General features: G+C 65.3%; 55 protein-coding genes and 1 pseudogene (2 of these 56 running past the window's edge). 49 read left to right on the top strand and 7 right to left on the bottom strand.

What is annotated here, in order from left to right:
* The 9 genes from ACIGKL_RS10375 to ACIGKL_RS10335 all read left to right on the top strand — a co-directional run.
* Positions 1–94 carry the 3' portion of an AEC family transporter gene (locus tag ACIGKL_RS10375; protein WP_397486562.1) on the top strand. The gene continues 806 nt to the left of window position 1, outside the view, so 94 of the gene's 900 nt are visible here — the last part of the coding sequence; the start codon falls outside the window, past its left edge; it ends in the stop codon at positions 92–94.
* A gap of 283 nt (positions 95–377) precedes the next feature.
* A complete protein-coding gene (locus ACIGKL_RS10370) occupies positions 378–884 on the top strand; it encodes a TRAP transporter small permease subunit (protein WP_397486561.1) in 507 nt (168 codons plus the stop codon).
* Complete coding sequence (locus ACIGKL_RS10365; protein ID WP_397486560.1) at positions 884–2,209, top strand: TRAP transporter large permease subunit; 1,326 nt, start codon at positions 884–886, stop codon at positions 2,207–2,209. The genes ACIGKL_RS10370 and ACIGKL_RS10365 overlap by 1 nt, the downstream gene beginning before the upstream one ends.
* A 132-nt stretch (positions 2,210–2,341) precedes the next feature.
* A complete protein-coding gene (locus ACIGKL_RS10360) occupies positions 2,342–3,379 on the top strand; it encodes a TRAP transporter substrate-binding protein (protein ID WP_397486559.1) in 1,038 nt (345 codons plus the stop codon).
* Between the two features lie 582 nt (positions 3,380–3,961).
* Complete coding sequence (locus tag ACIGKL_RS10355) at positions 3,962–4,468, top strand: hypothetical protein (protein WP_397486558.1); 507 nt, start codon at positions 3,962–3,964, stop codon at positions 4,466–4,468.
* A gap of 51 nt (positions 4,469–4,519) precedes the next feature.
* The gene (locus ACIGKL_RS10350; RefSeq protein WP_397486557.1) at positions 4,520–5,059 is read left to right on the top strand and encodes a murein L,D-transpeptidase family protein; all 540 of its coding nucleotides are present in this window, start codon (positions 4,520–4,522) and stop codon (positions 5,057–5,059) included.
* Between the two features lie 327 nt (positions 5,060–5,386).
* The gene (locus ACIGKL_RS10345) at positions 5,387–6,760 is read left to right on the top strand and encodes a glutamine synthetase family protein (RefSeq protein ID WP_397486556.1); all 1,374 of its coding nucleotides are present in this window, start codon (positions 5,387–5,389) and stop codon (positions 6,758–6,760) included.
* Positions 6,761–6,856: 96 nt separating this feature from the next.
* Entirely contained in the window at positions 6,857–8,245 is a 1,389-nt protein-coding gene (locus ACIGKL_RS10340; protein WP_397486555.1) for an aldehyde dehydrogenase family protein, read from the top strand.
* An 8-nt stretch (positions 8,246–8,253) separates the two neighbouring features.
* Positions 8,254–9,423, top strand: a complete 1,170-nt coding sequence (locus ACIGKL_RS10335) for an iron-containing alcohol dehydrogenase (RefSeq protein ID WP_397486554.1) — start codon at positions 8,254–8,256, stop codon at positions 9,421–9,423.
* Positions 9,424–9,541: 118 nt separating this feature from the next.
* Here ACIGKL_RS10335 and ACIGKL_RS10330 read toward each other — a convergent pair whose 3' ends face one another.
* The 4 genes from ACIGKL_RS10330 to ACIGKL_RS10315 form a co-directional block, all read right to left on the bottom strand.
* On the bottom strand, positions 9,542–10,075 hold the full coding sequence (locus tag ACIGKL_RS10330) for a hypothetical protein (protein ID WP_397486553.1): 534 nt from the start codon (positions 10,073–10,075) through the stop codon (positions 9,542–9,544).
* A gap of 256 nt (positions 10,076–10,331) precedes the next feature.
* Positions 10,332–10,814: a hypothetical protein gene (locus ACIGKL_RS10325; RefSeq protein WP_397486552.1), complete on the bottom strand. Its 483-nt coding sequence runs from the start codon at positions 10,812–10,814 to the stop codon at positions 10,332–10,334.
* Positions 10,815–11,171 carry a DUF6152 family protein gene (locus ACIGKL_RS10320; protein WP_397486551.1) on the bottom strand — a complete coding sequence of 119 codons (357 nt, stop codon included), beginning with the start codon at positions 11,169–11,171 and terminating at the stop codon, positions 10,815–10,817.
* A 518-nt stretch (positions 11,172–11,689) separates the two neighbouring features.
* Positions 11,690–12,955: an Hsp70 family protein gene (locus ACIGKL_RS10315; RefSeq protein ID WP_397486550.1), complete on the bottom strand. Its 1,266-nt coding sequence runs from the start codon at positions 12,953–12,955 to the stop codon at positions 11,690–11,692.
* Positions 12,956–13,100: 145 nt separating this feature from the next.
* Between ACIGKL_RS10315 and ACIGKL_RS10310 the strand changes: the two genes are divergently transcribed.
* The 21 genes and pseudogenes from ACIGKL_RS10310 to ACIGKL_RS10210 all read left to right on the top strand — a co-directional run bounded on the left by ACIGKL_RS10310 (position 13,101) and on the right by ACIGKL_RS10210 (position 34,345).
* Positions 13,101–13,946 carry an IclR family transcriptional regulator gene (locus tag ACIGKL_RS10310; RefSeq protein ID WP_397486549.1) on the top strand — a complete coding sequence of 282 codons (846 nt, stop codon included), beginning with the start codon at positions 13,101–13,103 and terminating at the stop codon, positions 13,944–13,946.
* A 296-nt stretch (positions 13,947–14,242) separates the two neighbouring features.
* Entirely contained in the window at positions 14,243–15,199 is a 957-nt protein-coding gene (locus ACIGKL_RS10305; protein ID WP_397486548.1) for an AraC family transcriptional regulator, read from the top strand.
* A 213-nt stretch (positions 15,200–15,412) separates the two neighbouring features.
* Complete coding sequence (gene benA, locus ACIGKL_RS10300; protein WP_397486547.1) at positions 15,413–16,774, top strand: benzoate 1,2-dioxygenase large subunit; 1,362 nt, start codon at positions 15,413–15,415, stop codon at positions 16,772–16,774.
* Entirely contained in the window at positions 16,775–17,263 is a 489-nt protein-coding gene (gene benB, locus ACIGKL_RS10295) for a benzoate 1,2-dioxygenase small subunit (RefSeq protein ID WP_397486546.1), read from the top strand.
* Between the two features lie 81 nt (positions 17,264–17,344).
* Positions 17,345–18,355 (top strand): benzoate 1,2-dioxygenase electron transfer component BenC, encoded by a 1,011-nt coding sequence (benC, locus tag ACIGKL_RS10290; RefSeq protein WP_397486545.1) that lies wholly within the window; start codon positions 17,345–17,347, stop codon positions 18,353–18,355.
* A 229-nt stretch (positions 18,356–18,584) separates the two neighbouring features.
* Positions 18,585–19,349, top strand: a complete 765-nt coding sequence (locus ACIGKL_RS10285; RefSeq protein WP_397486544.1) for a 1,6-dihydroxycyclohexa-2,4-diene-1-carboxylate dehydrogenase — start codon at positions 18,585–18,587, stop codon at positions 19,347–19,349.
* Between the two features lie 119 nt (positions 19,350–19,468).
* Positions 19,469–20,809 carry an MFS transporter gene (locus ACIGKL_RS10280; RefSeq protein ID WP_397486543.1) on the top strand — a complete coding sequence of 447 codons (1,341 nt, stop codon included), beginning with the start codon at positions 19,469–19,471 and terminating at the stop codon, positions 20,807–20,809.
* 58 nt (positions 20,810–20,867) lie between these two features.
* Positions 20,868–21,989, top strand: a complete 1,122-nt coding sequence (locus ACIGKL_RS10275; protein WP_397486542.1) for a muconate cycloisomerase family protein — start codon at positions 20,868–20,870, stop codon at positions 21,987–21,989.
* A gap of 16 nt (positions 21,990–22,005) precedes the next feature.
* On the top strand, positions 22,006–22,296 hold the full coding sequence (gene catC / locus ACIGKL_RS10270) for a muconolactone Delta-isomerase (RefSeq protein WP_397486541.1): 291 nt from the start codon (positions 22,006–22,008) through the stop codon (positions 22,294–22,296).
* Between the two features lie 30 nt (positions 22,297–22,326).
* The gene (catA, locus tag ACIGKL_RS10265; RefSeq protein WP_397486540.1) at positions 22,327–23,268 is read left to right on the top strand and encodes a catechol 1,2-dioxygenase; all 942 of its coding nucleotides are present in this window, start codon (positions 22,327–22,329) and stop codon (positions 23,266–23,268) included.
* Positions 23,269–23,384: 116 nt separating this feature from the next.
* Complete coding sequence (locus ACIGKL_RS10260) at positions 23,385–24,599, top strand: benzoate/H(+) symporter BenE family transporter (protein WP_397486539.1); 1,215 nt, start codon at positions 23,385–23,387, stop codon at positions 24,597–24,599.
* A gap of 231 nt (positions 24,600–24,830) precedes the next feature.
* A complete protein-coding gene (locus tag ACIGKL_RS10255) occupies positions 24,831–26,111 on the top strand; it encodes an OprD family porin (RefSeq protein WP_397486538.1) in 1,281 nt (426 codons plus the stop codon).
* Positions 26,112–26,161: 50 nt separating this feature from the next.
* Positions 26,162–27,031, top strand: a complete 870-nt coding sequence (locus ACIGKL_RS10250) for a methyl-accepting chemotaxis protein (protein WP_397486537.1) — start codon at positions 26,162–26,164, stop codon at positions 27,029–27,031.
* Positions 27,032–27,158: 127 nt separating this feature from the next.
* Complete coding sequence (locus ACIGKL_RS10245) at positions 27,159–28,007, top strand: CoA transferase subunit A (RefSeq protein WP_397486536.1); 849 nt, start codon at positions 27,159–27,161, stop codon at positions 28,005–28,007.
* Positions 28,007–28,804 (top strand): CoA-transferase subunit beta, encoded by a 798-nt coding sequence (locus ACIGKL_RS10240; RefSeq protein ID WP_397486535.1) that lies wholly within the window; start codon positions 28,007–28,009, stop codon positions 28,802–28,804. Before ACIGKL_RS10245 ends, ACIGKL_RS10240 begins: the two co-directional genes overlap by 1 nt.
* Positions 28,801–30,006 carry a 3-oxoadipyl-CoA thiolase gene (gene pcaF / locus ACIGKL_RS10235; RefSeq protein WP_397486534.1) on the top strand — a complete coding sequence of 402 codons (1,206 nt, stop codon included), beginning with the start codon at positions 28,801–28,803 and terminating at the stop codon, positions 30,004–30,006. Before ACIGKL_RS10240 ends, pcaF begins: the two co-directional genes overlap by 4 nt.
* Before the next feature lie 182 nt (positions 30,007–30,188).
* Positions 30,189–31,541, top strand: coding sequence for a 3-carboxy-cis,cis-muconate cycloisomerase (locus ACIGKL_RS10230; RefSeq protein WP_397486533.1), 1,353 nt, complete (start codon positions 30,189–30,191; stop codon positions 31,539–31,541).
* Positions 31,542–31,550: 9 nt separating this feature from the next.
* A complete protein-coding gene (gene pcaD / locus ACIGKL_RS10225) occupies positions 31,551–32,339 on the top strand; it encodes a 3-oxoadipate enol-lactonase (RefSeq protein WP_397486532.1) in 789 nt (262 codons plus the stop codon).
* 84 nt (positions 32,340–32,423) lie between these two features.
* A pseudogene (gene pcaC / locus ACIGKL_RS10220) lies at positions 32,424–32,813 on the top strand (4-carboxymuconolactone decarboxylase); the annotation flags it as partial.
* Positions 32,814–33,080: 267 nt separating this feature from the next.
* The gene (locus ACIGKL_RS10215) at positions 33,081–33,950 is read left to right on the top strand and encodes a helix-turn-helix domain-containing protein (protein ID WP_397486531.1); all 870 of its coding nucleotides are present in this window, start codon (positions 33,081–33,083) and stop codon (positions 33,948–33,950) included.
* A 278-nt stretch (positions 33,951–34,228) separates the two neighbouring features.
* Positions 34,229–34,345, top strand: coding sequence for a hypothetical protein (locus ACIGKL_RS10210; RefSeq protein WP_397486857.1), 117 nt, complete (start codon positions 34,229–34,231; stop codon positions 34,343–34,345).
* 306 nt (positions 34,346–34,651) lie between these two features.
* Here the strand turns inward: ACIGKL_RS10210 and ACIGKL_RS10205 are convergent, their stop codons facing one another.
* Both ACIGKL_RS10205 and nadC read right to left on the bottom strand, forming a co-directional pair.
* Entirely contained in the window at positions 34,652–35,140 is a 489-nt protein-coding gene (locus tag ACIGKL_RS10205; RefSeq protein WP_266207188.1) for a MarR family winged helix-turn-helix transcriptional regulator, read from the bottom strand.
* 74 nt (positions 35,141–35,214) lie between these two features.
* Entirely contained in the window at positions 35,215–36,063 is an 849-nt protein-coding gene (gene nadC / locus ACIGKL_RS10200) for a carboxylating nicotinate-nucleotide diphosphorylase (protein WP_397486530.1), read from the bottom strand.
* A gap of 363 nt (positions 36,064–36,426) precedes the next feature.
* Between nadC and ACIGKL_RS10195 the strand changes: the two genes are divergently transcribed.
* The 19 genes from ACIGKL_RS10195 (at position 36,427) to ACIGKL_RS10105 (ending at position 55,289) form a co-directional block, all read left to right on the top strand.
* Positions 36,427–37,887: a 2-hydroxymuconic semialdehyde dehydrogenase gene (locus ACIGKL_RS10195; protein WP_266207186.1), complete on the top strand. Its 1,461-nt coding sequence runs from the start codon at positions 36,427–36,429 to the stop codon at positions 37,885–37,887.
* A gap of 33 nt (positions 37,888–37,920) precedes the next feature.
* On the top strand, positions 37,921–38,706 hold the full coding sequence (gene dmpE, locus ACIGKL_RS10190; protein ID WP_397486529.1) for a 2-oxopent-4-enoate hydratase: 786 nt from the start codon (positions 37,921–37,923) through the stop codon (positions 38,704–38,706).
* Positions 38,707–38,721: 15 nt separating this feature from the next.
* Positions 38,722–39,660, top strand: coding sequence for an acetaldehyde dehydrogenase (acetylating) (locus ACIGKL_RS10185; RefSeq protein ID WP_045736214.1), 939 nt, complete (start codon positions 38,722–38,724; stop codon positions 39,658–39,660).
* Positions 39,661–39,671: 11 nt separating this feature from the next.
* Positions 39,672–40,706 carry a 4-hydroxy-2-oxovalerate aldolase gene (gene dmpG, locus ACIGKL_RS10180; RefSeq protein WP_397486528.1) on the top strand — a complete coding sequence of 345 codons (1,035 nt, stop codon included), beginning with the start codon at positions 39,672–39,674 and terminating at the stop codon, positions 40,704–40,706.
* A complete protein-coding gene (dmpH, locus tag ACIGKL_RS10175) occupies positions 40,706–41,500 on the top strand; it encodes a 2-oxo-3-hexenedioate decarboxylase (protein ID WP_120248758.1) in 795 nt (264 codons plus the stop codon). The genes dmpG and dmpH overlap by 1 nt, the downstream gene beginning before the upstream one ends.
* On the top strand, positions 41,472–41,720 hold the full coding sequence (locus ACIGKL_RS10170; protein WP_268939194.1) for a 2-hydroxymuconate tautomerase family protein: 249 nt from the start codon (positions 41,472–41,474) through the stop codon (positions 41,718–41,720). Before dmpH ends, ACIGKL_RS10170 begins: the two co-directional genes overlap by 29 nt.
* Positions 41,717–42,547, top strand: coding sequence for an alpha/beta fold hydrolase (locus ACIGKL_RS10165; protein ID WP_296221433.1), 831 nt, complete (start codon positions 41,717–41,719; stop codon positions 42,545–42,547). Before ACIGKL_RS10170 ends, ACIGKL_RS10165 begins: the two co-directional genes overlap by 4 nt.
* 132 nt (positions 42,548–42,679) lie before the next feature.
* Entirely contained in the window at positions 42,680–43,924 is a 1,245-nt protein-coding gene (locus ACIGKL_RS10160; RefSeq protein WP_397486527.1) for a Rieske 2Fe-2S domain-containing protein, read from the top strand.
* Between the two features lie 34 nt (positions 43,925–43,958).
* A complete protein-coding gene (locus ACIGKL_RS10155) occupies positions 43,959–44,489 on the top strand; it encodes an aromatic-ring-hydroxylating dioxygenase subunit beta (protein ID WP_003463149.1) in 531 nt (176 codons plus the stop codon).
* Between the two features lie 249 nt (positions 44,490–44,738).
* Positions 44,739–45,788 carry a TAXI family TRAP transporter solute-binding subunit gene (locus ACIGKL_RS10150; protein WP_397486526.1) on the top strand — a complete coding sequence of 350 codons (1,050 nt, stop codon included), beginning with the start codon at positions 44,739–44,741 and terminating at the stop codon, positions 45,786–45,788.
* Between the two features lie 189 nt (positions 45,789–45,977).
* A complete protein-coding gene (locus ACIGKL_RS10145) occupies positions 45,978–47,336 on the top strand; it encodes an OprO/OprP family phosphate-selective porin (RefSeq protein ID WP_397486525.1) in 1,359 nt (452 codons plus the stop codon).
* Positions 47,337–47,461: 125 nt separating this feature from the next.
* Entirely contained in the window at positions 47,462–49,432 is a 1,971-nt protein-coding gene (locus ACIGKL_RS10140; protein WP_397486524.1) for a TRAP transporter permease, read from the top strand.
* A gap of 4 nt (positions 49,433–49,436) precedes the next feature.
* On the top strand, positions 49,437–50,294 hold the full coding sequence (locus ACIGKL_RS10135) for a VOC family protein (RefSeq protein WP_003463098.1): 858 nt from the start codon (positions 49,437–49,439) through the stop codon (positions 50,292–50,294).
* A gap of 54 nt (positions 50,295–50,348) precedes the next feature.
* The gene (locus ACIGKL_RS10130) at positions 50,349–51,158 is read left to right on the top strand and encodes a 1,6-dihydroxycyclohexa-2,4-diene-1-carboxylate dehydrogenase (RefSeq protein ID WP_003463094.1); all 810 of its coding nucleotides are present in this window, start codon (positions 50,349–50,351) and stop codon (positions 51,156–51,158) included.
* 183 nt (positions 51,159–51,341) lie between these two features.
* On the top strand, positions 51,342–52,244 hold the full coding sequence (locus ACIGKL_RS10125) for a DMT family transporter (RefSeq protein WP_266207177.1): 903 nt from the start codon (positions 51,342–51,344) through the stop codon (positions 52,242–52,244).
* Positions 52,245–52,264: 20 nt separating this feature from the next.
* Positions 52,265–52,615 carry a non-heme iron oxygenase ferredoxin subunit gene (locus ACIGKL_RS10120; protein ID WP_003463089.1) on the top strand — a complete coding sequence of 117 codons (351 nt, stop codon included), beginning with the start codon at positions 52,265–52,267 and terminating at the stop codon, positions 52,613–52,615.
* A 17-nt stretch (positions 52,616–52,632) separates the two neighbouring features.
* A complete protein-coding gene (locus ACIGKL_RS10115) occupies positions 52,633–53,616 on the top strand; it encodes an amidohydrolase family protein (protein ID WP_397486523.1) in 984 nt (327 codons plus the stop codon).
* 36 nt (positions 53,617–53,652) lie between these two features.
* Positions 53,653–54,669: a 2Fe-2S iron-sulfur cluster-binding protein gene (locus ACIGKL_RS10110; RefSeq protein ID WP_397486522.1), complete on the top strand. Its 1,017-nt coding sequence runs from the start codon at positions 53,653–53,655 to the stop codon at positions 54,667–54,669.
* A gap of 41 nt (positions 54,670–54,710) precedes the next feature.
* On the top strand, positions 54,711–55,289 hold the full coding sequence (locus tag ACIGKL_RS10105) for an NUDIX hydrolase (RefSeq protein ID WP_397486521.1): 579 nt from the start codon (positions 54,711–54,713) through the stop codon (positions 55,287–55,289).
* 22 nt (positions 55,290–55,311) lie between these two features.
* Here the strand turns inward: ACIGKL_RS10105 and ACIGKL_RS10100 are convergent, their stop codons facing one another.
* On the bottom strand, positions 55,312–56,020 hold the 3' portion of the coding sequence (locus tag ACIGKL_RS10100) for an IclR family transcriptional regulator (RefSeq protein WP_280075991.1). 53 nt of this gene lie beyond the right edge of the window; only the last 709 of its 762 coding nucleotides appear in the window; its start codon lies beyond the right edge, outside the window — the gene reads right to left on this strand; its stop codon occupies positions 55,312–55,314.

Raw genomic sequence — 56,020 nt, 5'->3', positions numbered from 1 at the left:
CGAGGACAGCCGCAGCGTCAGCGCGGCGATTTCGCTGTCGACCCTGCTGGCGGCGCTCAGCTTGCCGCTGTGGATGCTGGTGATGGGCTTCTGAGTTCGCGGCTGCCGTCGACATCGCCGGCAGCCAGCAGGTGCTGCTCGAGGATCTCGCTCATGTGTCGCTGGAGGAGCACAGCCTGCGCGCACCGTCGCGGTGCTCGCCGCCTTCCTGGTGCGCTGAGGCTCTAGCCCGGTAGTTTTCAAGCCGTTGATTTTGTTCGTGGAAGTTCGCGCCGCCGATGCCTGGCGCGTTTCCTGCTTTGGCCCGGCGGGGCGGTTGGCTTTGGCGAATCTTCGTCTAGGCTGACGAGATAACGAACAAAAAAGCAGGAAACTGCATGCGCAAGGGCATTCGAGCTTTCGTCCGGGTCGTGGACGCATTCAACCGGAGGGTCGGGCGTTTCGCCATGTACCTGATCTTCGCCATGCTGGCGGTGCTGCTGTACTCCTCGATCAGCAAGACCTTCTTCACTCCCTCGATCTGGACCCTGGAAAGCGCCCAGTTCCTCATGGTCGCCTACTTCCTGCTCGGCGGCGCCTACTCGATGCAACTCGACGCCCACGTGCGCATGGACCTGGCCTACAGCCACTGGTCGCCGCGCACCCGCGCCGTGGTCGATGCGATCACCGTGTTGATGCTGATCTTCTACCTGGTGCTGCTGCTGATCGGCGGCATTTCCTCCACCGAATACGCCCTCGAATACCAGGAAACCAGCTACTCGGCCTGGTCGCCCTATATGGCGCCAATCAAGCTGGTGATGTGCTTCGGCATCTTGCTGATGCTGCTGCAGGCCATCGCCACCTTCTTCAAGGATCTCTACGCGGCCCGCGGGGAGACGCTGTAATGGATTACCAGCTGATCGCGCTGCTGATGTTCTCCTCGATGATGCTGCTGCTGCTCACCGGCAAGCGCGTGTTCGGCGCCATCGGCTTCGTCGCCGCCGCCGCCGCGCTGCTGCTGTGGGGCGACGGCGGCTCGGAGATGGCCTTCAGCGCGGCGATGAAACTGATGAAGTGGTACCCGCTGCTGACCCTGCCGATGTTCGTGTTCATGGGCTACATGCTCTCCGAGTCCGGCCTGGCCGAAGACCTGTACAAGATGTTCCACGTGTGGATGGGGCCGCTGCCGGGCGGGCTGGCCATCGGCACCATCGGCCTGATGGTGGTGATCTCGGCGATGAACGGGCTGAGCGTGGCCGGCATGGCCATCGGCGCCAGCATCGCCCTGCCCGAGCTGCTGCGCCGCGGCTACGACAAGATCATGGTCACCGGGGTGATCCAGGCCGGCAGCTCGCTGGGCATCCTCATTCCGCCCAGCGTGGTGCTGGTGCTCTACGGCATGATCGCCCGTCAGCCGGTCGGCCAGCTGTGGCTGGCCGGGGCCATTCCCGGCCTGCTGATGGCGAGCCTGTTCGTACTCTATATCGTCGTGCGCTGCCGTCTGCAGCCACAGCTCGGCCCGCCCCTGGCCGAGGCCGAGCGGCTGCAGGTCAGCCGCCGGGAAAAGCTGTTGCTGCTGCGCGCCGGGCTGGCGCCGCTGTTCATCTTCTTCGCCATGACCGGGCTGTTCCTGCTGGGCTACACCAGCCTGGTGGAAAGCTCGGCGGTGGGCGCCGCCGCGGCCATGCTGATGGCGCTGGTCAAGCGCCGGCTGAACCGCCAGGTGCTGGAGGAGACGCTGCGCAAGACCCTGGCGATCAGCTGCATGTTCATGTGGATCATCCTCGCCGCGCTGTGTTTCGGCGCGGTGTTCGACGGCCTCGGCGCGGTGCGGGCGATCGAGACCTTCTTCGTCGACAGCCTGCACCTGGGGCCCTGGCAGATCCTCATCATGATGCAGCTGTCGTTCATCATCATGGGCATGTTCCTCGACGACACCGCCATGCTGGTCATAGTCGCGCCGCTCTACATCCCGCTGGTCGGCGCGCTGGGCTTCGACCTGGTGTGGTACGGCGTGCTCTACACCATCACCTGCCAGATCGCCTACATGACCCCGCCGTTCGGCTACAACCTGTTCCTCATGCGCGCCATGGCCCCGCCCGAGGTGAGCCTGCGCGACATCTACGTCTCGGTCACCCCCTTCGTGCTGGTGATGGTCCTGAGCCTGATCCTGGTGATGGTTTTTCCACAGTTGGCGCTGTGGTTGCCGCAGCTGCACTACGGCGGTTGATTCACGGAAATCGGCGCGCCTGGCGCGCCAGCAGTCGAGCCGGCGCCTGCCGGTCACTGGCAAGGCCGCCGCGGCTGCGGCGGCAATGAGCGGTTGTATTGCATCTGCATCGACACTATTGGAGAGACCAGCATGAGTACGAGACGCGATTTCCTGAAAACCGCCGCGGTCGGCACCGCCGCCCTGGGTTCGGCGCACATCTACGCGCAGGAGCCGAAGAAGATCACCTGGCGCCTGCAGACCTACGCCGGCCCGGCGCTGGCCGAGCACGTGATCAAGCCCTCGATCGACGCCTTCAACAAGGCGGCCAACGGCCAGATGGAGATCCAGTTGTACTTCGCCGATCAGCTGGTGCCCACCGGCGAGCTGTTCCGCGCCATGCAGCGCGGCACCATCGACGCGGTGCAGAGCGACGACGACTCCATCGCCGCGCCGGTGGACGTCTCGGTGTTCGGCGGCTACTTCCCCTTCGCCACCCGCTACAGCCTGGACGTGCCGGTGCTGTTCGAGCAGTACGGTCTCAACGACATCTGGGCCGAGGCCTACGGCGAGGTCAAGGGCGTCACCTGGCTCGGCGCCGGCGCCTGGGACCCCTGCCACTTCGCGACGGTGCAGCCGATCACCAAGCTCGACGACCTCAAGGGCAAGCGCATCTTCACCTTCCCCACCGCCGGCAAGTTCCTCGCCCGCTTCGGCGTGATCCCGGTGACCCTGCCCTGGGAAGACGTCGAGGTGGCGGTGCAGACCGGCGAGCTGGACGGCATCGCCTGGTCCGGCATCACCGAGGACTACACCGTCGGCTGGGCCAACGTCACCAAGTACTTCCTCACCAACAACATCTCCGGCGCCTGGATCGGCTCCTACTTCGCCAACTCGGACAAGTGGGCCGAGGTGCCCGAACACCTCAAGACCCTGTTCAAGCTGTGCATGGACAGCTCCAACTACTACCGCCAGCACTGGTACTGGGGCGGCGAGGCGCAGCTGCGCGTGGAAGGCGGCAAGTTGCAGCTGACCTCCATCCCCGACGCCGAATGGGCCACGGTGGAAGCCGAGGCGCTGAAGTTCTGGGACGAGATCGCCAAGACCAGCCCGCGCTGCGCCAAGGTGGTGGACATCTTCAAGAAGTACAACGCGCTGATGGCCAAGGCGGGGGCGCCTTATCGCGGTTGAGTCCGGTGGCTCGTCAGGTGAGGCCATGCGCCCGTGCCGCGAGGTACGGGCGCGGTTTTTTATGGCGATGACCGCTGCCGTCGACGCCTGTGCGGCGGGCTGTCCGTAGTCTCTGCCTTGCCTTGTCGTCCTCGCGCTGCGGTCGTCCGGTAGGGAACTGATTGGCACAATGCGCTTCTAAGTGAACGCTCGCACGATGCGAGCAAAAGTTCTGCGCTAGGATTCGACGCTCTCCATACAAGGACGTATCTCATGACCAAGCCGGCGTCGCGCCTGAGCGACCTCAACGCCTGCCCATTGCCCGGGCACGGCACCAATTCCAGATCTATTCCTATGCCTGCCTTACCGGTCTGGGCATCGACGCTCACCTGCGCGTGGCAGCGGGTGAAGACCCTCAGTACGACAAGAGCCTGGCGCAACTGATCGCCAATGCCAGCAAAACGACGGTCTGGGCCTATCCCCGGCGCACTTCTCGAATACAAGCCCAAGTAAATGTTCGCTCATCGAATCATATGGATTACCGCCGCCCTGTTGTTGGGCCTAGGCCTGACGGGGTTGCACCTGAACGCAGAGGATCGCGCCATGCCCGCGAAAGTGATGATGTATTACGGACCTTCGGACAACGAAGACATGTTCGATGCCACGCGATGGTTCGCCAGTGGCCAGTATCGGTCGCGGCCGGGCTTCGAGGACTATCCGCTCACCATGTTGCATACCCGGCCGGTTCCCTTTACTCGGGATCAGATCAAGGATTTCCCCGTCATTGCCGCGATGGCGCTGCAGGAACATTATCCGGACGCCGATCAGCTCAAGTTGCTCGATTCCGAGCCGGACCTCAGCGGGCGCGTGCGTTATGCCTACAGCGCGTTTGCCGAACCGGATCTGCCGGTGGACTACTACTACCTCTATATAGAGTTGGATAACACCCGCTATGTGGTGACCTTTGACCGCGATGGTCAGACGAGCGCGTTGCGCAAGAAGACTTACCGGGCCAGAGCCATCGTTGGTCAATACGCCTCGCAGGCCGAACATCGCAAGGTCTTCGAGGAGATCGAAGCGCAGGAGAGGCGCGAGGGGCGGCGTGGCTGAGAAGGAGGCTCTTTTTCCGCTAGGGAGCCATTGCGAGAAAGGATGCATGCAATGAAGCGTTTTGTAGTGCTGGGCCTATGCCTGGTTGCGCTGCTGCTGGGCTACGCCAAGGTGGTGGCGCGTATCGGCTCGGAGGCTGCGCCCGATCTCGCGAAACCGGAACAGCAGGCCGACTTGATTACCGTCGACAAACGGCAACGACGCATGGCGCTCTGGCGCCAGGGTGAGCCGCTGGCCGAGTACCGCATCGCGCTGGGCGGCGCAGGTGACGAGGGGCACAAGCAGCGCGAAGGCGACCAGCGCACGCCCGAGGGGCGCTACCTGATCGACTGGCGCAACCCCAAGTCGATGGCCCATCTCAGCCAGCATATCTCCTATCCCAACCCGCAGGACGAAACCCGCGCCCGCGCCGTTGGCTATGCGCCCGGCGGCAATATCATGATTCACGGCTTGCCCAATGGCTGGGGCTGGCTCGAGCCGCTGCATCACCTGTGGGACTGGACCGACGGCTGCATCGCCGTGCGCAACGACGAGATGCGGCAGATCTGGGCGCTGGTGCCCAACGGTACGCCTATCGAGATCCGCCGCTAAAGCGCGGGCTGCAGTGCCGCGGTCGTCAGTGATATAGGTGGGCGCCGCGCAGAAGTCCACGACGCCGATCTTGCCTAAACAGCGCCGGTCGCCAAAGAGTGGTGCGCGCGGCGCACCCTACGAGCCGCGGTCTGGGCACCGTACCGGCAGATTTTTCCGCCCCAGCCCTGTCAGCCCGGCAATCCTGTACCACACTCAATGGGCCTGAAACGGACGCTGTGATAGGCGTCGCGCTGCGCCCATGGTCGTCGGCCCTGCCAGGCCGGTCATGGCTGCCCAGCCGCTCGCCGAACCCGCCCGCCATAACAACAAGACACAGGGGTTAGCATGTTCAAACCACGGGATGTAAAGACCCTGGGCGATGCCCGGCGCATCGTCGAGGAGCGTGGCCTGAGCCACGTGAAAGTCGGCCTGTTCGACAACGATGGGGTGATGCGCGGCAAGTACATGAGCCGCAGCAAGTTCTTCTCCGCCTTGGAGCACGGCTTCGCCTTCTGCGACGTGGTGCTCGGCTGGGACGTCAAGGATCAGCTCTACGACAACGCCCAGTACACCGGCTGGCACACCGGCTACCCCGACGCGCCGGTGCGCATCCTGCCGCACACCTGCCGCGAGATTCCCTTCGAGAACGGCATGCTGCTGTTTCTCGCCGAATTCGACCAGCAGGCCGAGGCGGTGTGCCCGCGCGGCACCTTGCGACGGGTGGTCGAGCGTTGCCAGGCCATGGGCTTCGAGCCCTATGCGGCGCTGGAGTACGAGTTCTTCATGTTCGACGAGACGCCGCAGTCGGCGCGGGCCAAGGGCTTTCGCGACCTCAAGCCCTTCACCCCGGACTGGTTCGGCTACTCGATGATCCGCAACTCGGTGCATGCCGAGCTCTACCACCAGATCTTCGAGATGGGCGAGAGCATGGATTTTCCCATCGAGGGCCTGCACACCGAGACCGGGCCCGGCGTGCTCGAGGCGGCGATCGCCTATGACCGCGCCGAGGCGGCGGCGGACAAGGGCGCGCTGTTCAAGACCTTCATGAAGGTGCTGGCCCAGCGCAACGGCCTGATGGCCACCTTTATGGCCAAGTGGTCGGGCAAGTACCCGGGGCAGAGCGGGCATATCCACGTCTCGCTGCGCGACCGCGCGAGCGACAAGTCGGCCTTCTACGACCCCGATCAGGCGCACAACATGAGCAAGCTGCAGCGGCATTTCCTCGCCGGGCAGCAGCGCCTGATGCCGGAATTCCTGTGCATGGTGGCGCCGACCCTGAACAGCTACCGGCGCCTGATCCCCGGCTTCTGGGCACCCACCGACGCCACCTGGGGCGTGGAGAACCGCACCGCGGCGCTGCGGGTGATCCCCGGTAGCGACAAGTCGCAGCGCCAGGAGTACCGCCTCGGCGCCGCCGACGGCAATCCCTTCCTGGCGCTGTCGGTGGCCATCGGTTCGGGGCTGTACGGGATCATGCAGGAGTGGGAACCAACCGCGCCGGTCAGCGGCAACGCCTACGCGGTCAAGCATCCCGAGGAGCTGGCGCTGCCGCGCACCCTGTGGGACGCCGCGCAGCGTCTGAAGGCCTCGCAGGCGGCGCGCGAGCTGTTCGGCGACGCCTTCGTCGAACACTTCGCCGCCAGCCGCGAATGGGAAGAGCGCGAGTACCGCCGCCATGTCAGCGACTGGGAGCTGGATCGCTACTTCGAAATCATCTGATCCCCCATTCCCGTAGCCCGGATGCAATCCGGGGCGCTTTTTCCGGGTGTCCCCGGATTGCATCCGGGCCATGCGGGCAGGTTTCTGGAGCACCTTATGAGCAAACTGCAATGCATTTCTCCCATCGACGGCTCGGTCTACGTCGAGCGTCACCTGGCCTCCAATCCCGAGATCCAGGCCGCGCTGGCCCGGGCCGAGCTGGCGCAGCAGGCCTGGAAACGCACACCGCTGAGTGAGCGCATCGCCATCGGCCGGCGCGCCATCGCCGCCTTCGCCGCGCGCGAGGCGCAGCTGGCCGAGGAACTGTGCTGGATGATGGGCCGACCGATCCGCTACGCCGCCGGCGAGATCCGCGGTTTCGTCGAGCGCGCCACGCATATGGCCGATATCGCCGAGGGCTCGCTGGCCGATATCCGCCTGCCGGACAGGCCCGGCTTCACCCGTTTCATTCGCCGCGAACCGCTGGGCGTGGCGCTGGTCATCGCGCCCTGGAACTACCCCTACCTGACCGCGGTGAATGCGGTGCTGCCGGCGTTGCTGGCGGGCAATGCGGTGCTGCTCAAGCACTCGGCGCAGACTCCGCTGTGCGCCGAGCGCATGGTCGAGGCCTTCGCCGAGGCCGGACTGCCCGAGGGCGTGTTCCAGTACCTGCACCTGAGCCACGGCGACACCGAGGCGCTGATCCAGGCGCCGAGCATCGCCCACGTCGCCTTCACCGGCTCGGTGCCGGGCGGGGCCATGGTCGAGCGGGCGGCGGCCGGGCGCTTTATCAGCGTCGGCCTGGAGCTGGGCGGCAAGGACCCGGCCTACGTGCGCGCCGATGCCGACCTGGCGCATGCGGTGGAGACCGCCATCGACGGCGCCTTCTTCAACTCCGGCCAGTCGTGCTGCGGTATCGAGCGCATCTATGTGCATGAGGCGTTGTTCGATGAGTTTGTCGAACGCGCCGTGGCGCTGGTGCGCCAGTACAAGTTGGGCCGCTCGGACGACCCGCAGACCACCCTCGGTCCGCTGGTGCGCAGCGACGCCGCCGACTTCGTCCGCGGCCAGATCGCCGAGGCGGTGGCCCAGGGCGCCAAGGCGCATATCGACCCGGCCGAGTTCCCCCTGGATGCGCCCGGCACGCCCTACCTGGCGCCGCAGGTGCTGACCAATGTGCACCACGGCATGCGGGTGATGACCGAGGAATCCTTCGGCCCGCTGGTGGGCATCCAGAAGGTGGCCGACGACGAGGAGGCGCTGGCGCTGATGAACGACAGCGAGTTCGGCCTGACCGCGGCGATCTTCAGCCGCGACGTCGACGCGGCCCTGGCCCTGGCCGAGCGGGTGGAGGCCGGCACGGTGTTTCTCAACCGCTGCGACTACCTCGACCCCGGCCTGGCCTGGACCGGGGTGAAGCACTCCGGGCGCGGCTGCACCCTGTCGCGGGTCGGCTACGAGCAACTGACCCGGCCGAAATCCTTCCACTTCAAGACTCAGCTGTGAGGCGCGCCATGGACCTGAATCGATACCGCATGAATTGGAACTACCCGACCTCGATGCGCGTCGGCGTCGGCCGCATCAACGAGCTGGCCGAGGCCTGCCGCCAGCTCGGCATGCGCGCGCCGCTGCTGTGCACCGACCCCGGCCTGGCCGCGCTGCCGATGATCGACGCGGCGCTGCGCCAGTGCCGCGACGCCGGGTTGAACGCCGGGCTGTTCTCGGCGGTCAAGGGCAACCCCACCGGCGCCAATGTGATGGACGGTGTAACGGCATTCAAGGCCGGCGGTCATGACGGGGTGATCGCCTTCGGCGGCGGCTCGGCGCTGGATGCCGGCAAGGCCATCGCCCTGATGGTCGGCCAGGACCGGCCGCTGTGGGATTTCGAGGACGTCGGCGACAACGCCAGCCGGGTCAATGTCGCCGGCATGGCGCCGGTGGTGGCGGTACCGACCACCGCCGGCACCGGTTCGGAAGTCGGCCGCGCCTCGGTGATCACCGACGACGAGGCGCATATCAAGCGCATCATCTTCCACGCGCGCATGCTGCCGGCGCTGGTGATTCTCGACCCCGAACTGAGCGTCGGCCTGCCGGCGAAGATCACCGCCGCCACCGGCATGGACGCGCTGTCGCACAGCCTGGAGGCCTTCTGCTCGCCGCTGTTTCATCCCATGGCCGAGGGCATCGCCCTGGAAGGCATGCGCCTAGTGCAGCAGTACCTGCCGCGGGCGGTCAGTCAGGGCTCTGACGTCGAGGCGCGGCTGCAGATGCTGGTGGCCTCGAGCATGGGCGCCACCGCCTTCCAGCGTGGCCTCGGCGCCATGCATGCGCTGGCGCATCCGCTGGGAGCGCTGTACGACGCCCATCACGGCCTGCTCAATGCGGTGCTGATGCCTTATGTGCTGGTGGCCAATCGCGGTGCCATCGAGGCGCAGATGGAGAAGATGGCGCGCTACCTGGCGCTGCCGGGCAGCGGCTTCGATGCGGTGCTGGACTGGGTGCTGGCGCTGCGCAGCGAGGTGGGCATTCCCCACAGCCTGGGCGAGATCGGCATCGACGATGGGCGTATCGAACAGGTCGGGCGCATGGCCGAGGTCGATCCCTCGGCGGGCACCAACCCCATCGCCTTTAGCGCCGCACAGTACGGCGCGTTGTTCGAGAAAGCGCTGCGCGGAGCCTTGTAGCCCGGATGCAATCCGGGACGGTTGGCCGGGTTGGCCGCGGATTTGATCCGGGCTAGGGCTGCGATTAGCCCCTCTCCCATTTATGGGAGAGGGTTGGGGAGAGGGCAGGTCCTGTGGCTTATTCCCCCGCCTGCGCCGCCTTCAAGGCCTCCAGCGCCGGCGCGGCGTAGATGCCCACCTCCACCGCCAGCTCCATCACCCGCGGCAGGTCGCTGGCGTACACCAGCACCGCCTGCAGCTCGTCGTCCAGCGGTTCGCTGAAATCCACCAGCACGTAGCCGCCGGTTTCCGGCGACAGCGCCGAGAGCTGCACCTGGATGCGATTGAGCGCGGTAAGCGGCTCGGTCTTGGCCAGTTGCTTGGCCTTCAGCACGAACGGCACCTGCGGGCCGAAGGACTCGGTGATCTGCTGGAACAGCTCCTGGTAGCTGTCGGCCTGGAACAGCACGGTATCCGGCAGGCTGCCGACCACCACCCATTCGCCCAGCGGAATGGGGAAGTCGTCGTCGTAGTTGACGTCGGGGTTGGCGGCGAGGAAGGCGGCCGGGTCGGCATAGGCCTGCGCCGCTTCGTCAGCGATGCGGGCGATCTCGTCCTCGGCCAGGCAGCCGGAGCTTATCTTGCCGATCAGTTCTTCCAGCTGGGCTTGCATCGCGGGCGTTCCTGTACAGGTTCAAAGGCGCGCAGGATAACAGGTCGTTGAAAAACGTAGGCGAGGCAGGCAAGACAAGGCGTAACGACCAACAGGAGTAACAGCCGCAGGCTGGCCCGAAGGGCGAGCGCCAGCGAGTCAAACGGCCGAAAAAGCGCAGTTTACGAGTTGTAAATGAGCATTTTGAGGCCGTTTTTAACGCAGTATTGCCAACGTAGGTAGTTTTCAACGTCCTGTTAAGGCAAAGCGCGCCGGGCTAGAAGTAGGCCAGGAGGCGGCCGAGGCTCATCACCAGTAGCCACGCCAGCAGCGACAGCGCCGCCTGCAGTCGACCGAGCAACGGTGCGCGCCCGTCCCAGTCGCTCAGCCGGGCGCTCCACAGATGCCGAAACAACAGGGCGTTGCCGATACCCAGGGCGATCAGCAGCAGCTTGAACTGCAGCAGGCGGTTGCCGAGCAGTGGCCCGGCGTCGGCGGCGAACAGGCAGAAGCCGCTGCCCAGCAACAACAGCAGGCCAGCCACCGCCAGCGGCGTCAGCGCGCGCGACACCGCCGCCAGCGGGAAACCGCGACCGGCACCGAGCAGGCGTGCATCGAGCAGCAGCATGCTGCCGAGCAACAGCACCAGGCCGAGCAGGTGCAGCAGGTTGAGCGCCGGGTAGAGCAGCGTCGAGCTGCGCATCTGCTCGCCCAGGGCCGAGGCCTCCAGCCAGGCGGCCCAGGCGGTCAGCACGTCCATCTAGCGCAGTTCGATGGTGCGGCCGTCGACGATGATGCGCTCGGCGCGGATCTCCGCGGTGCCGTCCTTGCGCGGGTAGCCGACGATGGTCACGGTCTTGCCCACAGTCAGGTCGGCTTCCGGCAGGCCGCGAGCCTGCAGGCGGCTGAGCGGGGCGAGGATCACCAGCCAGCTGCGCCCGTCGTGCTCGATGCTCACGTCGGCGTGCGGGTTGCGGTAGTTGACCTGTTGCAGCGGCACTTCCAGGGTCAGGGTCTGATCGGCGTCGTAGGAGCTCCAGCCGTGGTGGGCCTGGGCGAGGGCGGCGGTCAGCAGCAGGCCGAGCGTGGTGGCGAGGAGCAGCAGTTTCTTCAGCATGGCGGTCACCCGGTGTGGCTGGTTGGACACCGGGTAAACCTAGACCCTGCAGCCCGCGCTGCGGCGGGTGGGCAGCATTTGGAAACAGAATCGGCCTGACCGGGTAGGTTGGCGTTGCGCGCCGCGAAGCCCAACGGCGAGTCGGCGGATGCTCCCGTTGGGCTTCGTCGCGGGCTCCTCAGCCCAACCTACGGTTCGGGCGGCGCGGACAGGCAGCCTTTGGCAACAGAATCGGGCAGATGGAGGCTCTGGGTAGGTTGGCGCTGAGCGCAGCGAAGCCCAACGGCGAGTCGGCGGATGCCCCGTTGGGCTTCGTCGCGGGCTCCTCAGCCCAACCTACGGCCCGGGTCATGGCCCGGGCGGCGCGGACAGGCAGCCTTTGGCAACAGAATCGGGCAGCTGGAGGCTCTGGGTAGGTTGGCGCTGAGCGCAGCGAAGCCCAACGGCGAGTCGGCGGACGACCTCGTTGGGCTTCGTCGCGGGCTCCTCAGTCCGAGCCCAAGGGGACGCAAGGCGCCTTAGCCGTAGCGCTTCTTCGCCTCGATGGCCAGGCCGCTGCCGATGCTGCCGAAGGTGTTGCCCTCCACGCTGCGCGCATTGGGCAGCATCGCCGCCACGCTCTGGCGCAGCGCCGGCACGCCGCTGGAGCCGCCGGTGAAGAACAGCGTATCGACCTGTTCGGCGGCGATGCCGGCATCGGCGAGCAGCTGGCCGAGGCTGGTGCGGATACGTTCCAGCAGCGGCTCAATGGCATCTTCGAACAGCGGCCGGGTCAGTTCGGCGACCAGGCCGGGTTCGACCCGCGACAGGTCGATGGCGCGCGCGTCCTGTTCGCTAAGGGCGATCTTGCTGTCTTCCACCTGCATCGCCAGCCAGTGCCCGGCGCGTTGTTCGATCAGGCCGAACAGGCGGTCGATGCCGGTGGCGTCGACTATGTCGTAGCGCATGTTCTGCAGCGCCAACTGGGTCTTCTGCGCGTACAGCGCGTTGATGCAGTGCCAGGTGGCCAGGTTGAGGTGGTAGCTGGTGGGCATGAAGGCGTCGCTCTTCATCCGGCTGCCGTAGCCGAACAGCGGCATGACCCCGGCCAGCGACAGCTGCTTGTCGAAATCGGTACCGCCGATATGCACGCCGCCGGTGGCGAGGATGTCGTCCTGGCGCTCGGCCAGCTGGTGGCGCTCGGGGGCCAGGCGCACCAGGGAGAAGTCCGAGGTGCCGCCGCCGATGTCGACGATCAGCACCAGCTCCTCGCGGTCCAGGTTCGACTCGTAGTCGAAGGCCGCGGCGATCGGCTCGTACTGGAACGACACCTCCTTGAAGCCGAGCTTGTGCGCCACCGCCACCAGGGTGTTCTGCGCCTCCTGGTCGGCGGCGGCATCGTCGTCGACGAAGAACACCGGGCGACCCAGCACCACCTCGTCGAAGCTACGCCCGGCCAGGGCCTCGGCGCGCTTCTTCAGCTCGCCGATAAAGAAGCCGAGCAGGTCCTTGAACGGCAGCGCGCTGCCCAGCACCGTGGTCTCGCTCTTCAGCAGCTTGGAGCCCAGCAGGCTCTTCAGCGAGCGCATCAGGCGGCCCTCGTAGCCCTCCAGGTACTCGTGCAGGGCCAGGCGGCCGTAGACCGGGCGGCGTTCCTCGGTGTTGAAGAAGATCACCGAGGGCAGGGTGATCTTGCCGTCTTCCAGCGCCAGCAGGCTGTCCTGGCCGGGGCGCAGCCAGCCGACCGTGGAGTTGGAGGTGCCGAAGTCGATGCCGCAGGCGCGGGCGGGGGTGGAGAAGGGCATGGTGCGCACAGCCTGAGAAAAAGGCCGCGCATTCTAGGGCAGCTCGTGCGGGCGTGCAGCACCGGGTATCAGTTTTCCGGGGATTTGCGATTACCGCACCGGGGTTCGATAATCGCCTGGTACCGTCGACCGCCCCGGAGGTTCCATGAGCGATACCCGTCCGCCCCTGTCCAGCCTGGCACCGCCGCCCTATGTGTCGCCGGCCAAGCGCATCGAGGAGTTCGCCGGCGATCCCAATTTCATGACCTCCCTGGCCCGCGGCCTGGCGGTGATCAACGCCTTCCAGGAGCGCAAGCGCCACCTGACCATCGCCCAGATCAGCCACCGCACCGAGATCCCCCGCGCCGCCGTGCGCCGCTGCCTCTACAGCCTGATGAAGCTGGGCTACGTCACCACCGACGGGCGCACCTATTCGCTGCTGCCCAAGGTGCTGACCCTGGGTCACGCCTACCTGTCGTCGACGCCGCTGGCGGTGTCCGCCCAGCCCTACCTCGACCGGTTGAGCGAGCAGCTGCACGAGGCCTGCAACCTGGCCACCCTGGAAGGCGAGCAGGTGCTCTATATCGCCCGCTCGGCCATTCCGCAGCGGCTGATCTCGGTGGACCTGAGCGTCGGCAGCCGCCTGCCGGCCTACTGCACCTCCATGGGCCGCATCCTGCTCGCCGCGCTGGACGACGACCAGCTGCAGGACTACCTGGCCCACGCCGAGCTGCAGCCCAAGACCAGTCGCACCCTGCACACCCCCGAGGCGCTGTGGGAGTGCCTGCAGCGCGTGCGCCACCAGGGCTGGTGCATCGTCGACCAGGAGCTGGAGCAGGGCCTGCGCTCGCTGGCGGTGCCGGTGTACGACTCCGCCGGCCACGTGCTGGCGGCGATGAACGTCAGCACCCACGCCGGTCGCGTGCCGGTCAGCGAGCTGGAAAAGCGCTACCTGCCGCTGATGCTCAGCGCCAGCCGCGAGCTGAGCAGCCAGCTATTTCGCCCTTCTTGAGCGGTTCCTAGGGTGGATGTCGCTTTTTACATCCACCAGAGCGGTGGATCGATGGAGCGTGATCCACCCTACGGGATTCTGCCTGATCCAGACGAAAACGGGCGATTATCGCCCGCCGCGATATTCGCCCAAGGTCCGATTGCCTAAGCTCGGCGAACCGTTAGCCTGAATCGGTCAACCGTTGATCGGTTCGTGACCAGATGCGGGCCATTTGCCTGTATCTATGGCTGGAGCGAGGAGGGTTGCCTTGGCCCGTCAGCACTCGCCGCCCGATAACAATAAGAGCGCCCTGAGTCATGGACTGTCGCCTGCTGAACGAGAAGAGTCGGCTGTTCGCCAATGCCGACCCCTATGCGGTATCCGACTACGTCAACCAGCATGTCGGCTCGCACTGCATCCGCCTGCCCAGCAGTGGCCGTCCGGCCGCCAGCCTCAGCCATCGCAGCTTCGCCAGCCTCGACCTGTGTCGCATCAGCTACGGCGGCAGCGTGCGCGTCACCTCGCCGGCGCTGGAGACCATCTACCACCTGCAGGTGTTGCTGCAGGGGCACTGCCTGTGGCGCGGCCACAGCCAGGAGCACTACTTCACCCCCGGCGAACTGCTGCTGATCAACCCGGACGATCCGGTCGACCTGACCTATTCCGACGACTGCGAGAAGTTCATCGTCAAGCTGCCGGCCCAGTTGATCGAGCGCGCCTGCAGCGACAACCACTGGCAGCGCCCGGCCGACGGCGTGCGCTTCGCCTCGCGCCACCAACTGCAGCAGCTCGAAGGCTTCACCAACCTGCTCGGTCTGGTCTGCGACGAGGCCGAGAGCGAGCAGTCGCTGCCCTCGGTGCAGGAGCACTACACGCGGATCATCGCCAGCAAGCTGCTCGGCCTGCTCGGCAATAACGTCAGCCGTGCGGAGCTGGCCGAGAGCAACCCCTCGTTCGAGCGCCTGGTGCAGTTCATCGACGACAACCTCAAGCAGGACATCAGCCTCGAACAGCTGGCCCAGCTCGCCCATATCAGCCCGCGCTCGCTCTACGGGCTGTTCGACAGGCACCTGGGCACCACGCCCAAGCACTACATCCGCCAGCGCAAGCTGGAGCGGGTGCACGCCTGCCTCAGCGACCCCTCGGCCAAGGTGCGCAATATCACCGAGGTGGCGCTGGACTACGGCTTCCTCCACCTCGGCCGCTTCTCCGAGAGCTACAAGAGCGCCTTCGGCGAGCTGCCCTCCGATACCCTGCGGCGCCGCGAGTCCTGATCCCAAGCGTTTTCGGTGCGCACGGCGCACCCTAGGTGCCGGCGCCCTCGTAAGTGCGTAGGGTGCGCCGTGCGCACCAGGGGTATAGGCCGTAGACCCCGTCATTCGCACCCTGCAGAAAACGGATAAAGGTCCTGCACTAACTGGATATTGTCGGACAATCGAGCGGCATAGCCTTGGAACCGTTGAAACAATAACAACGGAGCCATGGCCATGAACCTGGGACTCGACTACCTCAATAGCCTGCTTGAAGAAGACAAGGACAAGGGCATTTTCCGCTGCAAGCGCGAGATGTTCACCGACCCCCGGTTGTTCGACCTGGAGATGCAGCACATCTTCGAAGGCAACTGGCTGTACCTGGCCCACGAGAGCCAGATCCCTAACGTCAACGACTACTACACCACCCACATGGGGCGCCAGCCGATCTTTATCGCGCGCAACAAGGAGGGTGAGCTCAACGCCTTCATCAACGCCTGCAGCCACCGCGGCGCCATGCTCTGCCGCTTCAAGAGCGGCAACAAGGCCAGCTACACCTGTCCGTTCCACGGCTGGACCTTCAACAACAGCGGCAAGCTGCTCAAGGTCAAGGACCCCAAGGAAGCCGGCTACCCGGACAGCTTCAACTGCGACGGCTCGCACGACCTGAAGAAGGTCGCCCGCTTCGAGTCCTACCGCGGTTTCCTGTTCGGCAGCCTGCGCGAGGACGTGGCGCCGCTCGAGGACTTCCTCGGCGAGTCGAAGAAGATCATCGACATGATCTGCGACCAGTCCAGCGAAGGCCTGGAAGTGCTGCGCGGCTCCAGCACCTACGTCTACGAGGGCAACTGGAAGCTGCAGGCGGAAAACGGCGCCGACGGCTACCACGTCACCGCCGTGCACTGGAACTACGCCGCCACCCAGCAGCAGCGCAAGCTCAAGGAGGCCGGCGACGACATCCGCGCCATGAGCGCCGGCGGCTGGGGCAAGAAGGGCGGCGGTTTCTACTCCTTCGAGAACGGCCACCTGCTGCTCTGGACCCGTTGGGACAACCCCGAGGACCGGCCGCTGTTCGCCGACCGCGAGCGCCTCGCCGCCGAGTTCGGCGAGGCCCGCGCCGACTGGATGATCGGCCACTCGCGCAACCTCTGCCTGTACCCCAACCTGTACCTGATGGACCAGTTCGGCTCGCAGCTGCGCATCGCCCGGCCGCTGTCGGTGGACAAGACCGAGGTGACCATCTACTGCATCGCGCCCAAGGGCGAGAGTGCCGAGGCGCGCGCCCGGCGCATTCGCCAGTACGAGGACTTCTTCAACGTCTCCGGCATGGCCACCCCGGACGACCTGGAAGAGTTCCGCGCCTGCCAGCAGGGCTTCGCCGGCCGCGCCATGCAGTGGAACGACATGTCCCGCGGCGCCAAGCACTGGATCGACGGTGCCGACGACTCGGCCAAGGAAATCGACCTGCAGCCGCTGATGAGTGGCGCGCGTACTGAGGACGAGGGGCTGTTCGTGCTGCAGCACCACTACTGGCAGCAGCAGATGATCGCGGCCGTGCAGAAAGAACAGGACCAACTGATTCACGTGGAGGGTGCGTAAATGAGCCTTTCCTATGACGCCGTGCGCGATTTCCTCTACCGCGAAGCGCGCTACCTCGACGACAAGCAGTGGGACCAGTGGCTGGAGCTGTATGCCCCGGACGCCGAGTTCTGGATGCCGGCCTGGGACGACAACGACCAGCTGGTGGAAAACCCGCAGACCGAGATCTCGCTGATCTGGTACGGCAACCGCAGCGGCCTGGAGGACCGGGTGTTCCGCATCCGCACCGAGCGCTCCAGCGCCACCATCCCGGATACCCGCACCTCGCACAACATCAACAATATCGAGATCGTCGAGCAGGGCGATGGGCTGACCAAGGTGCGCTTTAACTGGCACACCCTGAGCTTCCGCTACAAGACCGTCGACCACTTCTACGGCAGCAGCTTCTACACCCTGGATACCCGCGGCGAGAACCCGTTGATCAAGGCCAAGAAGGTGGTGCTGAAGAACGATTACGTCAGACAGATCATCGACGTCTACCACATCTGAATCCGCTGCAGCGCTGCCGGCGGGGCCATGGGCTCCCGTCGCGGGCTTCTGCACGCCGCCAACCGCATAGCGAGGTGCGCCATGAGCCACAAGATCGCACTGAATTTCGAAGATGGGGTCACCCGTTTTATCGACGCCAACCTGGGTGAGACGGTGGCCGACGCCGCCTATCGCCAGGGCATCAATATCCCGCTGGACTGCCGCGACGGTGCCTGTGGCGCCTGCAAGTGCTTCGCCGAAGCCGGCCAGTACGACCTCGGCGAGGAATACATCGACGACGCCCTAAGCCAGGCCGAGGCCGAGCAGGGCTATGTGCTGACCTGCCAGATGCGCGCCGAGAGCGACTGCGTGATCCGCGTGCCGGCCTCCTCGCAAGTGTGCAAGACCCAGCAGGCCAGCTTCGAGGCGGCCATTAGCGCGGTGCGCAAGCTCTCCGACAGCACCATCGCCCTGTCGGTCAAGGGCGAGGCCCTCAGCCAGCTGGCCTTCCTGCCGGGGCAGTACGTCAACCTGCAGGTGCCGGGCAGCGAGCAGAGCCGCGCCTACTCCTTCAGCAGCCTGCAGAAGGACGGCGAGGTCAGCTTTCTGATCCGCAACGTGCCGGGCGGGCTGATGAGCAGCTTCCTGGCCAACCTGGCCAAGGCCGGCGACAGCATCAGCCTGGCCGGCCCGCTGGGCAGCTTCTACCTGCGCGAGATCAAGCGCCCGCTGCTGCTGCTGGCCGGCGGCACGGGCCTGGCGCCCTTCACCGCGATGCTGGAGAAGATCGCCGCCGAGGGCAGCGAGTACCCGCTGCACCTGATATACGGCGTGACCCACGACCATGACCTGGTCGAGCTGGACAAGCTGGAAGCCTTCGCCGCGCGCATCCCCGGCTTCAGCTTCAGCGCCTGCGTGGCCAGCCCCGAGAGCAGCTACCCGCACAAGGGCTACGTCACCCAGCACATCGAGCCCAGGCACCTCAACGACGGCGAGGTGGACATCTACCTGTGCGGCCCGCCGCCGATGGTCGAGGCGGTCAGCGCCTATATCCGCGAGCAGGGCATAGCACCGGCCAATTTCTACTACGAGAAGTTTGCCGCCAGCGCCTAGGTGCGAGCGGGGCAGTCGTAGCCCGGATGAAATCCGGGGGAAGTCCACGAACCAGCCCCGGATTGCATCCGGGCTACGGGTCGAGTCACCCCTCTCCCATTTATGGGAGAGGGGGCGGGGGAGAGGGCAAGGCAAACGCCACCCTCTCCCCAGCCCTCTCCCGCAAGCGGGAGAGGGAGCAGACCGCGAACACCCCTGGACCCTGTCCGGGCCTTAACCGAGGTGGGTTATGCATAAGCGTTTCCAAGACAAGGTCGCCGTGGTCACCGGCGCCGCCCAGGGCATCGGCCGCCGCGTCGCCGAGCGGCTGCTGGAGGAGGGCGCGCAAGTGGTGGCGGTGGACCGCTCCGAGCTGGTGTTTGAGCTGGCCGAGCATAAAGGCGTGCTATGCCTGACCGCCGACCTGGAGCAGGCCGGCGACTGCCAGGGCGTGATGCAGGCCGCCGTCGAGCGCTTCGGCCGCCTCGACATCCTGATCAACAACGTCGGCGGCACCATCTGGGCCAAGCCCTTCGAGCACTACGCAACGGCGCAGATCGAGGCCGAGGTGCGCCGCTCGCTGTTCCCCACTTTGTGGTGCTGCCACGCCGCATTGGCGCAGATGCTGGCGCAGGGCAGTGGCGCCATCGTCAACGTCTCCTCCATCGCCACCCGCGGGGTCAACCGCGTGCCCTACGGCGCCGCCAAGGGCGGCGTCAATGCACTCACCGCTTGCCTGGCCTTCGAGACCGCCGAGCGCGGCATCCGCGTCAACGCCACCGCCCCCGGCGGCACCGAGGCGCCGCCGCGGCGCATCCCGCGCAATGCCGCCGAGCCGAGCGCCGAGGAGAAGACCTGGTACCAGCAGATAGTCGACCAGACCGTCGAGAGCAGCCTGATGAAGCGCTACGGCAGCATCGACGAGCAGGTCGGCGCGATCCTCTTCCTCGCCTCCGACGAGGCCTCCTACATCACCGGCGTGACCCTGCCGGTGGGCGGAGGCGATCTGGGCTGAGCACGACCCTGTAGGAGCGGCTTTAGCCGCGAATCGCGGCTAAAGCGGAGCGCCGCCCGACCGCTCCTACACAAGCAACCGAACCGTTCACAACAAAAACAAAACCGAGAACCGATGCCATGCGACAGATAGACGTTCACCCCGTTATCGACAACGCGCGTTTTTCCCGCTTCCACTGGATGGTCATGGCGCTCTGCGCGCTGCTGCTGATCTTCGACGGCTACGACCTGTTCATCTTCGGCGTGGTGCTGCCGTCGATCATGCAGGAGTGGAACCTGACCCCGTTGGAAGCCGGCGCCCTGGGCAGCTATGCGCTGTTCGGCATGATGTTCGGCGCCCTCGGCTTCGGCACCCTGGCCGACCGCATCGGGCGCAAGAAGGGCATCGCCATCTGCTTCGTGCTGTTCTCCACGGCGACCATCCTCAATGGCTTCGCCAGCAATCCCACCGAGTTCGGCATCTTCCGCTTTATCGCCGGCTTGGGCTGTGGCGGGCTGATGCCCAACGCCGTGGCACTGATGAACGAGTACGCGCCCAAGCGCCTGCGCAGCACCTTGGTGGCGGTGATGTTCAGCGGTTACTCGCTGGGCGGCATGCTCGCCGCCGGGGTGGGTATCTATATGCTGCCGCGCTTCGGCTGGGAGTCGATGTTCTTCGCCGCCGCCGTGCCGCTGCTGCTGTTGCCGCTGATCCTGTGGAAGCTGCCGGAGTCGGTGGGTTTCCTGGTGCGTCAGGGCCGCCATGAGCAGGCCCGCGCGGTGCTGGCCAAGGTCGAGCCGGGCCTGCAGATCGATGAAACGGCCCAGCTGCAGATAAGCGATGCCAAGGGCCAGGGCGTCGGCGTCTTCGAGCTGTTCCGCGACGGCCGCGCGCTGCGCACCCTGTGCCTGTGGCTGGCGTTCTTCTGCTGCCTGCTGATGGTCTACGCGCTGAGCTCCTGGCTGCCGAAGCTGATGGCCAGCGCCGGCTACAGCCTGGGGTCGAGCCTGTCGTTTTTGCTGGCGCTGAATTTCGGCGGCATGGCCGGGGCCATCCTCGGCGGCTGGCTGGGCGACCGCTTCAACCTGGGCAAGGTGATGGTGGCCTTCTTCGTCGCCGCCGCCGCCTCGATCAGCCTGCTCGGCTTCAACAGCCCGACGCCGGTGCTCTACCTGCTGATCTTCATCGCCGGCGCCACCACCATCGGCACGCAGATCCTGCTGTACGCCGGCGCCGCGCAGTTCTACGGCCTGTCGATCCGCTCCACCGGCCTGGGCTGGGCCTCGGGCATCGGCCGCAACGGCGCCATCGTCGGGCCGCTGCTCGGCGGCGCGCTGATGGCGATCAACCTGCCGCTGCAACTGAACTTCATCGCCTTCGCCGTGCCCGGCGCCATCGCCGCCCTGGCCATGGCGCTGTTCACCCTCAGCGGCCAGCGGCGCCAGGCGGCGTCCACGGCGTTGGCGGCGGCCAAGGCCTGAGCCTTTAACCCTCGATCCCTCTCCCGCAAGGAGAGGGGCGACTGACTGGAAGAGTGAAATGAGCCACGTCCTGATCGAAAGCCTGACGGCGACCATCGTCGACCTGCCGACCATCCGCCCGCACAAGCTGGCCATGCACACCATGCAGAACCAGACGCTGGTGATCATCCGCCTGCGCTGCAGCGACGGCGTCGAAGGCATCGGCGAAGCCACCACCATCGGTGGCCTGGCCTACGGCAACGAGAGCCCGGAGAGCATCAAGCAGAACATCGACAGCCACCTGGCACCGGCGCTGCGCGGTCAGGACGCGGCCAATATCAATGCCTGCATGCAGCGCCTGGACAAGCTGGCCAAGGGCAACACCTTCGCCAAGTCGGGCATCGAAAGCGCGCTGCTCGACGCCCAGGGCAAGCGCCTGGGCCTGGCGGTCAGCGAGCTGCTCGGCGGCCGCGTGCGCGACAGCCTGGAGGTGGCCTGGACCCTGGCCTCAGGCGACACCGCCCGCGATATCGACGAGGCGCAGAAGATGCTCGCCATCCGCCGCCACCGCATTTTCAAGCTGAAGATCGGCGCCGGCGAGCTGCAGCGCGACTTGGGCCACGTCATCGCCATCAAGCAGGCCCTCGGCGACTGCGCCAGCGTGCGGGTCGACGTCAACCAGGGCTGGGACGAGTCCCAGGCCATTCGCGCCTGCCGGGTGCTGGGCGACAACGGCATCGACCTGATCGAGCAGCCCATCGCGCGCATCAATCGCGCCGGCCAGGTGCGCCTCAACCAGCGCAGCCCGGCACCGATCATGGCCGACGAATCCATCGAGAGCGTGGAAGACGCCTTCAGCCTGGCGGCCGACGGCGCCGCCTCGGTGTTCGCCCTGAAGATCGCCAAGAACGGCGGCCCGCGCGCCGTGCTGCGCACCGCGGCCATCGCCGAGGCGGCCGGCATCGCCCTGTACGGCGGCACCATGCTCGAAGGCGCCATCGGCACCCTGGCCTCGGCCCACGCCTTCGTCACCCTCAAGCAACTGACCTGGGGCACCGAGCTGTTCGGCCCGCTGCTGCTGACCGAGGAAATCGTCAGCGAGGCGCCGCTGTACCGCGATTTTGCCCTGCAGGTGCCGCGTACCCCCGGCCTGGGCCTGACCCTGGACGAAGAGCGCCTGGCGTTCTTCGCCCGCAAGTGAAACGGAGGAAATCCCCATGCTGTTCCACGTGAAGATGACCGTAAGGCTGCCGGCCGCCATGGACCCGGCACGCGCCGCGCAGATCAAGGCCGAGGAGAAGGAACTGGCCCAGCGCCTGATGCGCGAGGGCACCTGGCGCCACCTGTGGCGCATCGCCGGGCACTACGCCAACTACAGCGTATTCGACGTGGCCAGCGTCGAGGCGCTGCACGACACCCTGCTGCAACTGCCGCTGTTCCCCTACATGGACATCGAGGTCACGCCGCTGTGCCGGCATCCCTCGTCGATCCATGCCGACGACCGCTGATTTCCCAGAACAACAACGAGGTACGCCACCATGACCGTGAAAATCTCCCACACCCAAGACGTGCAGAACCTGTTCCGCGAGGCCTGCGGCCTCAACAACGAGCAGGGCAGCCCGCGCCTCAAGCAGCTGATGCTGCGCATCGTCGGCGACGCGGCGAAGATCATCGAAGACCTGCAAGTGAGCGACGACGAATTCTGGCAGGCGGTGGACTACCTCAACCGCCTCGGCGCGCGCAGCGAGTTCGGCCTGCTGGTGCCGGGCCTGGGCCTGGAACACTTCCTCGACCTGCTGCAGGACGCCAAGGACGCCGAGGCCGGCCTCAGCGGCGGCACCCCGCGCACCATCGAAGGCCCGCTGTACGTGGCCGGCGCACCGCTGGCCGAGGGTCAGGTGCGGATGGACGACGGCAGCGAAGACGGCGTGGCCACGGTGATGTTCCTCGAAGGCGTGGTGCGCGACACCCAGGGCAAACCGGTGGCCGGTGCGGTGGTCGACCTGTGGCACGCCAACACCAAGGGCAACTACTCCTACTTCGACCAGAGCCAGAGCGACTACAACCTGCGCCGGCGCATCGTCACCGACGCCGAGGGCCGCTACCGCGCACGCAGCATCGTGCCCAGCGGCTACGGCTGCGACCCGCAGGGCCCGACCCAGGAATGCCTCGATCTGCTCGGCCGCCACGGCCAGCGTCCGGCGCATATCCACTTCTTCATCTCCGCGCCGGGCCATCGCCACCTGACCACCCAGATCAACCTGGCCGGCGACCAGTACCTGTGGGACGACTTCGCCTACGCCACCCGCGAGGGTCTGGTCGGCGATATCCAGTTCGTCGAGGACGAAGCCGCTGCCCGTGATCGCGGCATCCAGGGCCCGCGCTTCGCCGAGCTGACGTTCGACTTCCAACTGCAGAAGGCCCCGCAGGCCAAGGCCGAACGCCGCAACGCACGGCCGCGGGCATTGCAGGGCGCCTAACCGTGGGGTGCGCCGTGCGCACCATGTCCACGATGCGCGGCATGATCGGTGCGCACGGCGCACCCTACAACAAGAGCGTCCCCTTCGAGGGACGCCAGCCTGACTTGCGAGGGATTATGAAAGCCCTGCTCAACGACTTCAGCCTGCCCGCCCTGGTGGCCGGGCTGCTCGCCACCACCATCTCCTACGCCGGGCCGCTGGTGCTGATCTTCCATGCCGCGGAAAGCGCCGGCCTGTCACAGGCGCTGCTGTCGTCCTGGGTCTGGGCCATCTCCATCGGCAGCGGCGCGCTGGGCCTGCTGCTCAGCCTGCGCTACCGCACGCCGGTGGTGATCGCCTGGTCGATCCCCGGCAGCGCGCTGCTGGTCGGCGCCCTGCCGGAGCTGGGCCTGAACCAGGCTATCGGCGCCTACCTGGTGGCCAACCTGATCCTCTTGCTGATTGCCCTCAGCGGTAGCTTCGACCGGCTGATCGCCAAACTGCCCGGCTCCATCGCCGCCGGTTTGCAGGCCGGCATCCTGTTCGCCTTCGGCATCGAGGTGTTCAAGGCGCTGCCCGAGCAGCCGCTGCTGATCGCCAGCATGTTCGTCACCTATCTGCTGCTAAGGCGCATGGCGCCGCGCTATGCGGTGGCCGGCGTATTGCTCGTGGGCGCGGCGCTGACCCTGCTCGGCGGCCAGCTGCGCAGCGAGGCGCTGGTGCTGCAGCTGGCCACGCCGCAGTGGATCGCCCCCGAGTTCAGCCTCGCCGCCACCCTCAACCTGGCGCTGCCGCTGGTGCTGGTGGCGCTGACCGGGCAATTCATGCCGGGCATGGCGGTGCTGCGTGGCGCCGGTTACCAAACCCCGGCCAGCCCGCTGATCGGCGCCAGCGCCATCGGCGGCGCGCTGCTGGCGCCGTTCGGCTGCCACGGCCTCAACCTGGCGGCGGTCACCGCCAGCCTCTGCACCGGCCGCGAGGCCCACGAGGACCCCAGGCGGCGCTATGTCGCCGCGGTGGTCGGCAGCCTGGCCTACCTGCTGTTGGGCATCGCCGGCGCCACCCTGGTGTCGCTGTTCGCCGCCTTCCCCGCGGCGCTGATCGCCGCCCTGGCCGGGCTGGCGCTGTACGGCGCGTTCAGCGAGGCGCTGGCGCGCAGCCTGAGCGAGCCGACGGAGCGCGATGCCGGGCTGTTCACCTTCCTGGTGACGGCCTCCGGGGTGAGTTTCCTCGGCCTGTCGGCGGCCTTCTGGGGCCTGCTGTTCGGCCTCGCCGCGCACCTGCTGCTGCGAGCACGGCGGCAATCGCTAGGCGCCACGAATAACCCGCGGGCCGCGCCGTTGCGCGAGTGAAGCAACGCTATATCCGCGTTGCCTCGGTCGGCTTGCGTAGGGTGCGCCGTGCGCACCAGCCATTGCCGCACCGTGCGAACCAACCGTTGCCGTCTGTATTGGTGCGCACGGCGCACCCTACGGCCCACGTAGTCCCATGCCGCGAGTACATCCGATCCATCCTCCCAACCGGCCGCCCTGGGCTGCCGGGCGGGTTTCTGCAACCTCGATAACAACAAGAGCACGCTAACGATGAAACACAGCCCACGCCTTTGCCTGCTGTCCACCGCCATTGCCGCCTGCCTGCCGAGCCTGAGCCAGGCCGGCGAGGGCGGTTTTATCGAAGACGCCAGCGCCACGCTCACGGCGCGCAACTACTACTTCAGCCGCGACTTCTCCGACATCGTCGGGTCGAACCGGCAGTCCAAGGCCGAGGAGTGGGCGCAGGGCTTTATCCTCAACCTCAAATCCGGCTACACCCCGGGGCCGCTGGGTTTCGGCGTGGATGCCATCGGTCTGCTCGGCCTCAAGCTCGACAGCAGCCCGGATCGAGTGAACACCGGCCTGTTGCCGACCCGCGAGAGCGGCAAGGCTGCCGACGACTACAGCCGCCTGGGTCTGGCGGCGAAGCTGCGCCTGTCCAAGACCGAGTTGAAGCTCGGCGAGCTGCAGCCCAACCTGCCGGTGCTGGTCCATTCGGATATCCGCCTGCTGCCGCCCAGCTACCAGGGCGTCAGCGTCGTGTCCAACGAGCTGGCCGGGCTGACCCTGCAGGCCGGCCACCTCAACTCCACCAGCCTGCGCAACGAGGCCGGCGACGACAAGATGCTGGCCATGCTCGGCCACCTGCCGCAGCGCGCCGCCACCAGTGAAGCCTTCAACTACGCCGGCGGCGACTATGCCTTCAACGCCGGGCGTACCTCGCTCGGCGCCTGGTATGGCCAGCTGGAGGACATCTACCAGCAGCGCTTCCTCGGCCTCAAGCACAGCCAGCCGGTGGGCGCCTGGACCCTCGGCGCCAACCTCGGTTTCTACGATTCGGCGGACGACGGCCAGGGCCTGCTCGGCGAGATCGACAACCAGGCGGCCTTCGCCCTGCTGTCGGCCAAGCACGGTGGCCACACCTTCTATCTCGGCTACCAGGCGATGTTCGGCGATGACGCCTTCCCGCGGGTGTTCGCCAACGTCAGTCCGCTGGGCAACGAGGTGCCGACCTTCGAATTCGCCTCCGCCGACGAGCGCTCCTGGCAGCTGCGTTACGACTACGACTTCGCCGCCATGGGCGTGCCGGGCCTGGTGGCCGGGGTGCGCTACATCCGCGGCGACAACGTCGATGCCCAGGCCACCAACCGCGGCGGTGCGCGCTACGAGGGCAAGGACTGGGAGCGCGACCTGGACATCGGCTACACCCTGCAGAGCGGCGCGTTCAAGGGCCTCGGCGTGCGCGTGCGCAACGTCACCGCGCGCTCCAACTACCGCAGCGATATCGACGAGAACCGGCTGATCTTCAGCTACAGCTGGAACCTCCTTTAGTCCCCCGGCCAGGCGCCCGTCCGGGCGTCTGGCACCACCGGAGAACCCTTATGATCGCAACGCTACTTGCCCTGCTCGCCGCCGGTTGTGCCGCCGTGCTCCTGGCGCTGGTCGGCGAGCCGCTGGCCCAGGGCGTGGCAGCCTTGGCGCTGCTGGCCGGCCTCGGCGCCGCTTGGCCACGGCGGGCGACACCTGCCGTGGTTCCGCAAGACTTCATGCCGGAGCTGCCGGCGCCCACACCGCCGGTCGAGCCGCTGCCTGTGCCTGCTGCGGTGCCGGCGCCCCAGGTCGATCTGGCGCCGCTGCTGGCGCGCCTTGCCGAACTGGAACAGGCCATCGCCGCCAGCCGCGACGACATGCAGTACGCCGACCAGCTGGCGCGCGGCGCCGGCGAGAAGGTGCAGGGCAGCGCCGAGAGCATCCGCGCCGCCACCGCCACCATCGAGCGCCTGGCCGGGCATATGACGCCGGTGACCCGGGTATTCGACGACCTCGGCGAGCAGACTGAACGCATCGGCAGCATAGTCGGCAGCATCCAGGACATCGCCAAGCAGACCAACCTGCTGGCGCTCAATGCCGCCATCGAGGCGGCGCGCGCCGGCGAGCAGGGCAGGGGGTTCGCCGTGGTGGCCGACGAGGTACGCCACCTGGCGCAGCGCGCCAACGCCGCCAGCGAGCAGATCCGCCAGATAGTCGCCAGCCTGCAGCAGGCCGCCGAAGGCGCGCGCAGCGGCTTGCGCCAGGTCGAGGAGGACAGCCGCGCCGGCCTCGGTCAGTCGGCCGACGCCCTGCAGGCCATGGCCGAGATGCGCGAGGGCGCCAGCGCGCGGCTGGCCATAGTGCAGCGCATCGTCGAACGCCTGGCTGCGCAGCAGGCGCTGGCCCTGGGCATGCGCGCGCAGCTGGAGAACGCCCCCTGATCAGGAATGGTTCGATAATCGCACAATAAGGCGATTATCGGATTGTTCCGCCCCGTGCCCCGCCCTAATCTGAACTCACCCGCCACCCCTGCCCGGTGGCACCTGCAACCCAAGCGAGAACAATACGATGGCCGACATCATCACCCTGGGCGAAGCCATTTCGCGCCACGTCAACGACGGCGACTGCGTCGCCCTCGAGGGCTTCACCCACCTGATTCCCACTGCCGCCTCCCACGAGCTGATCCGCCAGGGCAAGCAAGACCTGCACCTGGTGCGCATGACCCCGGACCTGGTCTACGACCTGCTGATCGGTGCCGGTTGCGCGCGCAAGCTGACCTTCTCCTGGGGCGGCAACCCCGGTGTCGGCTCGCTGCACCGCCTGCGCGACGCGGTCGAGAAGCAGTGGCCCAATGCCCTGGAAATCGACGAGCACAGCCACGCCGACCTGGCCAACTCCTACGTCGCCGGCGCCTCAGGCCTGCCGTTCGCCCTGCTGCGCGCCTATGCCGGCTCCGACCTGCCCAAGGTCAACCCGAACATCAAGTTCATCGACTGCCCCTTCACCGGCGAGAAGCTGGCCGCCACCCCGGCCGTGCGCCCGGACGTCACCGTGATCCACGCGCAGAAGGCCGACCGCAAGGGCAACGTGCTGCTGTGGGGCATCCTCGGCGTGCAGAAGGAAGCGGCCCTGGCGGCCAAGCGCTGCATCGTCACGGTCGAGGAGATCGTCGACGACCTGAATGCGCCGATGAACGCCTGCGTGCTGCCGAGCTGGGCGCTGACCGCCGTTTGCCACGTGCCCGGCGGCGCGCACCCGTCCTACGCCCACGGTTACTACGAGCGCGACAACCGTTTCTACCAGGCCTGGGACCCGATTGCCCGCGACCGCGAGAGCTTTACCGCCTGGATAGACGAGCACATCCGTGACACCGCCGATTTCGCGGCATTCCAGAAAAAGATTGCGGAGGCCAAATAATGAGCGCGCTTTCCACCAGCGACTACAGCACCAACGAAATGATGACTGTCGCCGCGGCCCGCCGCCTGAAGAACGGCGCCGTCTGCTTCGTCGGCATCGGCCTGCCGTCCAAGGCCGCCAACTTGGCGCGCCTGACCTCCTCGCCGGACGTAGTGCTGATCTACGAATCCGGCGCCATCGGCGCCAAGCCCAGCGTGCTGCCGCTGTCCATCGGTGACGGCGAGCTGGCCGAAACCGCCGACACCGTGGTGCCCACTGGCGAGATCTTCCGCTACTGGCTGCAGGGCGGGCGCATCGACGTCGGTTTTCTCGGCGCGGCCCAGGTCGACAAGTTTGGCAATATCAACACCACGGTGATCGGCGACTACCACAACCCCAAGGTGCGCCTGCCCGGTGCCGGCGGCGCGCCGGAGATCGCCGGCAGCGCCAAGGAAGTGCTGATCATCCTCAAGCAGTCGCACCGCACCTTCGTCGACAAGCTGGCCTTTATCACCTCGGTCGGTTTCGGCGAGGGCGGCGACCACCGCCAGCAGCTCGGCCTGCCCGGCAAGGGCCCGGTGGGCATCATCACCGACCTGTGCATCATGGAGCCGGAAGCCGGCACCAACGAGTTCGTGGTCACCTCGCTGCACCCGGGCGTGACCCGCGAGCAGGTGATCGAGAACACCGGCTGGGCCATCCGTTTCGCCGACAATCTGGCCGTGACCGAGGCGCCGAACGACAGCGAGTTGGAAGCGCTGCGCGCCCTGGAAGCACGCACCGCGGCCGCCCACGGCCAGGCCGGAGGTGACGAATGAGCCGCGACGTCTTTATCTGCGACGCCATCCGCACGCCCATCGGCCGCTTCGGCGGCGCCCTGGCGCCGGTGCGCGCCGACGACCTGGCGGCGATCCCGCTCAAAGCCCTGATCGAGCGCAACCCGCAGCTCGACCTGGCGGCCATCGACGAAGTGTTCATGGGTTGCGCCAACCAGGCCGGCGAGGACAACCGCAACGTCGCGCGCATGGCGCTGCTGCTGGCCGGTATTCCCGACAGCGTGCCGGGCGTGACCCTCAACCGCCTGTGCGCCTCCGGCCTGGATGCGGTGGGCAGCGCCTTCCGCGCCATCGCTTCTGGCGAGATGGAGCTGGCCATCGCCGGCGGCGTGGAGTCCATGTCGCGCGCGCCCTATGTGATGGGCAAGGCGGCCACGGCCTTCGGTCGTGAGCAGAAGATCGAGGACACCACCATCGGCTGGCGTTTCATCAACCCGCTGATGAAGGCGCAGTACGGTGTCGACGCCATGCCGCAGACCGCCGACAACGTCGCCGACGACTACCAGGTGTCGCGCGCCGACCAGGACCTGTTCGCCCTGCGCAGCCAGCAGCGCGCCGCGCGCGCCCAGGCCCAAGGTTTCTTCGCCGAGGAGATCGTGCCGGTGGTGATAAAGGGCAAGAAGGGCGACACCGTGGTCGACAGCGACGAGCATCCGCGTGCCGACACCAGCCTGGAGGCGCTGAGCAAGCTCAAGCCGGTCAACGGCGAAGGCAAGAGCGTCACCGCCGGCAACGCCTCGGGCGTCAACGACGGCGCCGTGGCGCTGATCCTGGCCTCTGCCGAGGCGGTGAAAAAACACGGCCTGCAGCCCAGGGCGCGCGTGCTGGGCATGGCCAGCGCCGGCGTCGCGCCACGGGTGATGGGCATCGGCCCGGTGCCGGCGGTGCGCAAGCTGCTGGAGCGGCTGAACCTGGGCATCGACCAGTTCGACGTGATCGAGCTCAACGAAGCCTTCGCCGCCCAGGGTCTGGCGGTGATGCGCGAGCTGGGCCTGGCCGACGACAGCGCCAAGGTCAACCCGAATGGCGGTGCCATCGCCCTCGGCCACCCGCTGGGCGCCAGCGGCGCGCGCCTGGTGCAGACCGCGCTGCACCAGTTGGAGAAGTCCGGTGGCAAGCTGGGCCTGGCGACCATGTGCGTGGGCGTCGGCCAGGGGTTGGCGCTGGCGATCGAGCGGGTGTGACGGTCGCTCGCTCTAAGGGAGGCGCTTTAGCGGCGACGCCCGGTCGCGGCTAAAGCCCCTCCCACGGGCGATCCCCTGATGGTGCGCGCAGCGCTGCAGACGTAGGGTGCGCCGTGCGCACCACAACCCGACATTGATGCCACACTAGGCCTGATTCCGACTTTCTCAGGAACCCGCAGCTCGTGAGCAACCAACTCTTCGATGCCTACTTCACCGCGCCGGCCATGCGCGCGATCTTCTGCGACGCTGGCCGGGTGCAGGGCATGCTCGACTTCGAGGCCGCGCTGGCGCGGGCCGAGGCGCGTGTGGGGCTGATCCCCGCCGAGGCCGCGGTGCCCATCGAGGCGGCCTGTAAAGCTGAGCTTTACGATTACCCGGCGCTGGCCGAGGCCATCGCCATGGCCGGCAATTCCGCCATCCCGCTGGTCAAGGCGCTGGGCAAGCGCATCGCCGCCGCCAGCCCCGAGGCCGAGCGCTTCGTGCACCTCGGCGCCACCAGCCAGGACGCCATGGACAGCGGCCTGGTGCTGCAGCTGCGCGCCGCCGTCGAGCTGATCGAAAGCGACCTCGCCGCCCTGGCCGACGCCCTGGCGGCGCAGGCCGAGCGCCATGCCGACACCCCGCTGGCCGGGCGCACCTGGCTGCAGCAGGCCACCCCGGTGACCCTGGGCATGAAGCTGGCCGGCGTGCTCGGCGCCATTACCCGCCATCGTCAGCGCCTGAATGAACTCAAGCCGCGTCTGCTGAGCCTGCAGTTCGGTGGCGCCTCCGGCAGCCTGGCGGCGCTCGGCGAGCAGGCCTGGCCTGTGGCCGAGGCGCTGGCCGATGAATTGCACCTGAACCTGCCCGAGCAGCCCTGGCACACCCAGCGCGACCGCCTGGTGGAATTCGCCAGCCTGCTCGGGCTGATCGCCGGCAGCCTGGGCAAGCTCGGCCGCGACCTCAGCCTGCTGATGCAGACCGAGGCCGGCGAGGTGTTCGAGCCTTCCGCGCCGGGCAAGGGCGGCTCGTCCACCATGCCGCACAAACGCAATCCGGTCGGCGCCGCCGTGCTGATCGGCGCCGCTACCCGCGCGCCGGGCCTGGTGGCGACGATGCTGGCCGCCATGCCGCAGGAGCACGAGCGCAGCCTCGGCCTGTGGCACGCCGAGTGGGAAACCCTGCCGGAGCTGTGCTGCCTGGTCTCCGGCGCCCTGCAGCAGGCGCTGCTGGCGGTGCCGGGGCTGGAGGTGGACGCCGCGCGCATGCGCACCAACCTCGAACTGACCCAGGGCCTGCTGCTGGCCGAGGCGGTGAGCATCGCCCTGGCCCAGCGCATCGGCCGCGACGCCGCCCATCACCTGGTCGAGCAGTGCTGCCGCCAGGCGGTGCAGCAGGGCGTGCACCTGGGCGCGGTGCTTGGCGCCAATGCCGAGGTCGGCGCCGAGCTGTCCGCCGCCGAGCTGCAGCGTCTGCTCGATCCGGCCCATTACCTGGGACAGGCCCGCCGCTGGGTGCAGCGGGCCGTCGCCGAACACCAGCAATTTTCGCCTTAGGAGTTATCCATGCCTGCCGTACGTCTCGCCGATGGCGATCTCAACTACCAGCTCGAAGGCCCGGCCGGCGCGCCGGTGCTGGTGCTGTCCAACTCCCTCGGCACCGACCTGCATATGTGGGATGTGCAGCTGCCAGCGCTGACCCGCCACTTCCAGGTGCTGCGCTACGACACCCGCGGCCATGGCCAGTCGCTGGTGACTGACGGGCCCTACAGCATCGAGCAACTGGGCCGCGACGTGCTGGCCCTGCTCGATGCGCTGGATATCGCCAAGGCGCATTTCTGCGGGCTGTCCATGGGCGGGCTGATCGGCCAGTGGCTGGCGATCAACGCGCCCGAGCGCATTGCACGCCTGGTGCTGTGCAACACCGCCGCCAAGATCGGCGCGCCGGAGGTGTGGAACCCGCGCATCGACACGGTGCTGGCCGGCGGCGCGCAGGCCATGCGCGATTTGCGCGACGCCTCGATCTCGCGCTGGTTCACCCCCGGCTTCGCCGCGGCGCAGCCACAGCAGGTCGAGCCCATCGTCGGCATGCTGGCGCAGACCTCGCCCGAAGGTTATGCGGACAATTGCGCGGCGGTGCGCGATGCCGATTTCCGCGAGCAGCTTGGTGCGATCCGCGCGCCGACCCTGATCCTCTGCGGCAGCCTTGATCCGGTGACCACCACCGAGCATGGTCGCTTGATGCAGCAGCACATCGCCGGCGCGCAGTTGGTGGAGTTCCACGCCGCGCACCTGTCCAACGTCGAGGCTGGCGTGGCCTTTACCCAGGCGCTGCTGGATTTCCTCAAGGCTTGAGACCGTTATGGTGCGCACGGCGCACCCTACGGATCCACGTTTGCCGTAGGGTGCGCCGCGCGCACCACCCAACCGGAGTTTGAGATGGACGAAAAACAACGCTACGAAGCCGGCATGCAGGTGCGCCGCGCGGTGCTCGGCGACGCCCATGTCGACCGCAGCCTGGACAAGCTCACGCCGTTCAACAGCGAGTTCCAGGAGATGATCACCCGTCACGCCTGGGGCGATATCTGGACCCGCCCCGGCCTGCCGCGGCATACCCGCAGCCTGATCACCATCGCCATGCTGATCGGCATGAACCGCGAGGGCGAGTTGCGCCTGCACCTGCGCGCGGCGAAGAACAACGGCGTGACCCGCGAAGAGATCAAGGAAGTGATCATGCAGAGCGCCATCTACTGCGGCATCCCGGCGGCCAATGCCACCTTCCACCTGGCCGAAGCCGTGTGGGACGAGCTGGGTGTCGAGTCCCTGCAGACTGAACCCGCGAGCAATGCAGCGCCGCACGGACCACGCATCCGGGCGGCGCTTTTTATGCCTGATGCGCGTGACTGAGGGGCGTCTTCGCCAATCACAACCCTCCCAGTGATCATCTCTCCCATCATGCCTGTACGATGATTTTTCCGAGAGGTGGCGCTGTATGCGGGCCTATGCTCGAGTCTGCCTTCTTATGGATCAAAGCCTGCTTGCAGGGCAGTATCTGGTAAGTGCCATTGGATTTTTCGAGGGTTCCGGAGTCCTGCCATGATTGCTTCGAAAGCGCCCCTGGTGCCGGTGTTCAAACTCTACGGTGAGACTGCTGCGTGGCCGACACCTGACCTGATCCATTGCGAGTCGATTCCCGAGCGCAGTCAGTTGCATGGCTGGGAGATCAAACCGCACCGGCATGCGGATCTGTTGCAGTTGCTCTATGTACAGGCAGGGGTGGCGGAGCTGGAGGTTGAGGGCCAACTACGTCAGGTGCGTAGCGCGTCGCTGCAGATCGTGCCGGCGCTGTGCGTGCACGGTTTTCGCTTCTCGCATGACATTCAGGGGTATGTGCTGAGCCTGGCGCGTCCGCTGGTTGAACGGCTGGCCGCCCCACTGGGGCAGCAGGCACTGCAGAGCCCCATGTACTACGAAGTGGGTGAGCAGCGCCGTTATCTGGATGCCCTGTTCGAGTCGATCGCTCAGGAGTACGGCCGCTTCGAACCCGCGCGGGAGCTGATGCTGCAATCGCTGATCAGTGTCCTGCTGGTGACTATCGCACGTCGTCAACTGGCGCACAGTCAGGCGCAGGAACCTGCCGATGCCAGAGGGCGCGAGCATGTGCAGGCATTCGTGCAGTTGCTCGAAGTCCATTTTCGCGAACATCTGCCCATCGAGCACTACGCCACGCGCCTGGGCATCAGTGCTGCGCACCTCAATGCGCTGTGCCGGCGGCTGGCCGGGCAGTCCGCGTTGCAACTGGTCAATCAGCGGCTGCTGCTCGAGGCCAAACGGTGCCTGGTGTATACCACCATGACGGTGAGCCAGGTTTCAGACAGCCTGGGCTTTTCCGAACCGGGCTACTTCTCGCGCTTCTTCAAGCGTGGCACCGGCATGGCGCCGAAGGCGTTTCGGCTGCATCGCTGAGCTAAAACAGGCATAAAAAAGCCGGCTTGTGGGCTAATGCCGATCAGTTAAGCCCGCCGCCTTGACCTATGGCGGGTTGGCAGCAGAATCCGATGCCTACTCCAGGCATCGGATTTTTTATGCGGCTTTCCCGTGCACTCGCGCTGACCCATGAAGTTGCTTCTACCGCCCATGCCTTCGAGGGGCTAGGGGCGCTGCTTGACCCGGAATTGGTCAAATCTGCCTTCGAGACGGCAGGTGTAGCCACTCTGCGCAAGCGACGCTAGCCCTTGGAGGCAATGATCTGGTGTGTGATCGGCATGGCGCTGTTTCGCCGCATGTCGGCTTGGGATGTCGTCAGCCGCATCCGGTCAGCGCCCCTTGGTAGCGCCCAGCGCCGTGGTCCAGGGCCGTGAACGTCTCGGCAGCGAGGCGGTTCGTGAGGTTTTTGCCCTGACCCAGCAACGCTGGCACGCTGCCGCCAACCACCCCGCTTGGGCAGGTTTACGCTTGCTCAGTGTCGACGGCCTCGTCTGGCGCACACCCGATACGCCGGAGAATCGCGAACGCTACGGCAGTGCCAGCAACCAGCATGGCGACACCAGCTTTCCCCAAGTGCGCATGGTGGTCAGATGGAGTTGACCAGCCACCTGCTGGTCAGCCGTGAGATCACAGCTAGCGGGTGCCGCTGCAGGGCCTGGATCCGAGATGGCTCTGGCAATTTACACCGCACCCGCATCGACGAGATTCTCGATAATGCCCAGCAACGCTCGGTGCACTACCTTGATTTCGCTTTCGGACAACCCGCGCATCGCCACCTCGTTGAGTTCTTCCGCGATGGGTATCAAGACGTCCTTCAGGTCGCGGCCTTTCGGCGTGAGGTAGATGTAGATCTTCTTTCGGTTGCCATCCTGAAAGCGCCGTTCGATCAGTCCCTGGGACTCCATGGCTTTCAGCGCGGTAAACGTGGTTGGCTCCATCAGCCCGACCTGATCGCTGAGCTCCCGTTGCGTAAGGCCTTCGGTGACCCATAGCACGCGGAGAAAGGCCCAGTGCCCGAAACTGACATCGTGTTCGGCCAGGCGCAACTGCAGGCTTTTGGTCAATACCCGCGCGGCGTCCCGGACCAAGTGGGCCAGTCGGTCGTCGGGAACCTCCTCTCTCCAGTGGCGTAGAACCTGCTGTGCCGTATGGTCGTTTTTCTGTCTCATCGGTTATCCATTTCAAAATCGTGGTGCCCGGCTGCTTGCGCAGCGGAGTCGAACAGGGTGTCTATCGTGCTGGCTCAGATGGACAGGCGCATCGACAGATCAATAGCTTTTACGTCCTTGGTCAAGGTACCGAGGGAAATGTAATCCACTCCGGTCTCGGCAATTTGCCGCAGATTACCTTCATTGATTCCCCCGGACGCTTCCAGTTTGGCCTTGCCGGCATTGATCGCCACCGCGCGGCGTATGTCCTCGGCGCTGAAATTGTCGAGCATGATCATCTCTGCTCCGGTCGCCAGTGCCAAGTGCAACTCGGCAAGCGTTTCCACCTCCACCTCGATAAGTCTGCCTGGCGCTAGCTGTCTGGCAAGATCGACGGCCTGAGCGATGCCGCCGCAGGCCGCGATATGGTTTTCCTTGATCAGGAACGCGTCGTAGAGGCCGAGGCGATGATTGTGGCATTGGCCACACAGGACGGCGTATTTCTCCGCCAGCCGCAGGCCCGGCAGGGTTTTGCGGGTATCGAGCAGTTTGACGCCAGTGTCGGCCACCTGGTCCTGAAAATGGCGGCAGCGAGTGGCTATGCCGGATAGCAACTGGAGGAAATTGAGCACGCTGCGCTCGGCGCTCAACAACGCCCTGGCGGGACCGGTGATGTGCAGCAATAGCTGATCGGGCTCGACGGATTCGCCATCGGCCACATGCCACTCGGCTACCAGCCTCGGATCGACCTGCCGGCAGACCTCGTCGGCCCAGGCAGTGCCACAGATCACTGCTTTCTCACGGCTGATCACCCACGCTTGGCCCATGCAGCCGTCCGCAATCAACTGCGCGGTGATGTCGCCGTTGCCGATGTCCTCGGCGAGCGCGGCCCGCGCGTTTGCCCGGATGGTGTCACCGAGCCGGTCGAGATGGATGTCGTACATAACGCTTTCCAGAAAGTTGAGAGGTATGCGGACCTCGGACGCGGATCGGGAAAACACCGCCCCTGGCTTGCGCTCGGAACCGGTTATCCGCTGCTTCATTTTTTCCCTGGCACCCCCTTGACAGTCCGCCGATGCATAGTATCTTAGATGCCTAACTTAGATACATAAGTTTGTGCGCCAAGTCGATGCGCGCTTGCGCTCGGACATGATCCAAGCCACTCCAGGCGGTGGCGCTGTCCCGACGATGAGGCAGAGCATGCAGGAGCAAAGGCGGGGTAGTTTTTACGAGAGAATCAATATTAAAGATTCTTTCTCTAATAATGAGAAATTCTTCAGCCGAGACTGGAAGTGATGGAGTTGTCGATGCGTGAGATCAAGCACTTTATCAATGGCGAATACGTGGCCTCGCGAAGCGGTCGCACCTTCGACGACATCAATCCTGCCAACGGTGCAGTGATTGCCAAGGTGCACGAAGGCGGCCAAGACGAGATCGAGGCCGCGGTGAGCGCTGCCCGTGCCGCCCTGGAGGGGGAGTGGGGGAGCATGCCGGTGGCCGAGCGCATGGCCCTGCTGCACAAGGTGGCCGACGGCATCAATGCCCGCTTCGACGAGTTCCTCGAGGCCGAGTGCCTGGACACCGGCAAGCCGAAATCGCTGGCCTCGCACATCGATATCCCGCGTGGCGCGGCCAACTTCAAAGTCTTCGCCGACCTGGTGAAGAACGTATCCACCGAAAGCTTCCAGATGGATACCCCGGACGGTACTGGCGCACTCAACTACGCACTGCGCCGGCCGCGCGGGGTGATCGCGGTCATCGCTCCGTGGAACCTGCCGCTGCTGCTGATGACCTGGAAGGTCGGTCCGGCCCTGGCCTGCGGCAACACCGTAGTGGTCAAGCCTTCCGAGGAAACGCCGCACACCGCCGCGCTGCTCGGCGAGGTGATGAACGCCGCCGGGATTCCCAAGGGTGTCTACAACGTGGTGCACGGCTTCGGCCCGGCTTCGGCCGGCGAGTACCTGACCCGTCATCCCGGTATCAACGGCATCACCTTTACCGGCGAGACGCGTACCGGCACGGCGATCATGAAGGTTGCCGCCGACGCCATGCTGCCGGTGTCCCTGGAGTTGGGCGGCAAGAATGCCGCGGTGGTATTCGCCGACGCCGACCTGGACAAGGCGATCGAAGGCACCCTGCGCTCGGCCTTCGCCAACTGCGGTCAGGTCTGCCTGGGCACCGAGCGGGTCTACGTCGAACGGCCGATTTTCGAGACCTTCGTCCAGCGCCTGAAGGAAGGCGCCGAACAACTGCGCATGGGCTGGTGGGAAGAGCCGGGGGTGAGCTTCGGTCCGCTGATCAGCCACGAGCACCGCGACAAGGTGCTCTCTTATTACGACAAGGCGCGCGCCGCTGGCGCCACCGTGGTCACCGGCGGCGGTGTGCCGCAAATGCCGGCCGCCCTGGCCGAGGGCGCCTGGGTGCAGCCGACCATCTGGACCGGTCTGGCGGAAGACTGCGCTGTAGTTCGCGAAGAGATCTTCGGCCCTTGCTGTCACATCCGCCCGTTCGACAGCGAAGAAGAAGTGATCGGCCTGGTCAACGACACGCCCTACGGCCTGGCCGCGGCGTTGTGGACCGAAAACCTGTCGCGCGCGCACCGCCTCGCGCCGCGAATCGAGGTCGGTCTGTGCTGGATCAACAGTTGGTTCCTGCGCGACCTGCGCACGCCGTTCGGCGGCAGCAAGCAATCGGGCATCGGCCGCGAAGGCGGTGTACACGGGCTCGAGTTCTACAGCGAGCTTTCCAATATCTGCATCAAGTTGTAGCCGGCGCCGTTGCGCGGGCATAGGGGAGCTGGGATGGAAAAAAATAAGATTGACCAGTACGGCGACGAACTCTTCACGGCGATGCTCGACCGCAGCGCGGTGGCGCCGCTGACCGAGCGGGAGCCGGGCATCACGCTCGACGATGCCTACCACATCTCGCTGCGCCTGCTCGAACGACGCCTGGCGGCCGGCGAGCAGATCATCGGCAAGAAGATCGGCGTGACCAGCAAGGCGGTGCAAAACATGCTGGGCGTGCACCAGCCGGACTTCGGTTACCTGACCGACGCCATGGTGTTCAACAGCGGCGAAGCGGTGCCGATCAGCCAGCGACTGATGCAGCCCAAGGCCGAGGGCGAGATCGCCTTCATCCTCAAGAAGGACCTGATCGGCCCCGGCGTGACCAACGCCGACGTACTGGCCGCCACCGAGTGCGTGATGCCGTGTTTCGAGATCGTCGATTCGCGCATCCGCGACTGGAAAATCAAGATCCAGGACACCGTGGCGGACAACGCCTCCTGCGGCCTGTTCGTGCTCGGCGACCAGGCGGTATCGCCGCGCCAGGTCGACCTGGTCACCTGCGGCATGGTGGTGGAAAAGAACGGCCACATCATCAGCACCGGGGCCGGCGCTGCGGCGCTCGGTTCGCCAGTTAACTGCGTGGCCTGGCTGGCCAACACCCTGGGCCGTTTCGGCATCGCGCTGAAAGCCGGTGAGGTGATCCTGTCCGGCTCGCTGGTGCCGTTGGAGCCGGTCAAGGCCGGCGACGTGATGCGCGTCGACATCGGCGGTATCGGCAGCGCCTCCGTGCGCTTCACCTAAATTGGAGGCTTGCAGATGAACCAGAAACTCAAAGTCGCGATCATCGGTCCGGGCAATATCGGCACCGACCTGATGATCAAGGTGCTGCGCAACGCCAAGTACCTGGAAATGGGCGCCATGGTCGGCATCGACGCCGCCTCCGACGGTCTGGCCCGCGCCCAGCGCATGGGCGTGGCGACCACCCATGCCGGCGTCGAAGGGCTGATCAACCTGCCCGAATTCGCCGACATCGATTTCGTCTTCGATGCTACCTCGGCCAGTGCCCACGTGCAGAACGAGGCGCTGCTGCGCCAGGCCAAACCGGGCATCCGCCTGATCGACCTGACCCCGGCGGCCATCGGCCCGTACTGCGTGCCGGTGGTCAATCTGGAAGAGCACCTTGGCAAGCTCAACGTCAACATGGTCACCTGCGGCGGCCAGGCGACCATCCCGATGGTCGCCGCAGTCTCCCGCGTGGCCAAGGTCCATTACGCCGAGATCGTCGCCTCGATCAGCAGCAAGTCGGCCGGTCCCGGCACCCGCGCCAACATCGACGAGTTTACCGAGACCACCAGCAAAGCCATCGAAGTGATCGGCGGTGCGGCCAAGGGCAAGGCGATCATCATCATGAACCCGGCCGAGCCGCCGCTGATCATGCGCGACACAGTGTATGTGCTGTCCGCCGCCGCCGATCAGGCCGCCGTCGCGGCCTCGGTGGAGGAAATGGTTCAGGCGGTGCAGGCCTACGTGCCCGGCTATCGCCTGAAGCAGCAGGTGCAGTTCGACGTGATCCCCGAGTCCGCGCCGCTGAACATCCCCGGCCTCGGCCGGTTCAGCGGGTTGAAGACCTCGGTGTTCCTCGAAGTCGAAGGTGCCGCCCATTACCTGCCGGCCTACGCTGGCAACCTCGACATCATGACCTCCGCCGCGCTGGCCACTGCCGAGCGCATGGCCCAGTCGATGCTCAAGGCCTGAGGAGAATCGCCATGACCTTCAACCCCGGCAAGAAACTCTATATCTCCGACGTCACCCTGCGCGACGGCAGCCACGCGATCCGCCACCAGTACTCGCTGCAGAACGTGCAGGACATCGCCCGCGCGCTGGACCAGGCCAAGGTCGACTCCATCGAGGTGGCCCACGGCGACGGCCTGCAAGGCTCCAGCTTCAACTACGGCTTCGGCGCGCACACCGACCTGGAGTGGATCGAGGCGGTCAACGACGTGATCAGCCACGCCAAAATCGCCACCCTGCTGCTGCCCGGTATCGGCACGGTGCACGACCTCAAGGCGGCCTACACCGCCGGCGCGCGGGTGGTCCGCGTGGCCACCCACTGCACCGAGGCGGACGTCTCCAAGCAACACATCGAATACGCCCGCGAGCTGGGCATGGACACCGTCGGCTTTTTGATGATGAGCCATATGATCGCCCCCGAGCATCTGGCCAAGCAGGCCAAGCTGATGGAGAACTACGGCGCGACCTGCATCTACGTGGTCGACTCCGGCGGTGCGCTGAGCATGCAGGACGTGCGCGAGCGCTTCCGCGCGGTCAAGGCCGTGCTCAGGCCGGAAACCCAGACCGGCATGCACGCCCACCACAACCTGTCGCTTGGCGTGGCCAACTCCATCGTCGCGGTGGAGGAGGGCTGCGACCGCATCGACGCCAGTCTCGCCGGCATGGGCGCCGGTGCCGGTAACGCGCCGCTGGAGGTGTTCATCGCCGCCGCCGAACGCCTGGGCTGGGAGCACGGCACCGACCTCTACACCCTGATGGACGCCGCCGACGACATCGTCCGGCCGTTGCAGGATCGCCCGGTGCGGGTCGACCGCGAAACCCTGGCCCTCGGCTATGCCGGGGTCTACTCCAGCTTCCTCCGTCATTCCGAAGTGGCCGCGCAGAAATACGGCCTCAAGGCCGTGGACATCCTCGTCGAACTGGGCAAACGGCGCATGGTCGGTGGCCAGGAAGACATGATCGTCGACGTCGCCCTCGACCTATTGGCCGCCCGTAAGGAGCGCAACTGATGAACCGTACCCTGACCCGCGAACAGGTGCTGGCCCTGGCCGAGCACATCGAAAACGCCGAGCTGCATGCGCATGACATCAGCAAGGTGACCAACGATTACCCGGACATGACCTTCGCCGATGCCTACGACGTGCAGTGGGAAATCCGCCGGCGCAAGGAGGCCCGCGGCAACAAGATCGTCGGCTTGAAGATGGGCCTGACCTCTTGGGCGAAGATGGCGCAGATGGGCGTGGAAACGCCGATCTACGGCTTCCTCGCCGACTACTTCAGCGTCGCCGACGGCGGCGTGGTGGATTGCGCCAAACTGATCCACCCGAAGATCGAGGCGGAGATCAGCTTCGTCACCAAGGCCCCGCTGCACGGCCCGGGCTGCCATATCGGCCAGGTGCTGGCGGCCACCGACTTCGTCGTGCCGACGGTGGAAGTGATCGACTCGCGCTACGAGAACTTCAAGTTTGACCTGATCAGCGTGGTCGCCGACAACGCCTCCTCGACCCGTTTCATTACCGGCGGGCAGATGGCCGATGTGGCCGACGTGGACCTGCGCACCCTCGGCGTGGTGATGGAGAAGAACGGCGAAGTGGTGGAGCTCGGTGCCGGTGCCGCAGTGCTTGGCCATCCTGCTTCCAGCGTGGCGATGCTGGCCAACCTGCTGGCCGAACGCGGCGAGCATATCCCGGCGGGCAGTTTCATCATGACCGGCGGCATCACCGCGGCGGTACCGGTGGCGCCGGGCGACAACATCACCGTGCGTTACCAGGGCCTTGGCTCGGTCAGCGCGCGTTTCATCTGATTCGAAGAGAGGGCCGACCATGCCGCTGTTGCAGGTAACGATTGTCGAAGGCCGCTCGGCCGAACTGAAAGAACGCCTGATCCACGATCTCACGGCGACTGTCGTCGAGACGTTGGTGGTGAAGCCCGAAGCGGTTCGGGTGCTGCTCCAGGAACTGCCCAAGACCCATTGGGGCACGGCAGGGCAATCAATGGCACAACGCGATAAGGATAAGAAATGAGCGTGGAGAATCCGGAAATCGGCCTGCGTATCGACGCGGGCGGCATCGACACCAACTACCACGATGCCGGCCAGGGCAGCGCTACGCCGTTGCTGCTGCTGCACGGCTCCGGCCCCGGCGTTACCGCCTGGGCCAACTGGCGGCTGAATATCCCGCTGCTGGCCGAGGGCCGCCGCGTGGTCGCGCCGGACATGGTCGGCTTCGGCTACACCGAGCGCCCCGAGGGCATCCGCTACAACCTGGACACCTGGGTCAAGCACGCCATCGACTTCCTCGACGCCCTCGGCATCGAGCAGGCCGATGTGGTCGGCAATTCCTACGGCGGAGCCCTGGCGCTGGCCATGGCGATTCGTCATCCGCAGCGCGTGCGGCGCCTGGTGCTGATGGGCGCCGCCGGTGTCGACTTCGAGCTGACCCAGGGCCTGGACGATGTCTGGGGCTACGCGCCGTCGGTCGAAGGCATGCGCCACCTGATGGACAGCTTCGCCTACAACAAGGCGCTGATCAGCGACGAACTGGCTGAGCTGCGTTATCGCGCCAGCATCCGCCCTGGCTACCAGGAGGCGTTCGCGCAGATGTTCCCGGCCCCGCGCCAGCGCTGGGTCGATGCCCTGGCGAGCGCGGAGGCCGACATCCGCGCGCTGGACAAGGAGACCCTGATCATCCATGGCCGCGAAGACCGCATCGTGCCGCCGGTGACCTCGAAGACGCTGTTCGAGCTGATTGAGCATGCGCAATTGCACATGTTCGGCCGCTGCGGGCACTGGACGCAGATCGAGCACGCTGCGCGCTTCAACAAGCTGGTGACGGATTTCCTCAACGAATAGCGCCACGCGGCACCGCCGCTGGAAACCCACGCCGCAGCGACGGCGGCTAAGACCTGTAGTGATGAGGCCATAACAATGACAACGTTGATTGCATCCAGTCGTGACTATGGCGCGTTGGTCAAAGAAGACCGCGTGCATAGCTCCATCTTTACCGATGAGCAGATTTTCCAGGACGAGATGGAACGTATCTTCCATCGCACCTGGCTGTTCGCCCTGCATGAGAGCGAGATTCCCAAATTCGGCGATTTCAAGCGCATCCAGTTGGGCCGTTTTCCGGTCATCGCCACGCGTGACGAAAACGGCGAGGTGCAACTGCTGATCAACCGCTGCCGCCACCGTGGCGCCCAGGTCTGCGAAGCACCACGCGGCAACGCCAAACGCTTCCAATGCTGGTACCACGGCTGGACCTACGACACCAAGGGCAACCTGGTCGGGGTCACCGGGCCAGAAGCCTACGACAAGAATTTCTCCAGCGAACAGCATGCCTTGCCCAAGGTGCCGCGTGTCGGCAGCTACCGCGGCTTCGTCTTCGCCAGCCTGGCCGAGGAAGGCATGAGCTTCGACGACTACCTGGGCTCGACCAAGCAGTTCTTCGACATCATGATCGACTCTTCGCCGGTCGGCGAAATCGAGATAAAGCCGGGTGTGGTCAACAAGACCATGTACCGCGGCAACTGGAAACAGATCGGCATGGACGGCTACCACCCGCACTACGTGCACATGTCGGTGTTCAAGATCTTCAGCAAGCGCGAAAGCACCATCGGCTCCGCCGTGGGCGCGTTGCACCTGGAAGACCCCTTTGCCGACGTCTCGCAGAGCCGTACCCGCGGCTTCGCCAATGGCCACGCCTGCCTGGATTTTCGCGAGCAGCGCCGTTCCCATGCGGCGATGGCGATCGACGATCTGCAGCGCAGCGAAGATGGCCGTCAGTACGTGGCGGACATGGTGGCCAATTACGGCCAGGAGCACGCCGAGGAATTGCTGGCCTGGCACGGCGACCCGCATCTGGGGTTGTTCCCCAACCTGCAACTGATTCATGACCATGTGCGCGTTGTGATTCCGATCAGCCCGGGCGAAACCGAAGTGTTGATGTATCCGGTGTTTCTCAAGGGCGTGGGGCCGAGCATCAACGAGAAGCGCCTGCGCGCCCACGAGGCCTTCTATGGCCCAGCCGCCGCCGGTTCGCCGGACGATGCCGAGATTTTCGAACGTACCCAGCGCGGCTTGCTGGCCGATTCCGAGCCCTGGGTGCTGCTGGCCCGCGGCCTGAACCGCGAGCAAGTCGACGAGGACGGCAGCATAACGGCCTGTATCAGCGACGAGACCACCCAACGGGCGCAAATGCAGGAATGGAAGCGCCTGATGACCGCTCGCTGAGGCGGCCGGTTACATCCGAAGCGGAGAGAAATCGATGGCGAAGCAAATTGTAAACGCGGCCCCGGCGGCCTTGGTCGGCGGCATCCTGGACATCGAGACGCAACTGCGCCTCGAACGCTTTCTGGCCTATGAAGCAGCCTTGATGGACGAACACGAGTACGACCGCTGGATGGCCCTGTGGTCCGGTGACGACATCCTCTATTGGGTGCCGTGCAACGACGACGATCAGGACCCGAGCACCGGCATCGCGATCATCTACGACAATCGCGCGAACTTGAGCGAACGCATGATGCGCTTGAAGGACAAGACCGCCCACGCCTATCGGCCGCAGGCCAAGCTGGTCCGCACCATCTCCGGCGTGGTGCCGCTCAGGAGCGAGGGCGACGAGTTGGAGGTCGCCTCCAGTTTCGTGCTCGGCGAGATTCGCGTCGGCGTGCAGAACATCTGGTTCGGCAAGTGTGTGTATCGGCTGCAGAGCACCCCCGAGGGGTTCCGCATCCGCAGCAAGAAAGTGATGTTGCTGAACAACGACGAGGCAATGCCGAACCTGACCTTCCTGGTCTGATCGGCGGTTGGGCAGCGCCGGCATCGACGTGTCGGCGAGCTTTTCAGCGGCCTCTGAGGAGGCAGAGTGCAAGCAGCATGGAAGTTCTGGAGCACTCAAAGCTCCGCGGCAGATGGAGTTGCTGGCGCTGAGTTCGGGATCACCGGACTCGGCACTACTGAATAAGGCAGGACACCTTATCCAGGGTTTTAGCTGCAAGAAACACGACGATTTTTAACCATAAGTACAAGAACAATTGGAGATTTAGTCATGTTGAATGCCTTGGTGCGGCTCGGCTGCACATTCAATCGCAGAATACTGGGAACGGCGCTGCTGGCAATTGCGGCCAACGCCACCATGGCCGTCGCGGCCACGCCCCAGGTCAAGGAAGGGCCGGTCAACGTCACCATCGCAGGTTATTCCTCGGGTGGTCAGGTGTCGGTCTTTGGCGAAGGGGTAATCGACGCGGTACGTCGCAACTACCCCAACTCCAGCATCATCTATGAGCCGGGCAATCCGGCCGGTGGCCTCGAATACCTGCGTACCGGGCGTCGCCCGTTCGCCCTCGAGAGCATCGTCGAACCGCGCATGGCCTATGAAGGCCGCGCGCCGTTCCGCGAGGCTTATCCCGAGGGCAGCATCACCGGTGTGCTGAATGGCGCGCCGGACGTGTTCGCGCTCAAGGTCTATGCACGCAAGCAGTTTCTCGATCAGCACGGCATCACCAGCTTCGATGACCTGATCAAGAAAGAAATCCCCATGCGCTTGTCGGTGAACCAGCCAGGCAACCTCTGGGCCCGCGAGCATGTCCGCGCGCTGCTGTCCTATTACGGCAAGACCATGAAGGACATCGAAAGCTGGGGCGGCACCCTGGTGCCGCAACCCACCGGCGCGTCCAACGACCTGATGCGCGACAGCCGCCTGGACGTGATCATCACCGGCGGCGCCACGCCGGCGGGGGCCATCGTCGAACTGGGCAGCGTGCAGGACATCGCCTTCATTCCACTTTCCAAGGAACTCGCCGAGTACGTGGCCAAGGAGCTGGGTGTGAAGGTCGGCGTCATTCCCGGCGGTGCCTACACCTTCCAGAAGGAAGACCTGTACGTGCCCTTCACCAGCTTCATCATCGTCGCCGGTCCAGAGGCGACCTTCGACGACGCTTACAAGCTGACCAAGTCCATGTACGAACAAATGGAGCGCTACCGCTCCCTGCACCCGGCGCTGTCACTGGCCAGCCGCGAGCGTCTGCCAGATGTCGGCAGCCTGAAGCTGCATCCCGGCGCGGAGGCGTTCTACCGCGAAGTCGGTTTGATCGAGTAACCGCTGCACTGCGGAGCGTCCGTCACCGTCGCACGTTCCACGGTGTCCAGTAGATCCCGTACCGCCGCTAGCGCCACCCTGAAGCCGTGAAGTAACGACCCTGGGCGCTGGCGAACCACGGGACGGGCAGCGCATGCGCTTCATGTTAAGAAGCTTTCTTAATAATAAAGATAAAAAAGGTGAGTGATCATGAAAAACTATGAAATCAACAAATGCTCCGGCGTTGCCAAGCTGACGGCATTCGCCCTGGGTGGCCTGCTGCTGACCGCCAATATCCAGGCGGCACACGCGGCCGAAGAGGACCTGGCTGAACGCGTGCGGGCCCTAGAGGAAGCGCTGGCCGCCGTCAAAGCCGAGGCGCAAGCCGCTCAGGCCAGCAAGCGCGCCGGCAACATCGTCACGGTCCAGGAGCGCGGCGGCCGCATGCAACTCGCCACCGAGGATGGCAATTTCACCTTCCGTATCGGTGGCCGCCTGCTGATGGACACCTCCTGGTACGACACCGACCTGTCGCCAATGGGCAGCGGCACCAAGTTCCGCCAGGCCCGCCTGGAAGCCAGTGGGACCCTCTACAAGGACTGGTCGTATGTGTTCCAGTACGATTTCACCGGCAGCGGTGAGAGCGGCATCAAGGATGCCTATCTGGGCTACCACGGCTTCAAACCGGCCGATAACCAGCTCAGCCTGTACTTGGGCAACCAGTTCCAGCCGTTCGGTTTCCAGGGCCAGCAGAGCCCGAAATACACGATGTTCATGGAGCAGCCCACTTCCAGCCTGCTGCTCGGCGCGGGTGAGCGGCGTCTGGGCGGGCGCAGCGATCTGATCGGTTCGAACTGGCGCTGGAGCTTCGGCGCGGCCCAGGCGGTGTTGGGCGCCCGTGCCTCGGAAGCCAACCGCAACGACCCGGTCGATCTGGCCACCCAGTTCACCTTCAACCCGATTCAGGAAAGGGGGCACGTGCTGAACCTTGGCGCGTCGTTGCGCCACCAGTCCTCCAATGGTTCCGACGCCCACCGTCAGCGTACTCGTCCGCAAACCCACATCAGCTCGTTCCGTCCGGTGGACACCGGCAATTTCATCTCCGACGGCTTTATCGGTGCGGGTGTGCAGGCGATCTATCAACGCGGTCCGTTCGAGTTGGAATCCGAGTACTTCCAGCAGAAATACGATCAGGTCCAGGGCGGCCTCGCTGATGGCGAGAAGCCGGAGTTCACCGGTGGTTACGTGCAGGCCGGTTACTTCCTCACCGGCGAGTCGCGTGCCTACGATGCCGGCCGCGGGCTCTTCGCCGCGCCCACGCCGGTACGTAGCCTGAGCCAGGGCGGCATTGGTGCATGGCAACTGGCGGGCGGTTACAGCACCGTCGATCTCACCGACGGTAGCATCGATGGCGGCAAGATCGACATGCTGATGCTGGGCGTCAACTGGTATCCGGAGCAGCGGCTACGCCTCAGTCTGGAATACGGCAATGTACTTAAGGTCGATGGCGGACCGAACAATGGCGACGAACCCAGCTTTGTGCAGGCTCGCGCGCAGGTCGAGTGGTAATCGCTGGTTGCCGTTAACGCTGGGGTGGCCCGCCAATGGGTGGCCCACTCCGGGATATATTCCCGAGACCGCAATCAGCGACTACGTCAGTTGGTTGCACTGGCGCCAGTAAGTGGAGGTACCTCATGCACTACGTAAAAAGATCATTCTGGCTGCTGTTCCAGATGGGTAACAAGTTGCCCTTGGATCGTAATAAATATGCCTTTTTTGCCTTGTTGGCGGTGCCCCTGACAATTTTCGAGGTCTGGTATGCGCTTGCCGGCGAGTTCGGCCGGCTAGAGCTGGCTATTGTTTTCGTTGTGCCCATGTATGTGATCTCGTTTCTGGCGATCAGCTACGCGCCGGACGTTCATCGCAGCACCCTTGGCGATTACATCCTGTCCGGCTTGAGCCTGATCGGGGGGCTCTATCTGATTTCGCAGATGAGCCGTTATCACGACTGGATCAGCGGGCTGAGCGAGTTCCTGCCTCTTGATCTGGCCGTGGCGGGGCTGTACCTGTTCCTCACTCTGGAGTTGCTGCGCCGCTGTGTCGGTCCAGGCATTTCCGTGGTGGTTTGGCTGGTAATCTCCTACTGCCTGTTCGGCCATTACCTGCCGGGGTTCTTCGGCCATCGTGGTCTGGAGTGGGATTACCTGCTCGAGGGCCTGATGGTCTCGCCACAGGATGGTGGTCTGTTCTCGGCGCCGGTTCAGGTGGCGGCGGTCTATGCCTTCCTGTTCGTCACTTTCGGCAAGTTGCTCGAGAAGAGTGGCGGCGGCGAGTTCTTCTTCAATCTGGCCGCGTTGATCGCCGGGCGTTCTGCCGGTGGTTCGGCCAAGGTCGCGGTCACCTCCAGCGGTCTGTTCGGCATGATCTCCGGCAGCCCGGCCGCCGATGTGATGACCACCGGGCCGATCACCATCCCGATGATGAAACGCTCGGGCTTCACCGGGCGCTATGCCGCCGCGGTGGAGGCGGTCGCCGCGACCGGCGGTGCCCTGCTGCCGCCGGTGATGGGCGCGGTGGTGTTCCTCATGGTGGAGTTTACCGGAATCGCCTACGGCGAGATCTGTGCGGCCATCCTGGCCTCAGCGTTGCTCTACTACGCGGCCATCTACACCCAGGTGCATTGCTACTCGTGCCGCCGCGACGTTGGCAAGATCGACAGCAGCTTGGTGCCGACGCTGTGGACAGTGGTCCGTACCGGTTGGGTCTTCGTGGTGCCGATGAGCATCCTCGTCTACTACATGCTCGACGGGCATACCCCGGCGCTGGCGGCGACGGCGGGCCTGTTGGCGGTGATCGTGGCGAGTTGGACCACGGCCAAGACGCGCATCAATCCGCGCCGCTTCATCGAGGCCTGCATCGAGGTCTGCACCGCCCTGGCGCCGCTGATCGCTGCGGTGGCGGGTGCCGGTATCCTGCTGTTGGGCCTGAACATCACCGGCCTGGCGTCGAAACTGGCCGCGCTGATCTTCGGCATCGCCCAGATCAACCTGTTCATCGCCCTGTTGCTGGCGGCCGTGGTGACCATCGTTTGTGGGCTGGGCATGCCGGTCGTGGCGGTGTACTCGCTGGTGGCGGTGATGGTGGCGCCGGCGTTGGTCGAAGCGGGCCTGACCGTGATGCAGGCTCACCTGTTCCTGATCTTCTATGCGGTGGCCTCGTATATCACGCCCCCCGTCGCGGTGTCGGCGTATGTCGCTAGTACCATCGCCGACGAGCGCCCGATGGCGGTTTCCATGACCGCGGTGAAGGTCGGTGTGGTGGCTTTCCTGCTGCCCTTCGCCTTCGTCTACAACCCCGGTCTGCTGCTGATCGGCGGCTGGGAGACGGCGCTGTTCGACATTACCAAGGTGACCGTGGGCGTGCTGATTATCGCCTCCGCGGTCGAGGGCTGGTACCACGGCATGCTGAGTCGCTGGATCCGCGTCGCCATGATCGCGGCTGGGCTGCTGTCGATGTCGGCCTGGGACATGGTCGGTGTGACGGGGCTGCTTATCGCCGGCGGTTATCTGTTGTCCAGGCGTTTCTTTCCGCAGTTGCACCAACGCGTGAGTGCGACACATGGCGGGTTGGCCAAGACACCGATGAACACTACGAGTGGAGACTAAAGCCATGATCAATCTGCACGATATCTGCTACCTGCGCCTTGGCTGCCATGACCTCGATGAAATGGTGCGTTTCGCCACCGGCATACTTGGCCTGGAGTTACGCGAAAGAACCGCGACCCACGCCTACCTGCGTGGCGACAGCAGCGCCTTCAACCTCTGCTACATCCAGGGCGATGCGTCTTATGACGTTTCGGCGTTCGAACTGCGCCACCTGGCGGAGCTGAAGACGGCCGAGAGCGAGCTGGCCACACAAGGTATCGAGGTCAACTGGGGTACTCCGGCCGAATGCGAAGAGCGCCGGGTCGAGGCCTTCGTTGCCTTTACCGATCCCAACGACAACCGCATCGAGCTGGTCTATCGGCCACACCAGACCGGCGTGCGCTACTTTCCCGCGCGCGATGCCGGGATCACCGAGTTCGGTCATTTCGGTCTGCACAGCCGCAATATCGAGCGCGACCTGCTTTTCTGGACCTCGGTGCTCAGCGCCCGGGTCAGCGACAGGATCGGCGATGGCGCGCTGCTGCGCATCGACGAGGTGCACCACAAGATCGCCTTGTTCCCCTCGGACAAGATCGGCGTGCAGCACGTCAACTTTCAGGTCGCGAGCATCGATGACGTGATGCGCTCCTGGTACTTCCTGCAGGAGCGTGGCGTGCCCATAGCCTTCGGGCCGGGCCGGCACCCGACCTCGACGGCGATGTTCATCTACTTCCTCGGCCCGGACGGGCGCGTCTACGAATATTCCTCGGGCGTGAAGCGAATCACCGACGAGGCCTCGTACACACCGCGCCAGTTCGAGATGAAGCCGTCTTCGTTCTGCATGTGGGGCGCCAAGCCCAACGTCGAGGAATTCAGCGAATAAACGGTTCGGCTGCGTAGCGGGCCGATCACGATCGAGTTGCAAACGGATGGGATTATGAGCGAACAAGGTTGCAGACGATTTTTAGGAAAGGTTGCCCTGGTGACGGGCGCAGGGCAGGGCATCGGGCTGGCGACGGCGTGGCGTCTGGCCCGTGAGGGTGCGCAGGTGGTGCTGGCGGACAAGTCCGCCGCGCCGACCCATGAGGCCGCCGAGGCCATGCGTGCGGAGGGCCTGGAGGTGGCGGTGGCGATCGCCGATCTGGCGACCTACGCCGGGGCGCAAAGCGTGATGGCCGAAACCGAGTCGGCCTTCGGGCGTATCGACGTGCTGGTCAACAACGTCGGCGGGACCATCTGGAAGAAGCCGTTCTGGCATTACAGCGAAGACGAGATCAAGGCCGAGGTCGAGCGCTCCTTCTGGCCGCCCCTGTGGTGCTGTCGTGCGGTGGTGCCGTACATGCAGGCGCGGGGCGGCGCCATAGTCAACGTCGGCTCCAACGCGACCATGGGGATTTTCCGCATTCCCTATTCCGCGTCGAAAGGCGGCGTGGTCGGGCTGACCACGGCGCTGGCGGTCGAGCTGGCGGACTTCAATATCCGCGTCAACTGCGTCGCACCGGGCAACACGGCGGTCAAGGAACGGCCGACGCCGCGCCTGGAACGCGAGTTGAGCGACCAGGAAAAGCAGTGGAACCAGCAGTTCTACGATTACGTCACCAAGGAGGGGTTGTTCGATCGACCCGCTTCCATCGAGGAGCAGGCCGCGGTGATCGTTTTCCTGGCCTCCGACGATGCTTCTTATATGACCGGCGAAATCCTGGATACCGGCAAGCGGGGCATGCGTATCTCGTCCGTGGCGCGCTGACAGTCATCGTTGCGATTGCAGGTACGGCGTTTCACGCCGTGCCCGGGCCTGATCGTGTTCAGCATGGACCTGGCTGCCTGGGTTGTGCCGTTAAGTCGGTGGTTTGGCGAGCAAGGCCGTGGCCATAACGCAGAACCCTATTGGATAACCGAGTGCCGCCGCATGTACAGGAGTGAATGAAGTATGACCGATGTGTCTGGAGCGCTGCCTATTGGCATGGCCTTGCTTTCGGCTTTGATGTTTGCGCTCACCTTCGTTTTTGTGCGGGTCGGGGTAAAGAGCGCGTCGACGACGACTGCGTTGTGGCTGACGTTATTCGTCAACGTGGTTTTTCTCTGGGGCTGGAGCCTGCTGGTCTACGGCTGGCAGTTCGAGCAATGGTGGGAGTGGCGCTACTTCTTCCTCTCCGGGGTGTTCGCGCCTTTGCTGGGCCGGCTCTTTCAATTCCAGGGAATGGCCAAACTCGGAGCGAATATCACCACACCGCTGACCTTGACCCATCCGGTGATCTCCGTGGTGCTGGCGATTCTGTTCCTCGGCGAAGAGGTGACCAACCTGGGCTTGCTGGGCGCCTTGATGGTGGTGCTGGGCAGCGTGGTGGTCGGTGCGCAGGGCGGGCAGAACCCGACCCGCAGTCTGCAGAACGTGTCGCGTATCTATCTGCTGCTGCCGCTGGTGGCTTCGTTGTCCTACGGTATATCCATTGTTTTTCGCAAGATCGGGATCGACATCGGTTCGGATGCGGTGACCGCCGCGGCGGTCACCTGCACCTCTTCCTGGTTCTTCTCCACGCTGTACGTGCTGTTCACCGGTGCGGTTGGCGAAATCCGCTGCAGTCGGCGCGAGCTCGGTTTCTTCGTGCTCGCCGGGATCTTTTCCAGTCTCGGGCCAGTGCTGCTGTATGCGGCGCTGCAATTCGAGGGTCTGGTGGTCATCGCACCGCTGGCCGCCACCACGCCACTGTTCGTCCTGCTGGTGTCGTACGTGTTCATCCGCGCGGACGAAATCTTCACGCCTCAAGTCGTCGCCGGAACCGTCGCCACCGTTGCGGGGGTGATTCTGGTGACGACCTATGGACTGGCATAAGTTCTGAGAAAGGAGCCGCTATGGACCTTGTAATCAATATGTCCCACTTCTACGTCTGCGACGCGGATGCGTTGGGCAATAGCGAAATCCATCAGGTGACCCCGCCCGGTCTCGGCCCGGTGGCTGTGTACCGGGTCGCCGATGCGTTCTACGCCACCGACGACATCTGCTCCCACGGCCAGGCGCTGCTTTCCGAAGGCGAAGTCGATGAGGACTGCGTGGTGGAGTGCCCCTGGCATGGCGGCACCTTCGATGTGCGCACCGGCGAGGCGCTGTCGTTTCCCTGCGTGCTGCCCATCAAGGTGTATCCGGTCACGGTCGAAAGCGGCAAGGTCTATCTCGACCTCGCCGCCGGCGTAATCAAGGCCTAGGCCGCGAGGAGAAACACATGATCGATATGCACACCCATGTTGTCCCGGCCGATTTTCCCGCCTACCCGGGCCGGGAAAAAAACCATGGCTGGCCCTGCATGCACTGCGGCGAGGGCCATCACCGCACGGTGATGATCGGCGACAAGCCGTTCCGCGAAGTATCCGCCAACGCCTGGGACAGCAACCGGCGCCTGGAGGAAATGGCCGCCGATGGCGTCGAGCGCCAGGTACTGTCGCCGATGCCGGAGCTGCTGTCCTACTGGTTCGGCCTCGACGATGCCCTGGCCTTCGGCCGCTATATCAACGGCACCATCGCCGAGATGGTCGCCGCAGCTCCACAGCGTTTCTACGGCCTGGGCATGGTGCCGCTGCAGGACCCGGAACGGGCCGCGCGCGAAGTGCGCAGCCTCAAGCACGAATACGCTCTGGTCGGGGTCGAGGTGGGCTCGAACATCAACGGCATCGCCATGGGTGACCGCCGTTTTGATCCGTTCTTCGCCGCCCTGCAGGAAGAGGACATGTGCCTGTTCGTGCATGCCCTGCACCCGACCAAGGAGCGGCTCTACGGGCCACCGTTGATCGAAGCGCTGGTCGGCTTCCCCAACGAGAACGGCTTGGGCATCGCCGCCTTCATTGCCAACGGCGTGCTCGACCGCTTCCCGCGCCTGCGCATTGCCTTCAGCCATGGCGGCGGCTCCTTCCCGATGATCCTGCCGCGCCTGCAGCACGGCTGGGAAATCAGCAAGCCGCTGCGCGAGGCGATCCCCTCTTCGCCGCAGGAAGTGGCGCGGCAGTTCTGGTACGACACCCTAGTCTACAGCGAGCCGGCGCTGACCTACCTGATGCAGGTCTACGGCACGAGCCAGTTGATGATTGGCACCGACTATCCCTTCGTCATTCGTGACAGTCATCCCGGCCGTCGGCTGGAGGGGCTGGGGCTCAGCGCGGCCGACCGCGAAGCCTTGCAGACGACCAACTGTCTGCGTTTTCTGGGCCTGTAACGCGGCGTTCAACCCATAAATCCAAGAGAGGCCGTTATGCCTATCGTACAGATCCACAACAGCGACGCGTCTTTCGAACAAACCGAGACGCATGACTCTATTTTGCGTGCCGGGCTCGCGGCCGGACTCGGCCTTTCCTATGAGTGCAACTCGGGTGGTTGCGGCAGTTGCAAATTCGAACTGATTGAGGGCGAGGTCGAGGAGCTCTGGCCGGATGCGCCGGGACTGACCGCCCGCGATCTGAAGAAGGGACGCAAGCTGGCTTGCCAGTGCCGCGCGAAAAGTGATCTGGTGATCAGCATGCGCACCGACGAAAGCTTCCGCCCGAGCATACTGCCGCAGCGCTTCCAGGCCACTCTGGAAAGCCGCCGCGAATTGACCCCGGATATCACCGAGTTCCGCTTCCACGGCCCCGCCCCCGCGCGTTTCCTGCCGGGGCAGTACGCCATGCTCAGCCTCGGCGATGCTCCTCCCGGTCCGCGGGCCTACTCGATGAGCAACCTCGCCAATGCCGAGGGCATATGGGAGTTCTGGATCCGCAAGAAGCCCGGTGGGCGGGTAACCGAGCCGTTGTTCACCCTGCTCGCGCCGGGCGACCAGGTCACGCTGCAAGGGCCTTACGGCTTGGCTTTCCTGCAAACCGCGGTGCCGCGCGATGTGCTCTGCATCGCCGGCGGCTCGGGTATCTCGCCTGTGTTGTCGATCGCCCGCGGCATGCTCAGCGATCCGGCGATGGCCGGGCGCAAACTGCACTTCTTCTTCGGTGGCCGCACGCCTGCCGATATCTGCGGCCTGGCTGAGCTGCAAGCTCTGCCCGGCTTTACCGAGCGGGTCCGCTTCCATGCCGCCATCTCCGAGCCCACGCCCGGCGATGGCTGGGAGGGGGCGGTAGGCTTTATCCACGAAGTATTGGAGCAGGCTTTGGCAGGTACGTTGGCCGACTACGAATGCTATCTGGCAGGGCCACCGCCCATGGTGCAGGCAACCACCAAAATGCTGCTGCTCGACCAGGGCGTGCCGGCCGAACAGGTGCATTTCGACCGCTTCTTCTAGGGGGCGTTGGCGTTTCTTTGCGGCAGCGGTGGAGGTACGACATGCACGCGATAACGGCACAAGCGCTGCAACTTCTAGCTCAACTGAGCGGCGAGGCGCCGCACTTGGATGCCGGGCCGGAGAAGGTGGCGGCAGTGCTGATTGCGCTGCTCGCCGCCGAGCCCGAGTGCCCGGTGGTATTCACCCGACGGGCCAACGGCATGCGCCGGCATGCGGGGGAAATCAGCTTGCCGGGTGGCCTTCTCGAAGCGGTGGATCAGGGGTCGGTGATACGCGCCGCGTTGCGTGAGGCGCAAGAGGAAGTCGGCTTGCCACCAGCGGCAGTGCAGGTACCGCTGGTGCTACCGCTCTGCCGCAACAGCCGTGGCGTCGTGATCTATCCCGTGGTGGGCATCGTCACGCGTCCGCTGCGCTGGCGACTGCAGGCCAAGGAGGTGGCCGAGGTGATCGAAGTGCCCTTGAGCCATTTTCTCCAGGCCGACCATTATCGCCAGGAGCGCAGGATCTACGACGGCGAGGAAAAACACAGTCTGGTGCTGGATTGCGGCACCGAGCAGATATGGGGGCTGACGGCGCGCATCATGAACAACCTGCGGCTACACCTGCATCCCGACGATTAGGGGAGTCATGATCGATGCCGTCTCAGGGCCGGGCGGCCAGCTTCTCGCCAATCAGCAAGGCCTGTTCGCGTAATGCCTGGGCAACTTCCTCGACCTTCGCCTGGTCCAGGCGGGTGGTTGGCGCCGACAGGGAAATCGCTGCTTTGAGCTGGTTGCTGCGCCCGATGATCGGCACCGCCACGCAGCGCAAGCCTATCTCCACTTCTTCATCGTCGATCGCATAGCCTCGCTCTCGGGTCAGTTGCAACTTCTCGAGCAGCGCGGCCGGCTCGGTGGTCGTCTTTTCCGTGAATGGCTGGAAGGATTGGCGGGCGATGCAGCGCTGCAACTCGGCTTCGTCAAGCGTCGACATCAGGGCCTGGCCCAGTCCCGTGCAATAGGCCGGCAAGCGCTTGCCGATGTGCGTGATCAGCGTGAGGCTGCGCGAGACCTCGCCCTTAGCCACATAGCAAACCATGTCGTTGTCGAGGATAGCGGCATGGATGGTCTCGCCGAAGCGCTCGGCCAGGCTTTCGACATGGGGCATGGAGATGCTGTTCATCACATCGATGATCGACACCTTTCCGCCGAGATCGGCCAGCAACAACCCCAGTTCGAAGGATCCATTCGGCGTCTTCACTACTGCCCCCACCGATTGCAGGGTGATCAGGAAGCGATGGGCGGTGGCGACATTCATATCGAGGCGCCGGGTAAGTTGCGAGAGGCTTAGTTTTTCCCCGGCATACTCGAAG

The organism is Pseudomonas sp. NPDC077186 (assembly GCF_044543505.1).
Classification (GTDB): Bacteria; Pseudomonadota; Gammaproteobacteria; order Pseudomonadales; family Pseudomonadaceae; genus Aquipseudomonas.
Note: the sequence above shows the minus strand (reverse complement) of the source record. Positions and strands in the feature narration are given on the sequence as shown.

Bases quoted from the DNA above. Each gene is read 5' to 3' on its own strand.
- ACIGKL_RS10370 (WP_397486561.1), top strand. From the start codon at position 378: ATGCGCAAGGGCATTCGAGCTTTCGTCCGGGTCGTGGACGCATTCAAC.
- ACIGKL_RS10365 (WP_397486560.1), top strand. From the start codon at position 884: ATGGATTACCAGCTGATCGCGCTGCTGATGTTCTCCTCGATGATGCTG.
- ACIGKL_RS10360 (WP_397486559.1), top strand. From the start codon at position 2,342: ATGAGTACGAGACGCGATTTCCTGAAAACCGCCGCGGTCGGCACCGCC.
- ACIGKL_RS10355 (WP_397486558.1), top strand. From the start codon at position 3,962: ATGCCCGCGAAAGTGATGATGTATTACGGACCTTCGGACAACGAAGAC.
- ACIGKL_RS10350 (WP_397486557.1), top strand. From the start codon at position 4,520: ATGAAGCGTTTTGTAGTGCTGGGCCTATGCCTGGTTGCGCTGCTGCTG.
- ACIGKL_RS10345 (WP_397486556.1), top strand. From the start codon at position 5,387: ATGTTCAAACCACGGGATGTAAAGACCCTGGGCGATGCCCGGCGCATC.
- ACIGKL_RS10340 (WP_397486555.1), top strand. From the start codon at position 6,857: ATGAGCAAACTGCAATGCATTTCTCCCATCGACGGCTCGGTCTACGTC.
- ACIGKL_RS10335 (WP_397486554.1), top strand. From the start codon at position 8,254: ATGGACCTGAATCGATACCGCATGAATTGGAACTACCCGACCTCGATG.
- ACIGKL_RS10330 (WP_397486553.1), bottom strand. From the start codon at position 10,075: ATGCAAGCCCAGCTGGAAGAACTGATCGGCAAGATAAGCTCCGGCTGC.
- ACIGKL_RS10325 (WP_397486552.1), bottom strand. From the start codon at position 10,814: ATGGACGTGCTGACCGCCTGGGCCGCCTGGCTGGAGGCCTCGGCCCTG.
- ACIGKL_RS10320 (WP_397486551.1), bottom strand. From the start codon at position 11,171: ATGCTGAAGAAACTGCTGCTCCTCGCCACCACGCTCGGCCTGCTGCTG.
- ACIGKL_RS10315 (WP_397486550.1), bottom strand. From the start codon at position 12,955: ATGCCCTTCTCCACCCCCGCCCGCGCCTGCGGCATCGACTTCGGCACC.
- ACIGKL_RS10310 (WP_397486549.1), top strand. From the start codon at position 13,101: ATGAGCGATACCCGTCCGCCCCTGTCCAGCCTGGCACCGCCGCCCTAT.
- ACIGKL_RS10305 (WP_397486548.1), top strand. From the start codon at position 14,243: ATGGACTGTCGCCTGCTGAACGAGAAGAGTCGGCTGTTCGCCAATGCC.
- benA (WP_397486547.1), top strand. From the start codon at position 15,413: ATGAACCTGGGACTCGACTACCTCAATAGCCTGCTTGAAGAAGACAAG.
- benB (WP_397486546.1), top strand. From the start codon at position 16,775: ATGAGCCTTTCCTATGACGCCGTGCGCGATTTCCTCTACCGCGAAGCG.
- benC (WP_397486545.1), top strand. From the start codon at position 17,345: ATGAGCCACAAGATCGCACTGAATTTCGAAGATGGGGTCACCCGTTTT.
- ACIGKL_RS10285 (WP_397486544.1), top strand. From the start codon at position 18,585: ATGCATAAGCGTTTCCAAGACAAGGTCGCCGTGGTCACCGGCGCCGCC.
- ACIGKL_RS10280 (WP_397486543.1), top strand. From the start codon at position 19,469: ATGCGACAGATAGACGTTCACCCCGTTATCGACAACGCGCGTTTTTCC.
- ACIGKL_RS10275 (WP_397486542.1), top strand. From the start codon at position 20,868: ATGAGCCACGTCCTGATCGAAAGCCTGACGGCGACCATCGTCGACCTG.
- catC (WP_397486541.1), top strand. From the start codon at position 22,006: ATGCTGTTCCACGTGAAGATGACCGTAAGGCTGCCGGCCGCCATGGAC.
- catA (WP_397486540.1), top strand. From the start codon at position 22,327: ATGACCGTGAAAATCTCCCACACCCAAGACGTGCAGAACCTGTTCCGC.
- ACIGKL_RS10260 (WP_397486539.1), top strand. From the start codon at position 23,385: ATGAAAGCCCTGCTCAACGACTTCAGCCTGCCCGCCCTGGTGGCCGGG.
- ACIGKL_RS10255 (WP_397486538.1), top strand. From the start codon at position 24,831: ATGAAACACAGCCCACGCCTTTGCCTGCTGTCCACCGCCATTGCCGCC.
- ACIGKL_RS10250 (WP_397486537.1), top strand. From the start codon at position 26,162: ATGATCGCAACGCTACTTGCCCTGCTCGCCGCCGGTTGTGCCGCCGTG.
- ACIGKL_RS10245 (WP_397486536.1), top strand. From the start codon at position 27,159: ATGGCCGACATCATCACCCTGGGCGAAGCCATTTCGCGCCACGTCAAC.
- ACIGKL_RS10240 (WP_397486535.1), top strand. From the start codon at position 28,007: ATGAGCGCGCTTTCCACCAGCGACTACAGCACCAACGAAATGATGACT.
- pcaF (WP_397486534.1), top strand. From the start codon at position 28,801: ATGAGCCGCGACGTCTTTATCTGCGACGCCATCCGCACGCCCATCGGC.
- pcaD (WP_397486532.1), top strand. From the start codon at position 31,551: ATGCCTGCCGTACGTCTCGCCGATGGCGATCTCAACTACCAGCTCGAA.
- ACIGKL_RS10215 (WP_397486531.1), top strand. From the start codon at position 33,081: ATGATTGCTTCGAAAGCGCCCCTGGTGCCGGTGTTCAAACTCTACGGT.
- ACIGKL_RS10210 (WP_397486857.1), top strand. From the start codon at position 34,229: ATGATCTGGTGTGTGATCGGCATGGCGCTGTTTCGCCGCATGTCGGCT.
- ACIGKL_RS10205 (WP_266207188.1), bottom strand. From the start codon at position 35,140: ATGAGACAGAAAAACGACCATACGGCACAGCAGGTTCTACGCCACTGG.
- nadC (WP_397486530.1), bottom strand. From the start codon at position 36,063: ATGTACGACATCCATCTCGACCGGCTCGGTGACACCATCCGGGCAAAC.
- ACIGKL_RS10195 (WP_266207186.1), top strand. From the start codon at position 36,427: ATGCGTGAGATCAAGCACTTTATCAATGGCGAATACGTGGCCTCGCGA.
- dmpE (WP_397486529.1), top strand. From the start codon at position 37,921: ATGGAAAAAAATAAGATTGACCAGTACGGCGACGAACTCTTCACGGCG.
- ACIGKL_RS10185 (WP_045736214.1), top strand. From the start codon at position 38,722: ATGAACCAGAAACTCAAAGTCGCGATCATCGGTCCGGGCAATATCGGC.
- dmpG (WP_397486528.1), top strand. From the start codon at position 39,672: ATGACCTTCAACCCCGGCAAGAAACTCTATATCTCCGACGTCACCCTG.
- dmpH (WP_120248758.1), top strand. From the start codon at position 40,706: ATGAACCGTACCCTGACCCGCGAACAGGTGCTGGCCCTGGCCGAGCAC.
- ACIGKL_RS10165 (WP_296221433.1), top strand. From the start codon at position 41,717: ATGAGCGTGGAGAATCCGGAAATCGGCCTGCGTATCGACGCGGGCGGC.
- ACIGKL_RS10155 (WP_003463149.1), top strand. From the start codon at position 43,959: ATGGCGAAGCAAATTGTAAACGCGGCCCCGGCGGCCTTGGTCGGCGGC.
- ACIGKL_RS10150 (WP_397486526.1), top strand. From the start codon at position 44,739: ATGTTGAATGCCTTGGTGCGGCTCGGCTGCACATTCAATCGCAGAATA.
- ACIGKL_RS10145 (WP_397486525.1), top strand. From the start codon at position 45,978: ATGAAAAACTATGAAATCAACAAATGCTCCGGCGTTGCCAAGCTGACG.
- ACIGKL_RS10140 (WP_397486524.1), top strand. From the start codon at position 47,462: ATGCACTACGTAAAAAGATCATTCTGGCTGCTGTTCCAGATGGGTAAC.
- ACIGKL_RS10135 (WP_003463098.1), top strand. From the start codon at position 49,437: ATGATCAATCTGCACGATATCTGCTACCTGCGCCTTGGCTGCCATGAC.
- ACIGKL_RS10130 (WP_003463094.1), top strand. From the start codon at position 50,349: ATGAGCGAACAAGGTTGCAGACGATTTTTAGGAAAGGTTGCCCTGGTG.
- ACIGKL_RS10125 (WP_266207177.1), top strand. From the start codon at position 51,342: ATGACCGATGTGTCTGGAGCGCTGCCTATTGGCATGGCCTTGCTTTCG.
- ACIGKL_RS10120 (WP_003463089.1), top strand. From the start codon at position 52,265: ATGGACCTTGTAATCAATATGTCCCACTTCTACGTCTGCGACGCGGAT.
- ACIGKL_RS10115 (WP_397486523.1), top strand. From the start codon at position 52,633: ATGATCGATATGCACACCCATGTTGTCCCGGCCGATTTTCCCGCCTAC.
- ACIGKL_RS10110 (WP_397486522.1), top strand. From the start codon at position 53,653: ATGCCTATCGTACAGATCCACAACAGCGACGCGTCTTTCGAACAAACC.
- ACIGKL_RS10105 (WP_397486521.1), top strand. From the start codon at position 54,711: ATGCACGCGATAACGGCACAAGCGCTGCAACTTCTAGCTCAACTGAGC.